The 57,671-nt window shown below is 29.8% G+C and carries 56 protein-coding genes, 1 tRNA gene and 4 pseudogenes; 16 read left to right on the top strand and 45 right to left on the bottom strand.

What is annotated here, in order from left to right:
* Together SR63_RS00325 and SR63_RS00330 are read left to right on the top strand one after the other, a co-directional pair.
* Positions 1 to 140: pseudogene (locus SR63_RS00325) on the top strand (methyl-accepting chemotaxis protein); the annotation flags it as partial.
* 134 nt (positions 141 to 274) lie between these two features.
* A complete protein-coding gene (locus SR63_RS00330; RefSeq protein ID WP_002866293.1) occupies positions 275 to 2,056 on the top strand; it encodes a PhoX family protein in 1,782 nt (593 codons plus the stop codon).
* A gap of 34 nt (positions 2,057 to 2,090) precedes the next feature.
* Here SR63_RS00330 and SR63_RS00335 read toward each other — a convergent pair.
* The 21 genes and pseudogenes from SR63_RS00335 to mqnP form a co-directional block, all read right to left on the bottom strand.
* Positions 2,091 to 3,807 (bottom strand): annotated as a pseudogene (locus tag SR63_RS00335) (GMC family oxidoreductase).
* 10 nt (positions 3,808 to 3,817) lie between these two features.
* Entirely contained in the window at positions 3,818 to 4,534 is a 717-nt protein-coding gene (locus tag SR63_RS00340) for a gluconate 2-dehydrogenase subunit 3 family protein (RefSeq protein ID WP_002866326.1), read from the bottom strand.
* A 242-nt stretch (positions 4,535 to 4,776) separates the two neighbouring features.
* Positions 4,777 to 5,715, bottom strand: coding sequence for a thioredoxin-disulfide reductase (gene trxB, locus SR63_RS00345; protein ID WP_002866327.1), 939 nt, complete (start codon positions 5,713 to 5,715; stop codon positions 4,777 to 4,779).
* A gap of 133 nt (positions 5,716 to 5,848) precedes the next feature.
* A complete protein-coding gene (gene trxA / locus SR63_RS00350; RefSeq protein ID WP_002778629.1) occupies positions 5,849 to 6,163 on the bottom strand; it encodes a thioredoxin in 315 nt (104 codons plus the stop codon).
* A 56-nt stretch (positions 6,164 to 6,219) separates the two neighbouring features.
* Complete coding sequence (locus tag SR63_RS00355) at positions 6,220 to 6,558, bottom strand: YraN family protein (RefSeq protein WP_002851874.1); 339 nt, start codon at positions 6,556 to 6,558, stop codon at positions 6,220 to 6,222.
* Positions 6,558 to 7,805 carry a homoserine dehydrogenase gene (locus SR63_RS00360; protein ID WP_002866328.1) on the bottom strand — a complete coding sequence of 416 codons (1,248 nt, stop codon included), beginning with the start codon at positions 7,803 to 7,805 and terminating at the stop codon, positions 6,558 to 6,560. Before SR63_RS00360 ends, SR63_RS00355 begins: the two co-directional genes overlap by 1 nt.
* Before the next feature lie 3 nt (positions 7,806 to 7,808).
* Complete coding sequence (locus SR63_RS00365; RefSeq protein WP_002854656.1) at positions 7,809 to 9,011, bottom strand: LL-diaminopimelate aminotransferase; 1,203 nt, start codon at positions 9,009 to 9,011, stop codon at positions 7,809 to 7,811.
* Positions 9,012 to 9,022: 11 nt separating this feature from the next.
* Positions 9,023 to 9,829 (bottom strand): hypothetical protein, encoded by an 807-nt coding sequence (locus SR63_RS00370; protein WP_002921317.1) that lies wholly within the window; start codon positions 9,827 to 9,829, stop codon positions 9,023 to 9,025.
* Entirely contained in the window at positions 9,823 to 10,761 is a 939-nt protein-coding gene (locus SR63_RS00375; protein WP_002857583.1) for a membrane protein, read from the bottom strand. Before SR63_RS00375 ends, SR63_RS00370 begins: the two co-directional genes overlap by 7 nt.
* Entirely contained in the window at positions 10,754 to 11,437 is a 684-nt protein-coding gene (gene rlmB / locus SR63_RS00380; protein ID WP_002866330.1) for a 23S rRNA (guanosine(2251)-2'-O)-methyltransferase RlmB, read from the bottom strand. Before rlmB ends, SR63_RS00375 begins: the two co-directional genes overlap by 8 nt.
* Positions 11,438 to 11,450: 13 nt before the next feature.
* The gene (gene rsmI, locus SR63_RS00385) at positions 11,451 to 12,275 is read right to left on the bottom strand and encodes a 16S rRNA (cytidine(1402)-2'-O)-methyltransferase (protein WP_002866331.1); all 825 of its coding nucleotides are present in this window, start codon (positions 12,273 to 12,275) and stop codon (positions 11,451 to 11,453) included.
* Between the two features lie 2 nt (positions 12,276 to 12,277).
* On the bottom strand, positions 12,278 to 12,478 hold the full coding sequence (gene rpmE, locus SR63_RS00390) for a 50S ribosomal protein L31 (RefSeq protein WP_002851603.1): 201 nt from the start codon (positions 12,476 to 12,478) through the stop codon (positions 12,278 to 12,280).
* Positions 12,479 to 12,556: 78 nt separating this feature from the next.
* The gene (locus SR63_RS00395; RefSeq protein WP_002851903.1) at positions 12,557 to 13,213 is read right to left on the bottom strand and encodes a 16S rRNA (uracil(1498)-N(3))-methyltransferase; all 657 of its coding nucleotides are present in this window, start codon (positions 13,211 to 13,213) and stop codon (positions 12,557 to 12,559) included.
* A gap of 1 nt (position 13,214) precedes the next feature.
* Complete coding sequence (locus SR63_RS00400) at positions 13,215 to 13,622, bottom strand: membrane protein (RefSeq protein WP_002851635.1); 408 nt, start codon at positions 13,620 to 13,622, stop codon at positions 13,215 to 13,217.
* The gene (locus SR63_RS00405) at positions 13,622 to 14,047 is read right to left on the bottom strand and encodes a c-type cytochrome (RefSeq protein WP_002866332.1); all 426 of its coding nucleotides are present in this window, start codon (positions 14,045 to 14,047) and stop codon (positions 13,622 to 13,624) included. The genes SR63_RS00400 and SR63_RS00405 overlap by 1 nt, the downstream gene beginning before the upstream one ends.
* On the bottom strand, positions 14,047 to 14,628 hold the full coding sequence (locus SR63_RS00410; RefSeq protein WP_002851757.1) for a 6-pyruvoyl trahydropterin synthase family protein: 582 nt from the start codon (positions 14,626 to 14,628) through the stop codon (positions 14,047 to 14,049). The genes SR63_RS00405 and SR63_RS00410 overlap by 1 nt, the downstream gene beginning before the upstream one ends.
* The gene (locus SR63_RS00415) at positions 14,625 to 15,368 is read right to left on the bottom strand and encodes a 7-carboxy-7-deazaguanine synthase QueE (protein WP_002866333.1); all 744 of its coding nucleotides are present in this window, start codon (positions 15,366 to 15,368) and stop codon (positions 14,625 to 14,627) included. Before SR63_RS00415 ends, SR63_RS00410 begins: the two co-directional genes overlap by 4 nt.
* A gap of 2 nt (positions 15,369 to 15,370) precedes the next feature.
* Positions 15,371 to 16,333 carry a GTP 3',8-cyclase MoaA gene (moaA, locus tag SR63_RS00420; protein ID WP_002868437.1) on the bottom strand — a complete coding sequence of 321 codons (963 nt, stop codon included), beginning with the start codon at positions 16,331 to 16,333 and terminating at the stop codon, positions 15,371 to 15,373.
* A 12-nt stretch (positions 16,334 to 16,345) separates the two neighbouring features.
* Positions 16,346 to 16,861, bottom strand: a complete 516-nt coding sequence (locus SR63_RS00425) for a DUF6115 domain-containing protein (protein ID WP_002851715.1) — start codon at positions 16,859 to 16,861, stop codon at positions 16,346 to 16,348.
* On the bottom strand, positions 16,858 to 17,355 hold the full coding sequence (locus tag SR63_RS00430) for a hypothetical protein (RefSeq protein ID WP_002854663.1): 498 nt from the start codon (positions 17,353 to 17,355) through the stop codon (positions 16,858 to 16,860). Before SR63_RS00430 ends, SR63_RS00425 begins: the two co-directional genes overlap by 4 nt.
* Positions 17,346 to 18,230, bottom strand: a complete 885-nt coding sequence (gene mqnP, locus SR63_RS00435) for a menaquinone biosynthesis prenyltransferase MqnP (protein WP_002866334.1) — start codon at positions 18,228 to 18,230, stop codon at positions 17,346 to 17,348. Before mqnP ends, SR63_RS00430 begins: the two co-directional genes overlap by 10 nt.
* A gap of 70 nt (positions 18,231 to 18,300) precedes the next feature.
* On the opposite strand from mqnP, the gene miaA reads away from it, so the two are divergent.
* On the top strand, positions 18,301 to 19,170 hold the full coding sequence (gene miaA / locus SR63_RS00440; RefSeq protein ID WP_002866335.1) for a tRNA (adenosine(37)-N6)-dimethylallyltransferase MiaA: 870 nt from the start codon (positions 18,301 to 18,303) through the stop codon (positions 19,168 to 19,170).
* On the opposite strand, the gene SR63_RS00445 is transcribed toward miaA, so the two are convergent.
* Positions 19,156 to 19,719: a manganese efflux pump MntP family protein gene (locus SR63_RS00445; protein ID WP_002851996.1), complete on the bottom strand. Its 564-nt coding sequence runs from the start codon at positions 19,717 to 19,719 to the stop codon at positions 19,156 to 19,158. The two genes, miaA and SR63_RS00445, sit on opposite strands and share 15 nt — an antisense overlap.
* 147 nt (positions 19,720 to 19,866) lie before the next feature.
* On the opposite strand from SR63_RS00445, the gene SR63_RS00450 reads away from it, so the two are divergent.
* Positions 19,867 to 19,941 (top strand) — tRNA-Glu (locus tag SR63_RS00450).
* A gap of 135 nt (positions 19,942 to 20,076) precedes the next feature.
* On the opposite strand, the gene SR63_RS00455 is transcribed toward SR63_RS00450, so the two are convergent.
* Complete coding sequence (locus SR63_RS00455) at positions 20,077 to 20,259, bottom strand: hypothetical protein (protein ID WP_002851904.1); 183 nt, start codon at positions 20,257 to 20,259, stop codon at positions 20,077 to 20,079.
* Between the two features lie 268 nt (positions 20,260 to 20,527).
* Between SR63_RS00455 and sodB the strand changes: the two genes are divergently transcribed.
* Entirely contained in the window at positions 20,528 to 21,190 is a 663-nt protein-coding gene (sodB, locus tag SR63_RS00460) for a superoxide dismutase [Fe] (protein ID WP_002851662.1), read from the top strand.
* Positions 21,191 to 21,217: 27 nt separating this feature from the next.
* Here the strand turns inward: sodB and SR63_RS00465 are convergent, their stop codons facing one another.
* The 5 genes and pseudogenes from SR63_RS00465 to SR63_RS00485 all read right to left on the bottom strand — a co-directional run bounded on the left by SR63_RS00465 (position 21,218) and on the right by SR63_RS00485 (position 26,098).
* Positions 21,218 to 22,423: a saccharopine dehydrogenase family protein gene (locus SR63_RS00465; protein ID WP_002866336.1), complete on the bottom strand. Its 1,206-nt coding sequence runs from the start codon at positions 22,421 to 22,423 to the stop codon at positions 21,218 to 21,220.
* Between the two features lie 35 nt (positions 22,424 to 22,458).
* Positions 22,459 to 23,367, bottom strand: a complete 909-nt coding sequence (locus SR63_RS00470) for an ABC transporter ATP-binding protein (RefSeq protein WP_072238660.1) — start codon at positions 23,365 to 23,367, stop codon at positions 22,459 to 22,461.
* Positions 23,351 to 24,967 carry an ABC transporter permease gene (locus tag SR63_RS00475; protein WP_002866338.1) on the bottom strand — a complete coding sequence of 539 codons (1,617 nt, stop codon included), beginning with the start codon at positions 24,965 to 24,967 and terminating at the stop codon, positions 23,351 to 23,353. The genes SR63_RS00470 and SR63_RS00475 overlap by 17 nt, the downstream gene beginning before the upstream one ends.
* Entirely contained in the window at positions 24,967 to 25,971 is a 1,005-nt protein-coding gene (locus tag SR63_RS00480; RefSeq protein WP_002877159.1) for a Fe(3+) ABC transporter substrate-binding protein, read from the bottom strand. Before SR63_RS00480 ends, SR63_RS00475 begins: the two co-directional genes overlap by 1 nt.
* Positions 25,968 to 26,098, bottom strand: a pseudogene (locus tag SR63_RS00485) (hypothetical protein). Before SR63_RS00485 ends, SR63_RS00480 begins: the two are co-directional and overlap by 4 nt.
* Before the next feature lie 192 nt (positions 26,099 to 26,290).
* Between SR63_RS00485 and SR63_RS00490 the strand changes: the two are divergent.
* Positions 26,291 to 27,490, top strand: a complete 1,200-nt coding sequence (locus SR63_RS00490) for a putative transporter (protein ID WP_002866340.1) — start codon at positions 26,291 to 26,293, stop codon at positions 27,488 to 27,490.
* 98 nt (positions 27,491 to 27,588) lie between these two features.
* Positions 27,589 to 28,947, top strand: coding sequence for a hemolysin family protein (locus SR63_RS00495; protein ID WP_002860995.1), 1,359 nt, complete (start codon positions 27,589 to 27,591; stop codon positions 28,945 to 28,947).
* 12 nt (positions 28,948 to 28,959) lie between these two features.
* Here the strand turns inward: SR63_RS00495 and SR63_RS00500 are convergent, their stop codons facing one another.
* From SR63_RS00500 to tig, 10 genes are all read right to left on the bottom strand, one after another.
* On the bottom strand, positions 28,960 to 30,144 hold the full coding sequence (locus SR63_RS00500; RefSeq protein WP_002866342.1) for a metallophosphoesterase: 1,185 nt from the start codon (positions 30,142 to 30,144) through the stop codon (positions 28,960 to 28,962).
* 9 nt (positions 30,145 to 30,153) lie between these two features.
* Complete coding sequence (locus SR63_RS00505) at positions 30,154 to 30,363, bottom strand: alkylphosphonate utilization protein (RefSeq protein ID WP_002857271.1); 210 nt, start codon at positions 30,361 to 30,363, stop codon at positions 30,154 to 30,156.
* Positions 30,356 to 31,075: a TerC family protein gene (locus tag SR63_RS00510; protein ID WP_002851673.1), complete on the bottom strand. Its 720-nt coding sequence runs from the start codon at positions 31,073 to 31,075 to the stop codon at positions 30,356 to 30,358. Before SR63_RS00510 ends, SR63_RS00505 begins: the two co-directional genes overlap by 8 nt.
* A gap of 71 nt (positions 31,076 to 31,146) precedes the next feature.
* Entirely contained in the window at positions 31,147 to 31,713 is a 567-nt protein-coding gene (purN, locus tag SR63_RS00515; RefSeq protein ID WP_002866343.1) for a phosphoribosylglycinamide formyltransferase, read from the bottom strand.
* A complete protein-coding gene (locus tag SR63_RS00520) occupies positions 31,704 to 33,074 on the bottom strand; it encodes a bifunctional ADP-dependent NAD(P)H-hydrate dehydratase/NAD(P)H-hydrate epimerase (RefSeq protein WP_002877156.1) in 1,371 nt (456 codons plus the stop codon). The genes purN and SR63_RS00520 overlap by 10 nt, the downstream gene beginning before the upstream one ends.
* Positions 33,058 to 33,756: an NYN domain-containing protein gene (locus tag SR63_RS00525; RefSeq protein WP_002826913.1), complete on the bottom strand. Its 699-nt coding sequence runs from the start codon at positions 33,754 to 33,756 to the stop codon at positions 33,058 to 33,060. The genes SR63_RS00520 and SR63_RS00525 overlap by 17 nt, the downstream gene beginning before the upstream one ends.
* A gap of 1 nt (position 33,757) precedes the next feature.
* Entirely contained in the window at positions 33,758 to 35,263 is a 1,506-nt protein-coding gene (locus SR63_RS00530; protein WP_147498322.1) for a YifB family Mg chelatase-like AAA ATPase, read from the bottom strand.
* Complete coding sequence (gene def / locus SR63_RS00535; RefSeq protein ID WP_002851936.1) at positions 35,260 to 35,787, bottom strand: peptide deformylase; 528 nt, start codon at positions 35,785 to 35,787, stop codon at positions 35,260 to 35,262. Before def ends, SR63_RS00530 begins: the two co-directional genes overlap by 4 nt.
* 35 nt (positions 35,788 to 35,822) lie before the next feature.
* Positions 35,823 to 36,407: an ATP-dependent Clp endopeptidase proteolytic subunit ClpP gene (clpP, locus tag SR63_RS00540; RefSeq protein WP_002806309.1), complete on the bottom strand. Its 585-nt coding sequence runs from the start codon at positions 36,405 to 36,407 to the stop codon at positions 35,823 to 35,825.
* Positions 36,407 to 37,741, bottom strand: coding sequence for a trigger factor (gene tig / locus SR63_RS00545; RefSeq protein WP_002877155.1), 1,335 nt, complete (start codon positions 37,739 to 37,741; stop codon positions 36,407 to 36,409). Before tig ends, clpP begins: the two co-directional genes overlap by 1 nt.
* Before the next feature lie 143 nt (positions 37,742 to 37,884).
* Here tig and folE point away from each other — a divergent pair, with 143 nt between their 5' ends.
* Both folE and fliI read left to right on the top strand, forming a co-directional pair.
* Positions 37,885 to 38,457: a GTP cyclohydrolase I FolE gene (folE, locus tag SR63_RS00550; protein ID WP_002825654.1), complete on the top strand. Its 573-nt coding sequence runs from the start codon at positions 37,885 to 37,887 to the stop codon at positions 38,455 to 38,457.
* Positions 38,457 to 39,842 (top strand): flagellar protein export ATPase FliI, encoded by a 1,386-nt coding sequence (gene fliI / locus SR63_RS00555; RefSeq protein ID WP_002854283.1) that lies wholly within the window; start codon positions 38,457 to 38,459, stop codon positions 39,840 to 39,842. The genes folE and fliI overlap by 1 nt, the downstream gene beginning before the upstream one ends.
* A 2-nt stretch (positions 39,843 to 39,844) precedes the next feature.
* On the opposite strand, the gene purF is transcribed toward fliI, so the two are convergent.
* The 7 genes from purF to SR63_RS00590 all read right to left on the bottom strand — a co-directional run bounded on the left by purF (position 39,845) and on the right by SR63_RS00590 (position 45,759).
* Positions 39,845 to 41,182: an amidophosphoribosyltransferase gene (gene purF, locus SR63_RS00560; protein ID WP_002866352.1), complete on the bottom strand. Its 1,338-nt coding sequence runs from the start codon at positions 41,180 to 41,182 to the stop codon at positions 39,845 to 39,847.
* Between the two features lies 1 nt (position 41,183).
* On the bottom strand, positions 41,184 to 41,912 hold the full coding sequence (dapB, locus tag SR63_RS00565) for a 4-hydroxy-tetrahydrodipicolinate reductase (RefSeq protein WP_002854461.1): 729 nt from the start codon (positions 41,910 to 41,912) through the stop codon (positions 41,184 to 41,186).
* 62 nt (positions 41,913 to 41,974) lie between these two features.
* On the bottom strand, positions 41,975 to 43,156 hold the full coding sequence (locus SR63_RS00570; RefSeq protein WP_002866353.1) for a replication-associated recombination protein A: 1,182 nt from the start codon (positions 43,154 to 43,156) through the stop codon (positions 41,975 to 41,977).
* Positions 43,156 to 44,283, bottom strand: coding sequence for a hypothetical protein (locus SR63_RS00575; RefSeq protein ID WP_086031994.1), 1,128 nt, complete (start codon positions 44,281 to 44,283; stop codon positions 43,156 to 43,158). Before SR63_RS00575 ends, SR63_RS00570 begins: the two co-directional genes overlap by 1 nt.
* 134 nt (positions 44,284 to 44,417) lie before the next feature.
* Positions 44,418 to 44,765 carry a hypothetical protein gene (locus tag SR63_RS00580; RefSeq protein ID WP_002851849.1) on the bottom strand — a complete coding sequence of 116 codons (348 nt, stop codon included), beginning with the start codon at positions 44,763 to 44,765 and terminating at the stop codon, positions 44,418 to 44,420.
* Positions 44,766 to 44,828: 63 nt separating this feature from the next.
* Entirely contained in the window at positions 44,829 to 45,434 is a 606-nt protein-coding gene (locus SR63_RS00585; RefSeq protein WP_002922696.1) for a YiiX/YebB-like N1pC/P60 family cysteine hydrolase, read from the bottom strand.
* Positions 45,418 to 45,759 (bottom strand): DUF4878 domain-containing protein, encoded by a 342-nt coding sequence (locus tag SR63_RS00590; RefSeq protein ID WP_002866358.1) that lies wholly within the window; start codon positions 45,757 to 45,759, stop codon positions 45,418 to 45,420. Before SR63_RS00590 ends, SR63_RS00585 begins: the two co-directional genes overlap by 17 nt.
* 244 nt (positions 45,760 to 46,003) lie before the next feature.
* Here SR63_RS00590 and SR63_RS00595 point away from each other — a divergent pair, with 244 nt between their 5' ends.
* From SR63_RS00595 to vvfC, 7 genes and pseudogenes are all read left to right on the top strand, one after another.
* Positions 46,004 to 47,350, top strand: a complete 1,347-nt coding sequence (locus SR63_RS00595) for a CitMHS family transporter (protein WP_002866359.1) — start codon at positions 46,004 to 46,006, stop codon at positions 47,348 to 47,350.
* Positions 47,351 to 47,533: 183 nt separating this feature from the next.
* On the top strand, positions 47,534 to 49,531 hold the full coding sequence (locus SR63_RS00600; protein WP_072238662.1) for an OPT family oligopeptide transporter: 1,998 nt from the start codon (positions 47,534 to 47,536) through the stop codon (positions 49,529 to 49,531).
* Positions 49,532 to 49,604: 73 nt separating this feature from the next.
* On the top strand, positions 49,605 to 50,408 hold the full coding sequence (locus tag SR63_RS00605; protein ID WP_002866361.1) for an undecaprenyl-diphosphate phosphatase: 804 nt from the start codon (positions 49,605 to 49,607) through the stop codon (positions 50,406 to 50,408).
* A 131-nt stretch (positions 50,409 to 50,539) separates the two neighbouring features.
* Positions 50,540 to 52,348, top strand: a complete 1,809-nt coding sequence (gene thrS, locus SR63_RS00610) for a threonine--tRNA ligase (protein WP_002866362.1) — start codon at positions 50,540 to 50,542, stop codon at positions 52,346 to 52,348.
* Positions 52,345 to 52,863, top strand: a complete 519-nt coding sequence (gene infC / locus SR63_RS00615) for a translation initiation factor IF-3 (protein ID WP_002851726.1) — start codon at positions 52,345 to 52,347, stop codon at positions 52,861 to 52,863. Before thrS ends, infC begins: the two co-directional genes overlap by 4 nt.
* Before the next feature lie 38 nt (positions 52,864 to 52,901).
* Complete coding sequence (locus SR63_RS00620; RefSeq protein ID WP_002851979.1) at positions 52,902 to 53,993, top strand: DNA adenine methylase; 1,092 nt, start codon at positions 52,902 to 52,904, stop codon at positions 53,991 to 53,993.
* A gap of 39 nt (positions 53,994 to 54,032) precedes the next feature.
* A pseudogene (gene vvfC / locus SR63_RS08580) lies at positions 54,033 to 57,660 on the top strand (autotransporter serine protease VvfC).
* Positions 57,661 to 57,671 lie beyond the last annotated feature (11 nt).

The following is a 57,671-nucleotide window of genomic DNA, read 5'->3' on the forward strand; positions in this document are numbered from 1 at the left end:
AAATCAATGAAAGTGTAGCTCAAATTGATCAAACTACTAAAGATAATGTTGAAATTGCTAATGAATCAGCTATTATTTCTAGTACAGTAAGTGATATAGCTAATAATATCTTAGAAGATGTTAAGAAAAAAAGATTTTAATTAATCATTTATACCTAGTGAAAAACTAGGTATAAATTTTCCCTTCAATTTAAATTTTTCATCAAAGTTTCTAAAAAGTTTCCAAATATTTTTATACTTCCATTGTTTTAAATTTTAATATGGAGTAAAAACAAATGGAAAGAAGATTGTTTTTAAAAGGTTCAGCTTTAGGTTCTATGGTAGCTTTTTTTGCAAGTTCAAATTTAAGTGCTGCTATGCTTAAGAATAAGGATTTGCTAGGTTTTAAAGCTGTTAGTGCAAGCACGCAAGATAAAGTTATAGTACCACAAGGTTATGAAGCAAAGGTTTTAATTTCTTGGGGTGATCCACTTTTTAGTAAAGCAAAACCTTATGATGAAAATAAAATCATCGATATGAATGCAGTTAAAAATGCTCATTTGGTTTTTGGAGATAACGATGATGGTATGAGTTTTTTTTCACTTTCAAAAAACAGAGGAATTTTAGCCGTTAATAATGAATATATAAATCCTGAAATCATGTTTAATCATCATGGTAAAAATTTAAGCAAAGAAGATGTTTTATACGAGCAAGCTAGTGTAGGTGTAAGTATCTTAGAAATCAAAAAAAAGGGTGATGATTGGACCGTGGTTTTAGATTCTAAATATAACCGCAGAATCGATGCAAACACTAAAATGCAAGTAAGTGGAGCAGCTAAAAAAGAAGTTTTAAAAAATGAAAAATTTGTTCATGGAACTTTTGCAAATTGTGCAAATGGACAAACACCTTGGGGAACTTATATCACCTGTGAAGAAAATTTTGACGATTTTTTTGGAAGTTTAGATGAAAATCTAGAATTTAATGACTCTCTTAAGCGCTATGGATTTAACAAAACTAGTCTTTATGGATGGGAAAAATTTGATGAAAGATTTGATTTAGCTAAAAATATCGATGAAGCCAATCGTTTTGGTTGGATAGTGGAAATCAATCCTTTTGATGTAAAAAGCACACCTGTTAAAAGAACTTCTTTAGGTCGTTTTAAACATGAAAATGCAGAAATTATCGTAGAAAAAGATGGTTCTGTTATAGTTTATATGGGTGATGATGAGATGAATGAATTTATTTATAAATTTGTTAGCAAACATAAATACAAAAAAGGTGCTGATACAAGTAAAATTTTAGATGAAGGCACTTTGTATGTAGGACAGTTTAACGGCAAGGTGGGAGATTTTAAAGGACAGGGAAAATGGATAGCCTTAGAATATGGCAAAAACGGCCTAGATGAAAAAAATGGTTTTAAGTCTCAAGCTCAAGTACTCATTAATACGCGTCTTGCTGCAAGCATTGTAGGTGCAACTCCTATGGATAGATGTGAATGGATAGCAAGTCATAAACAAAGTGGTTCTAAAGAAGTATTTGCAACACTAACAAATAATAAAAATCGCCAAGAACCTAATGCAGCAAATCCAAGAACTAAAAATGTTTATGGACAAATTTTAAAATGGATGCCAAAAAATTCTCATAAAGACGATGATTTTACTTGGGAAATTTTTGCTCTTGCTGGAAATCCTGATAACCAACAAGGCTTATATAAAGGCTCAAATAATATTACAAGTGAAAATAAATTCAATTCTCCTGATGGACTTAAATTTGATAGAGATGGAAGACTTTGGATACAAACAGATGGATCTTATTCTAATAAAGATGAATACGAAGGCATGGGAAATAACTGCATGCTAGCAGCAAATCCAAAAACAGGGGAAATCAGACGTTTTTTAACAGGACCTATTGCTTGTGAATTAACAGGGATTGCTTTTAGTGAGGATTATACCACAATGTTTGTAGGCATACAACATCCAGGAGAAGGTTTAAAAGGTAGTACTTTTCCTTATGGAAAAACACCAAGATCTAGTGTAATGATGATAAGAAAACTTGATGGTGGAGTGATAGGAAGCTAATAAATTCCAAGCTTAAGGCTTGGAATTTACTGCATTAGCAATTACCAGTTTTTAAATATTTTATAATAGCTTCGCTAGCACGATAGGCTAAAGCATTTAAGGTTAAGGTAGGGTTGTAGCCTGGATTATGTGGAAAATTTCCCGCACCTACGACAAAAAGATTATTAACATCCCAATGCTGTAAATAAGGATTAACTACACTTGTGCTTTTATCTGTACCCATTATAGTTCCGCCAGCAATATGGGTAGAAGTATACCAACCATTTGAAACTACTCCATAATCTCCTAATTTTGGCGAAGTGTAAATATTTTGCGCTCCCATTTCTTGCATGATGCTTTTTAGTTTTGGAAGCATAAAATTATAAAGATTTTTATCTTGCTTGGTAAAATTATAGGTTACGCGGATAAGTGGTAGTCCATAAGCATCTTTATAAGTTGGATCAAGGGATAAATAATTACCTATATAAGGAATAGATGCACCCTGAGCTCCAATATAAGTAAATCGAGTATAATTATAAATAGAAGCTTTTTTAAATTCGGCTCCCCATGAAGGTGTACCCGGTTTAATTGGATTTGATGCTATAGGTCTTGCTCCATTTTGGGAAATTCTAAAGCTTGCTCCATGAATAAAATCAAGTTTGGAATGATCGAAATTATCCCCATTAAAATCATCTATCCAATTGCAAAGTGCCCCAGCTCCAAGATAAGAATTAAATGGATCTTTGAAAAAACCATTAACACTAGGTGTGATTTGATAGCTATAATTTTTTCCTAAAGTTCCTTTGCCTGTTTTTGGATTATAAATTTCGCCTATATTAGAAACCATTAAAAGTTTAGCATTGTTGAAAACATAAGAGCCTAGCATGACTACTTCTGCAGGTTGTATGAATTCTTCTAAAGTTAAAGTATTAACAAATCTTACTCCTGTAGCTTTACCATCTTTATGTAAAATTTCTAACACATTAGCATAAGTTTTAATATCTAAATTTTTTGTTGTTAAAGCTGAAGGTATAGTTGTTACTATAGGAGAAGCTTTTGCACCATATTCACAGCCAAAATGCTCACAAAAAGCACAATATTGACATGCTCCTAAACTTTGTTTATCAGGATTTGTATAAGTTTGAGATGAGTTTGAAGCAGGAACCATACATGGATGATATCCAAGTTTTTTCGTTGCTTCATCAAATTTTTTTTAACATAGTTGTTTTTTCTAAAGGAGGATTTGGATAAGAATTTTTTCTTTTTCCTGAGAAAGGACTTTTATCTTCTCCAGAAACTCCCATCATTTTTTCAGCTTTGTCGTAGTAAGGTTCCATTTCATCATAGTTTACACCCCAATCTTGAATAGTGTATTCTTTAGAAACTTTATTTTTGCCATATTTTTCTTCTGTTAAAGATTTTATTTGAAAGTCATAAGGTAGAAAACGATAACTCATACCATTCCAATGAACTCCTGCTCCACCAACATTATTACCGACATCAAAAGCATAATTTTTTCTCATTGGCAAAGCAATTTCATTATCATTATTCCTAACACATATACTTTCTTTACTTAAATCTTGTTTCATTGCAGCATTATTTACATATTTATACTCATCATGCGCACCTAAAAAATCCGAAGTATCTTGATGTCCACCCCTTTCTAAGGCGACAACTTTAATCCCTGCTTTAGCGCATTCATTTGCAACAATAGAAGAACTCCAACCTAAACCTATAACAACAATATCTGTTTTTTTAAGTATTTTTGCCATTTGTATTCCTTTAATGTGACATATCAGCCAAAGAAATAGGCTCTATCACTTCAAATTTATCTCCATCTAAAACTTGAGTTGCGTAAGTCATTTGAGCGCCTGGGAATTTTTTCATGCGCCAAGCTTGCATATTTGCATTGCCGCCATAAATTGGATCAGCATAAACTCCTGTTATAGTTATGCTTCTTAACTCTGTAAAAAAATCGCTTGCTTTTATCTTATCTCCAAAAGAAACCTTTGTTTTATCTTGTTCAAAAGCTCTTAAGACTTCATCTTTTTGTTTTGCGCTAAGCTCTACAAAGCCTTTTTTATAACGAAGTTTTGCTTCTTCATCTAAAGCATTTACCCCCATTTTAAAAAGTTCAGCTCTAGTTAAAGGATATTGATAACCTTGATTTTTCTTTCCTTGTATAAAAGGTCCAAAGCGATAATCTTTTGCTCCACTTCCGTAATTTCCTGCAAGTTCATTATCTATAAAAATAGCTACACCTAATTTTTTAGCACCTGGTCCTAAATCATCTTCGGGAAAAATTCTTTCTACTGCTTCACTCAGAATATCAAGTTGTGCAGAATTATTAAAAAAAATTCTAGCACGATAATTTTGAGTAGAATTCAAATTGTTTTGATTGTGCGTATGAGCAAAAACCATACTTGGTGCGCTAGCACCTACTAAAGCAAACAAAGATGAGGCTTTAAGAAAATTTCTGCGACTTTGTTTTTTGTCCATGTTTTTTCCTTCCTTATTTTTTTAACATAAATAAGTTATAGCTTTTAATATAAAAAATATATTAATTTAAAAAAAATAATATTTTTATATTTTTTTAAATGTATAATTATGTAACAAAATTAAGTATAATTTAAATTATATTTAATAATATTTATAAAACGTTATGAAAAAATATTTTATATTTTTAAGGAGTGTTGATATAAAGATTTAGGCTAGGAATTCTAGCCTACAATAAGAAAAAATCAATGCAAGCTTTCTATATAAGCCATAGCACTTAATGCAGCTACAGCTCCATCACCTGCAGCACAAATCACTTGCTTAGGCGCATCTTTTCTAAGATCTCCTGCGGCAAAAAGTCCAGCAACACTAGTTTGCATTTTAAGATCAACACTTACTTGCCCACCTTCTTCCATACTGCATAAAAACTTACCATCGTCTTGTTTTAAAATTTCATTTCTTACATTAAGACCAACAAAAGTAAAAATTCCTGGAACATTTAAATCTCTAATACTACCATCTTTTAATTTTACTTTTACCCCAGTAACACCCATTTTATCACCATATACTTCATCTACACTTGCACTAGTAATGAGTTCTATTTTTTCATTTTTCTTAACTTTTTCTACTGTAGATGGAGCTGCTCTAAATTCATCTCTGCGGTGGATAAGATAAACTTTAGAACAAATATTTGCTAGATATAAAGCTTCTTCTAAAGCCGTATCTCCACCACCTAAAACTGCAACTTCTTTATTTTTATAAAAAAATCCATCACAAGTTGCACAAGTGCTTACACCTTTTCCAAAAAATTCATCTTCGCCTTTAAAACCTGCTCTTTTTGGAGCTGAACCTGTACAAACTATCACAGCTTTAGCAAGTTCTGTTTTACCACCTTCTAATTTGATGGTAAAACTTCCATCGCTATTTTTTAAAATTTGCTCTACTCCAACCATTTCATGTTTTAAACCAAAACGCATACATTGTTCATTCCAAGGAGCCATAAAAGAAATTCCATCCATAACTTGGGCTATACCTGGATAATTTTCTATTTCAGAACTTGAGGTAATTTGTCCACCAGGCATACCTTTTTCAAACATTACTACATTCTTAAGACCACCTCTAGTTGCATAAAGTCCGGCACTAAGTCCAGCAGGACCTCCACCTATGATTGCTACATCTAACATTTATATTTCCTTTATATTGAATTTTATTATTAATAATGATATAAAAATTATTCTTAATAGTAGTTAATAAAAATTATTATTTAGTATAAATTTGAAATTTTTAAGAAGAGGGCTAGTTATACTAGCCTTTAGTTTATAGTAAAGAGTTTAGTTTATCGCTAATTGCTTGTTTAGATTGTGCACCAACGAGTTGATCTACAACTTCACCATTTTTAAAGAAAATAAGTGTAGGAATAGAGCGAACACCAAATTCAGCTGCTAAATCACCTTGTTCATCTGTATTTACTTTGCAAATTTTAGCTTTACCATCAAAGTCATTTGCAAGTTCATCAATAACTGGAGCAAGCATTCTACAAGGTCCGCACCATGGAGCCCAAAAATCAACTAAAGCTACACCTTCTTTTGCTTGAGCAAAATTATCACTTGTTAATTCAATATATTTTCCCATAATTTTTCCTTTCTTTAATTTTTGTCTAATTGTATTTTATTTTTTTAAATATCAGCTTAAAAACTTATATTTTCGCAAAATTGTATCACATCATTTTTAATGCAAATCAGATCAATCTGAAAATCCGATGAAATTCCATTTTTAAGATGATAAAATTCTATAGTTTTTAAAATTTTTTCAAGTTTTTTTCTATCCAAACGCTCAGAAACTTCATAATCATTTTGAGTAAATTTAACCTCTATAAAATGTAAAATTTCATCTTTTTTGGCTATTATATCGATTTCTCCAAATTTAGAATGGAAATTTCTTTTTAAAATTTCAAAGCCTTGTTTTTTTAAAAATTTACAAGCCTTATCTTCACCTAAAATTCCATCTAAATAAGCTTTTACACCCATTATTCTATACGCATCATAAAAGGCTTGGTTTTTATAAAATCTTGTTTGCGTAAAATTTCAAGCAAATTTTGTATGCTTTTTTCATAAGTTAAATGTGTAGTAAAAAACAAAGTACTGTAATTTTCATCATTTTTTTTAGGTTTTTGTAAAAAACTATCGATAGAAATATTATTTTCACTCATCAATTGTGTGATTTTAGATAAAATCCCTATTTTATCTTCAACTTTCACCCTTAAATAATATTTTGTATAAATTTCATCTTTGCTTAAAAGCTCGTATTCTAAAGTATTCACAAAACCAAGCATTGGTGCTTTTACCTGATCTCTTGCTATATCCATAAGATCTGAAATCACAGCACTTGCAGTAGCCTCTCCTCCTGCTCCTGCTCCATAATACAAACTTTCACCCAACAAATCTCCATTAATGCTTATAGCATTCATCACTCCATCAACTTTTGCAAGCATTTTTTCTTTATCTATCATAGTAGGATGCACTCTTAATTCTACTTTATTTTCACGCACCTTAGCTATACCTAAAAGTTTTATGGTAAATTCAAACTCATTAGCAAAATACATATCTTCAGGTGCAATTTCACTAATACCCTCGATCAAAATATCTTCAGGTTTAGCTTTAAGATTATAAGCGATACTTGATAAAACAAGCAGTTTATGTGCTGCATCTTGTCCTTCTATGTCAAAAGTTGGATCAGCCTCTGCATAACCTAAATTTTGAGCTATTTGTAAGGCTTGTTCAAAACTCATATTTTTTTGACTCATAGAACTTAAAATATAATTACTCGTGCCATTTAAAATCCCTTTTATAGCCAAAATATTATTTGCACTTAAACCTTCTTTTAAAACCTTGATAATAGGAATTCCTCCAGCCACACTTGCTTCATAACCAAAAGCTAAATTTTTAGCCAAATTTTCAACTTCATAACGATGATAAGCAAGCATAGCTTTATTTGCAGTAACAACAGCTTTTTCCTTTTTTAAAATTTCACTCACTATTTTAAAAGCTTCATCCACTCCACCCATTAACTCCACAAAAACATCTACATCAGCATTTAAAATTTCTTCAACGCTATGAGTAATTGGAATTAAAGCATTTTTTTTAGGACTTCTAGCAAGAGCGATCACAGGAGTGATACTTTGCCCACATCTCGCACGAATGAGTTTATCATTTTCTAAAAGAAATTTAACCACCGCACTTCCAACAGTGCCATAACCAAGAATCGCTACTTTCATAACTTACTCTTTTAGATATTTTTTGATATTGCGTGCAGCTTGGCGTATGCGATTTTCATTTTCAATTAAAGCAATTCTTACATACTCATCACCTGCTTCGCCAAAACCTACCCCAGGACTTACTGCAACACTAGCGCGTTGTAAAAGTTGCTTTGAAAATTCTAAACTTTTTAAATGTCTTTTGCTTTCAGGGAGTTTTGCCCAAACAAACATACTTGCTCTTGGTTTTTGAAGTTTCCAGCCTGCATTTTCAAAAGCTTCAAGTAAAATGTGCATTCTTTTATCATAAGTTGCACGGATTTCATCCACACAAGTTTGATCTCCATCTAAAGCTATGGTAGCTGCTACTTGAATAGGTGTATACATACCATAATCAAACCAAGATTTTATTTTTTTAAGCGCACTGACTAAGCGTTTATTTCCTACTACAAAACCTACACGCCAGCCTGCCATATTGTAAGATTTTGAAAGAGTGTAAGTTTCTACCGCTACATCTTTTGCACCTTCAATTTCCAAAATAGAAGGAGTTTTATAGTCATCATAAGTTAAATCTGCATAAGCAATATCTGAAATAATATAAAATCTTTCTTTTTTTGCCGTTGCTATCAATCTTTCATAAAAACTTTTCTCACAAGTTACTGTTGTTGGATTATGCGGGAAATTAACAACGACATATTTTGGACGCGGGATGCTTTCATTTAAAGTTTTATGCAAATTTTCAAAAAATTGATTTTCATCAAGCTCAAATTTTTCATTATAAGCTAAAGGCATTTTTGCTACATTACCTCCTGCTATAATAAAAGCTTGAGTATGTATAGGATAAGCAGGAGTTGGCACAATAGCAACATCTCCAGGATTTATAATCGCTCTTGCAAGATTTACAAAACCCTCTTTTGAACCCATGGTAGCTACAACTTCATTTTCAGGATCTAGATTAACATTATATTTTCTTTTATACCAATTACAAATTGCTAAGCGAAGTTTATAAATCCCCATGGATGTAGAATATCCCGAGGTTTTATCTTTGTTAGCACTTTCACAAAGTTTATCTATAATGTGTTGTGGAGTTTTACCATCGGGATTTCCCATTGAAAAGTCGATGATATCCTCTCCAGCACGTCTTGCTGCCATTTTTATCGCATTTACTTCTGCGAAAACATAATTTGGAAGTCTTTCTATGGTATTAAAACGGATTTCATCAAACATTTCTTAATCCTTTATTTTTTAAGTGTGATTTTTAAACCCCTGCGTATATTATCTAAACTATACATATCGCTTACAATAGCATATATAGCACCATTTGGAATAAGTTCTGAAAAATGATTATTTTTATTTTCGCTTTTTACTGCTTTAATTAGATTTAGATTTTTATCTAAAAAGAAGATTTTAGGAAACCAATTGTCTAAATCATTTGCATCAATAATCAAATTTGTAGCATTTTTTAAATCAAGCACATAGTCTTTAAGGGGCTTTTCTAATGATTTTGGAGTATTTAAATTAACATTTGTATTGGTTTTTAATACAGCATTGGAAAAATTTAAATCATATTCATAGTCATATGCCCCAATACGCTTAATATTATTTATATAGACAGAATTTTCTTTTAAGAGATTGTAAAGCGTTCCAGGATCTAAAACATATTGAGATTCTACTTGTATGGTATAGTCAATATTTCCTTCTCTTAAAATCAAATCTGTAGGGATAAAATATATATATCCAGCATCTGTTAAAACATCGGATAAAATTTTAAAAAACATAACTTCATCAGCTTTTGCTTTAAAATTTAGTCTTAGACTTTGAGGATTTGATAGTGTTAAGGCAATTAAAGAATTGGTTTTTAATATTTGAGATATTTTTGCAATATCACAATTTCCATTATTATCTATGTAAGAATTATTTGAAAATAATAATTCTAGTTGAGAATTTTTACTAGAATTGTTTACTAAATTTTTTGCTAATTCAAGACTTGAGATTGCAAAAGATATATTAACCCAAAGAGTAAGAATAATAATTTTTTTTACCATTCTTTACCTTTATTTAATTTTACAAATTCAGCAGCTGAAATACTTGTAATTTTTCCATCTTTAATCAAGAAACGTTTTGAAATTCCTGCAGGAAATTTTTGTTCTTTATTTTCTTGATCAAACATTGTTAAAGCTGCAGCCCCTGTTAAAATTAACTGATCTTTATCTAAAGAAATATTAAAATCTTTTTCTTTAACAAAGCTTGTTTTTTTAAGGCTTTTTAAATCTATTAAACCTATCCAAATCTTGGTAGAGGTTTTAAAATGTGCTTCTTTTAAAGAATCAGTTTTTGGTGTATTTGTGTCTTCTTGAATTTGGGTATTTTTTTCTTCATCGAGTAGGGTTGTGTTATTTTCACTGATATTATTTTCTATACTTATGTTTTTATCATTTTCTTGTAATGAGATGTTTTGGCTTGGTAAAACGCTCTCTGTTTGATTTGTTTCTTGTGCTTTATTGTTGTCTATAACAACAACATTGTTTCCACCTAAAGATTTTAAATTTTCTTGTGCTTGTCCTATGATATCTATAACTGTTGCGCTAGTATTATTTTGTTCATCTTTGAAAAAAGTTTTAAGTGTATCAAAATAATAAATTCCACTTCCTATAATCACTAAAACAATAAGAACAATCAAAAAAGGCCAAGCGTTAGAGGATTTTTGACTATAAGCATCTAGTTTTGGGGTTATCATTTTTGATTTTGTTTGTGGAGTAGGATTGTTTTCGTTAAGATAAGCTTCATACTCTTCGTTAAAATCACTAAAGTCGAGTTCGTATTCTCTGCTCAAAATTTTAACAAAACCTTTAACATTAAAACGACTTAAAACAGCAAAATTCTTTTCTACTAAAGCTTCAAGAAAATCAAGTTCAATTTGCGTTTTTGCTGCAACTTCTTTTAAATTTAATTCTTGTATTTTTTTCCAATTAAGCATTTAACATCCTATCACAAAGTATTGCAAAAGCAGCGCTGACATTAAGACTATCAAAATTATTTTTCATCGCAATGCCCACACATTCATCGCATTTTTTTACAATTTTAGAGCTTAAACCAAAACCCTCACTACCCAAAACTAAAACTTTTTTACCATTGCTTATTTTTACACTGTGAATTTCTTTTCCCGAGCCATCACTCGCATAAAAATAAAAACCTACTTGTTTTAGTTCATTTATTACACTTAAAGCATCGTTGCTTATCACAATAGGTAAATCAAGAGCCGCTCCGCTGCTTGTGCGAATTACTCCTTCCATGGCTAATTTTTCACCAATAAAAATTAAAGCCCCAACCCCTAAAGCATAAGCTGTACGCGTGATAGCCCCTATATTTCCTACATCGCTAATTCCATAAAGCATAACAATAAAATCATTTTTTTTGATCTCATTTAAATTCGCAAAAGAACTTTCTTTAATATCTAGCAAAAAACCTTGATGATTTCCACCTTTCGCATAAGCTTGAGCAGTTTTAAAATCAAGTTTTTTGATTTTAAAACCTGATTTTGCGATTTTGGAAAAAGTAGTTTTATCACATTCTTTTGCTAAATAAAGCTCATTGATACAGTCTTTATGATATTCTAAAATATAAAAAAATATTTGCTTCCCATAAACTATCATATTAAAATTTTACCTAATCTTGACTTAAAAGCAGTTTTTGATAAATTTCTTTTGCATTTTTTCCATTGATCTTTGATAATAATTTTGCTTTTGCTTTTAAAGGCAGCTCTAAATCCATAATATCTTTTTCACAAAGAGTATTTTGCAAAAAATTTTGCTCTTTTGATTGCAGTACTACAACCCATTCACCGTTTAAATTAGACTTTTTTAAAATTTCAGAAAGCTCTTTAGCATTGCCTTTAAATTTTTTTTCAAATTTTTTACTGATTTCTTTAATCAAAAAAATTTCTCTTTGGCTGTCTAGAATCATAATTTGTTCTACTAAAGATAAAATACGCTTGGGGGATTCGTAAATAATACTTGGATAAGGAAGGTTTAAAATTTTTTCTATGTCTTTTTGTCTTTCTTTGCCTTTATTTGCTAAAAAACCAATAAAGATAAATTCTTTTTGACAAAATGCTGAGCTTACAAGAGCAACTAAGGCTGCATTTGCACCTGGTAAAATTTCATAGGTGATATTATTTTCTTGTGCAAATTCTACCAAAGCCTTGCCAGGATCACTAATCCCTGGCATTCCTGCATCGCTTAAATAAGCTACATTTTTTTCAAATATCTTTAAATCAATACTTGCTAAAACTTCTTTTTCATTATGGGAGTGTAAGGCTATAAATTTAGAAATATGTATATCAGTGTGAAATTTGGTATTTAATAACGAAATCAAAGACTTACTTACTCTTGTATCTTCGCAAAACACAAGATCGCAAGTCTTTAAAAGTTCTAAGGCTCTAAAAGAAATATCGCTTAAATTTCCTATGGGAGTAGGAATAAAATAAAGCATAATTATTGCATTGCGTATTTTTTCTTAAATTTCTCTACACGACCTGCAGCATCTACAATTTTTTCACTGCCTGTAAAAAAAGGATGGCAATTTGAACAAATATCTACTCTTAATTCTGCTTTGTTTGACTTTGTTGTAAAAGTATTTCCACAAGCACAACTTACTTTGCATTCTACATATTCTGGGTGAATTTCTTTTTTCATTAGTTTTCCTTAAAAATTAAAACAATAAGCCGTGATTATAAATTATTTAACATAAAAAAGAGATTAATTTAAGAAAAGTTAAAGCAAAATTTTTGAAGCTATAGCTATAATAGCTGTTTGACTTTTTAGAATATTAGAGCTTTTAAGAGAGATTTTCCGGTTAAACAATAATCTCTCATCATTGTTAAATCCACCTTCAGGACCTATAAAATATAATTCTTTTTCATCGAAATGACTTTGTTGTTCTCCTTGAAAATCAACCATAATTGCATTTGGAAATTTTTGAACAAATTCTTGAGTGCTTTGGTGGATAATTAAATCCATTTTAGTATTTCTACCGCATTGTTCACAAGAAGAAATAATGATTTTTTCAAATCTTTCTAAATCGATTTTAAAATTTCTTTGTGAAAAATTTGTAAAAACCAAATGTAATTTTTTTACTCCAAGTTCATTTAAGAAAGGTAGAGTTTTTTCTAAAATTTTAATATCTATAATGGCTAAGGCTAAGTTTAATTCACTTTGTTTTATATTTTGTGATTTTTTGTTTAAAAATTTTAAAGTGCAAGAATTTCTTGTTAAATTTGTGATTGTATAGTTGTAAAGAAAATTATCTTGTAAATTTCTAAGATTTAGCTCCGAATTTTCCTTTACTCTTCTTACTTTTAAATGGTTAAAGTTTTCACCTTGAAGTTGTATAAACTCTTCTCCAGCTTGCTTGTTATACAAAAATTGCATTTTATAAATATCTTTCTATTAAAAAAGGCAAAAACAATAAAAAAATTTCAAAAGGTAAAATCAAACAACTAATCCATCTAAAAGTGGCATATTTTCTAAATCTTCTTGCTTTTTTAAAACAAACAAAGTGAAAAATTGCTAAGGCAAAAATTAAGATCCAAGAAAAAATCATTACCCAGATATTGACATTCATTTGAAATTGTTTCATTGCTGATAACAAGCAACCTGTAAAAATAATCAAAGCTAAAAATAAATAATAAATTGGTAAAAATAATCGTATTCTACGAATAAAAATGAATTCGGTTTTAAAATTTCCTTGTGTTAGTATAAGATAAAAAAGCATTAAAAAACCGCTCGCATAAAGACTATAAAGATGTAAAGCTAAAAAGAATTCGTAACTTTGATCCATTATTTTCCTTTGTTTATAAAATCAGCTAAATTTTGAATTTGTTCATCACTTAAAAAACTGTGATTTTTATCTTTTATCATTTTTATTTTTTGTATAAAAATTTTATTGCTCAAGGTTTTAATGGCCGTGCTGTTTTTAGGTTTTAATTCTCCTTTTTCTCCATGACAAGTGGCGCATTTTTGTTTATATAAAGAGTTGATAATACTAGGATTGACTTCATGTTCATCATCTGAACTTTGTGCTTCATCATCTACAGGTAAAGGCAGGTTGGAGTCACTTAATTCTGTTTTTTCATCGTTTTGTTCTATTTGGACTACTTCTTGATCTGTATTTTGAGTCTTAGAAATATTTTTTTCATCATTAGAACAGGCAGATAAAACTAATAAAAAAAAACTTAAGGCAATTAAAATTTTAGCTTTTTGCATTAAATCTCCTTTGGATTTATAAAAATTTCTTCATTTTTTAATTTGTTATAAAAATCTATATCATTCCATTCTACTTTAATGCCATTGGAAAATTCTATGTCTTGAAGTGAAATTTTTGGCATTAGCTCACTATAGGCATCTTCTCTAAAACCTTGTGCATAGCCTGTTCTTGTTTCATGAACAATGATACTTTGTAAAGTCACTCCTTGTTCTCCATTTACCATTTTTGTTTGTTTTAATAAAGCATCTATAAGTATGAAAAATACACGACAAAAATTTTCAGCACTTACATTAACAGGCAGGCAAATCCAACGACTTGAATATTTTTTCATTTCTTCTAAATATTTTGCGTCATCATATTTAAAAAGAGTTATAGCATGATCAAAACTATCAATAATTTGGCGTATATAGGTTTTTAAAAGTCCAAAATCATAGACCATTCCAGCATTATCTAAATATTTGCTTTCAAGTAAAACTTCAACTTTGTAAGAATGTCCATGAATGCTACTTTTGCAACGCTTAGAAGAACAAAATCTAACAATGTGTGCGTTTTCAAATTCAAATAATTTTCTTATAATCATACACCCTCTTTATCGTTCCAAAGACGAATATGAATTCTATCAGAATAATTATAACCATTCTTAATACAAAATTCAGCAATTTTTTGAGCATTTTTTTTAAGGTTTTGCTCATTTTCACCCATAGGCATACAAAAAATTTGATTTGGAGCTTCTTTTAGAATTTCATTGATTTCTAAAAATGAATTATCAAGGGTATTGGCATCTAAAACAAATTTATAAAAACTATCTTTTGCGTAATTTTTAAATGCTTTTAAAGCTTTAAAATTTAATCGTTTATCTTTTTTTATCCCACTATTTTGGAGTTTAACGCTTAAAGCAAAAATACATTCTTTGTAAAAAGGATATCTATCAAAATCAATTTCTATACTTCCATTGCTTTCAAAGTGTATTTCAAATTTATTTTTTAATAACATTTGGATAAATTTTATAAATTCAGGATTTTCATAATGGATTAATGGCTCTCCGCCTGTGATAACAACTATAGGATCAAAGTCTTGTTTTAATTTTATCACTCTTTTTAAAAGTTCATTAGCATTTAAAGTTTCATAACTTTCTTTAAAATCTTTTGTGAAAACAGCTCTTATCGTGTCACATCCAATGAGAGTTTTATCGTTTTTTGATATTTTTACATTAAAACCTAAACAGTTGAAATTGCAACCAGCAAAACGCATAAAAATAGCTAATTTTCCATTATATTTGCCTTCTCCTTGAATGCTTAAGAAACTTTCAACAAGTTGCAAAATTAACCTCCAGTTTGATAAAAAGCACGAGATGAGGTTTCATTATCAACAACACTCCATTTATTTTTTTCTGGTTTATTTCTTAATACTTCTTGTAATATTTCTACAGCGGCTTTAATATCACCTTTTCGAACCGCTTCTTTTATGCTTAATGCTTCATCAAAATAAAGGCAAGGTATTAACAAGCCTTCAGCACTTAAGCGTATGCGATTGCAAGAATCGCAAAATTCATGGCTATGAGGATCTATAATTCCAAATTCATAATCATCTGCCTTGTAAATACTCACAGGTGCTTTTTCATCTTTTTTTATAAGTTGAATTTGATATTTTTGACTCAAAATTTGTATAATTTCATCTCTTTTTAATCCTTGTAATTTACCATAAGCATGAGTATTTTCCATAAATTCTATAAAGCGAATTTGAGCTTTTTTTGATTTTGCAAATTCCAAAAGAGATATCAGTTCATCATCGTTTAAATTTTTAAGAGCTACAGTATTAAGTTTTACTTTCAAATCTAGATTTAAAGCTTCATCAATTCCAGATAAAACACTATCTAATACATCTTTTTGCGCAAGAGTTTTTGCTTTTTTGTGATCTAGGGTATCAAGTGAAATATTAAGTCGTTTAAGTCCAGCATTTTTTAGGTCTTTAGCAAAGTCTTTTAGTAAAAATCCATTTGTAGTTATAGCAAGGTCAATATCGCTTTTATAATCGCTAATCATTTTTATAAAAATACTTAAATCTTTTCTTAATAAAGGTTCTCCACCTGTTATACGGATTTTTTCAATTCCTTCGTCTATAGCTGCTTTAACAAATAAAAAAAGTTCTTCGAAGCTTAATAAATTTTCTTTTGGCTGATAATCGAAAGGAATTTTTGGCATACAATAAAGGCAGCGAAAGTTACATCTTTGTGTAACTGAAATTCTAAGATAATTTATCTTTCTACCGAATTGATCTATAAGCATTTATTTTCCATTCTATTTTATTAATTTCTTAAATTTTAAGACAAGTTCTACATTTCCAGTGCCAATGCGTAAATCTTTAGCGATTTGTTCTATGCTTTTTCCTTCTTTGAAAAGATTTTCTATTTTTTGTTCTTCTGTATCGTAATTTGGTGTAAGTTTAGCCATGCTTTGTGCTTTTTGTTCCAAATTTAAAAGACGATTTTGTTGTTCATTTTGAAAATCTTCTATGATATGTTCCATAGTTTTTAGTGTTCTTAAAACAGGAGTGATTTTTGAACTGATTTGTTTATCAAGTTCAATCATAATTTCTTCTTTTAAAAGAGAGGTTTTATAGTCTTCATCCTCTTCGCTATCATCTTTAACTCCTAATTCTTTACGAAAATAATGAAGTTCTTTGGTAATATCTTCTATCACATTTTGAAGTTTTGCTATTTTTGCATTATTTTCTCTTTCTTTGATATTCATATAGGCTAGCATTGCAATTAAAAGCACAATTATAAAAACTAAATAAAGTACATCATCACTCATTCTTGGCCTTTCTTATTTCTTATCATATTTCTTTGAATTTCAACAACAAAAGCATCAAAAGCCATTTTGTCTTCAGGCTTAATTTTGATAATTTTTGCCAATGTTTGACTTTGAGCTTTGATAAAAATAGCTATTTTTTGATTATTTAAATCAAATCTTAAATAATATTCTTTATCTTCTTCTAAAATAGTATCCAAAAAATTTAGATATTCAAAATTTAAAGATTCTATTACCCCTTTTTGCTTAAGCGGTATAAGTTCTTTATTTTTATCTAAAGAATTTTCAAGCCTTAAAATATCTTCTTTTAGGCTTAAAAGAAGATCAAAAATAATTTTTTCACCCTCATCAAAATCAATGCGTAAAGCAAGTTTTTTCCATTTTAAAATTTGAGAAATTGCTCCAAGTTTTAGGTATTCTCCAAGAAAACGGTTATTTTCTATTTCACAACATTCTAAATGAGCTTCAAATCCTGCTTTAAAAAGTGTTAATTCCATAATAAATCAATCCAAATAAAAATAAAAAAGATAATACTTAAATAACCATTTAGAGTAAAAAATGCTCTATCAATATGAGCAAAATTCTTGTGAACAATTTTATGTTCCAAGGCTAAAATAATACCGCTTATAATTACCCCAATAAGTGCTATTTTTCCAAGTGCTATACCCCAAACTTCCCATACAAAAAGAAGCCAAAATAATACCGCTAAAATATGACAAAAAGCTGATATAAATAAAGTAGCCTTTGAGCCAAATTTAGCAGGAATAGAGTGAAGTCCTACTTTTTTATCATATTCCATATCTTGCAAAGAATAAAGCAGATCAAACCCAGCTGTCCAAAAAGTTACACCTAAACATAAAATAACGCTATAAATGTGAATTTCACCCATAATTATAACACTTCCTGCAATAGGCGCAAGTCCTAAACAAAATCCCAAAACTAAATGCGCTAAAGAACTAAAGCGCTTAAAAGCTGAATAAATAGCCAATACAAAAAGCACAGGAAAAGACAAATAAAAGGCCAAGGTATTAATAAAATAAGAACATGATATAAAAATAAGTGCATTAATAATAATAAAAATCCATACGCTTTTTCTACCTATTTTTCCACTGACATTAGGGCGATTTGCACAACGAGGATTATCCTTATCTATATCTTCATCCATTAAACGATTTGTAGCCATGGCAAAATTTCTTGCACTTACCGCACAAATAATACCTAAAATCAATGCCTTAAAACCAAACCAAGCAGTGTCATTTGCAAGTTTTGATGCTACAATCATAGAGGAAAATAAAAAAGGCAAAGCAAAAATAGAATGCTTAAATACTACAAGTTCTAAAATATCTTTAAATTTTATCCAGAATGTGTTCATTTTTCTACTTTAAAATATTTTTTGCTATGATTTTACTAAAATTTTTATAAATTTTAGGATAAATATTAAAATGTTTTTTGAAATAGCATTAATAGGAACAACCGCGAGTGGAAAAACATACATAGCCAATACTTTAGCAAGAGAATTTGATGCTGTTGTTTTAAGTCTTGATAGTCTTTGTGTTTATAAAGAGATTAATATAGCAAGTGCCAAGCCTTCACAAGATGATCTTGCGAGTATAAAATACTTTGGGGTAAATTTATTGAGCGTGAATGAACATTTTAATGTTGAGTTATTCATAAGAGAATATCAAAAAGCAAAAGAATTTGCTTTAGCTAGAAATTTACCTCTAATTATAGTAGGTGGAACTGGATTTTATTTAAAAACTATGATAGATGGTTTAAGTGAAAAAACCTTAGAGTCAAAGAGTTCTTTAAATAACGATGAAATTTATGCTCTTTTATTAAATATTGATCCAAACTATAAAATAGAAAAAAATGATACTTATAGATTAAAAAAATGGCTGGGTATTTATGAACAAACAAGAGAAATTCCTAGTGAATTTTTAAAAAGAACACAAAAAACTGGGGTGCTTAAAGATATAGAAATTTATGAGCTTGCATGGGATAAAGAAATTTTAAAAAAACGTATTAAAACTAGAACAAAAGAAATGCTTGATAATGGACTTTTAGATGAAGCAAAAATTCTTTTTTCTAAATTTGATCATAAACTTAAAGCATTAAATTCTATAGGTTTGAAAGAGTGTAAAGAATATTTAGATGGAGAAATTTCCTTTAAAGAGCTTGAAAATTTAATCACGATACATACTACACAACTTGCCAAAAGACAAAGAACTTTTAATAAAAAATTTCAAAGTAAAGCCTTGGAATTTGATAAAGCTTTAGCTATTTTAAGAATGAAATTTTCAATCGAAAAATAAATGTTCTATTAGAATTTTTACTCCTAATATAATTAAAACCAATCCGCCTAAAAGTTCAGCTTTATTTTTAAGATAAATTCCAAATTTATTTCCTATTTTTAGAGCAATGATGCATAAAATGAAGGTGATAATACCTATTAAAAATATAGCTAATAATAAATTTACATTTAAAAATGCAAAACTCACACCAACTGCTAGTGCATCGATACTCGTAGCAATTGCTAAAGCTAGCATGGTTTTAAAGCCAAATTGATTGGCATTACTATCGCAATTTTCATTTTCCAATGACTCTTTGATCATTTTTAATCCTATTAAAGAAAGTAAAATAAAAGCTATCCAATGATCAATACTCGCAATAAAAGATGCAAAAGTTATGCCTATAAAATAACCAATAGTTGGCATCAAGGCTTGAAATCCACCAAAATAAATTCCAACAATAAGATAATGTTTTAAATGTAGTTTTTTAACACTAAAACCTTTGCATAGTGATACAGCAAAAGCATCCATTCCTAAAGCACAGGATAAAAAAATAAGACTATAAAAATCCATAATAAATCCTAAAATTTTATAAAAAATTGAAGATGAAATTATAATCAAACAAAGATAAAAATCACATAATTTTGATATATTTAATTAAATTTTAAGAAATAAATATATATAATTCAATTTCATTTTTATTTTTTACTCCTTAAAAGTGGCCCATTCGTCTAGCGGTTAGGACATCGCCCTTTCACGGCGGTAACACGAGTTCGAGTCTCGTATGGGTCACCACTTTTTAATTTTTCTTTTAAAATAACGATTTTTTCATTTTTTCTATTAAAATTTAATAAATATTAATAATTTATTTTGTAGAATACGAATAGCTTTTGATATAAGTCTATTATAGACTTATATCAAGGCTGGGCATTATTGAGCTGGTGTTTGCTCTTTTGTTTTTTTGTGAGTTTTAGCTTCATGTTTTTTATCAGCTTTAGCTTTTGAATGATGAGCTTTTGTATGTGTTTGATTCACATCGCTTGGAGTATTAGCTGCAAAAACATTAGCTGCGAAAGCACCTAGTAATGCTGAGATTAGTACAACTTTTTTCATATTTTCCTCCTTATGAATAATTTTTAGTTGCAAATTAATTGTAATTATTAAAAATCAACAAATAGATATTTTTTGTAAAAATATTTCAAAAAAATATAATTTTTTTATATATATTTAAATTATTATTAAAATATATTATAAATGTATCTTATTTTATTTAGGTTAAATAAATAGAAATTTTACCCACTAAGCTTTTAAGATATTTTTACTCTTTTTAATATTATTATGGTAATATTTTCAATATCAAACTAAAAATAAAGGAGAAATTATGTTTGAATTAAGAAAATTACCTTATGATACCAATGCTTTTGGTGATTTTTTGAGTGCTGAAACTTTTAGCTATCATCATGGAAAACATCACAATACTTATGTTACAAATCTAAATAATCTTATTAAAGATACTGAATTTGCAGGTAAAGATCTTGTAAGTATTATCAAAACTTCAAATGGGGGCGTATTTAATAACGCAGCTCAAGTTTATAATCATGATTTTTATTTTGATTGCATTAAGCCAAGTACAGGCTGTGGCTGTGGCGGTTCATGTCAAAGTATAGATGCTAATTTACAAGCGGCACTAGAAAAAGAATTTGGATCTTTAGAAAATTTCAAAGCTGAATTCATCAAAGGTGCTACAGGAGTTTTTGGTTCAGGATGGTTTTGGTTAGTTTATAATACTAAAAATCAAAAACTAGAATTTGTAGGTACTTCAAACGCAGCTACACCAATTACTGAAGATAAAGTTCCTTTGCTTGTTGTAGATGTTTGGGAACATGCTTATTATGTAGATCATCGTAATGCACGCCCTGCTTATTTAGAGAAATTCTATGCTCATATTAATTGGGAATTTGTTGCAAAAGCTTACGAATGGGCTTTAAAAGAAGGCATGGGATCAGTTAGCTTTTATGCAAATGAACTTCACCCTGTAAAATAATTTAAAGGCATCAAAACGATGCCTTTTTTACTCTCCTAAACTCGGAGTCATTTCGATAATCTTCCAAGGAAGTCCTTGAGAATTCAGCTCTTCCATAAAAGGCTTAGCGTCAAATTCTTCCATATTAAACACGCCTTTTCCTTGCCAAATTCCTTTAGCGATTAATTTCGTACCTATCATAGCAGGAACACCTGTAGTATAGCTCACAGCTTGTGCGCCAGTTTCTTTGTAACATTCTTCATGATTGCAAACATTATAAATATAAACTTGCTTGTCTTTTCCATCTTTTTTACCACGAATCACACAACCTATATTGGTATAACCTTTAGTGCGTGGCCCCAAACTCGCAGGATCAGGAAGCAAGGTTTTTAAAAATTCTATAGGAATGATTTCTTTTCCTTGGTGCATCACAGGTTTAATCCCTAGCATTCCAACATTTTCAAGGCATTTCATATGAGTTAAATAACTTTGTCCAAAGGTCATAAAAAAGCGTATTCTTTTTAAACCTTTGATATTTTTTACCAAGCTTTCAAGTTCTTCATGATAAAGCAAATAGCTATCTTTTACGCCTACTTCTGGATAATCCCACTCCATTTTTATTTCCATCGGCTGCGTTTCTATCCACTTGCCATTTTCCCAATAACGCCCTTTAGCAGAAACCTCACGTAGATTGATTTCAGGGTTGAAATTGGTCGCAAAAGCATAGCCATGATCACCTGCATTGCAATCTAAAATATCTATATAAGAAATTTCATCAAATAAATTTTGCTGTGCATAAGCACAAAAAACATTAGTTACACCAGGATCAAATCCACTTCCTAAAAGTCCTAAAATTCCTGCTTGTTTAAACTCGTCATTTCTCGCCCATTGCTCTTTGTATTCAAATTTAGCTAAATCAGGATGCTCGTAATTTGCCGTATCTACATAATCAATCCCTGCTTTTATACAAGCATCCATTAAACTCAAATCTTGATAAGGCAAAGCAACATTGAGTAAAATTTGTGCTCCTGTTTTCTTGATAAGTTCTACAACCGCATTGCTATCATCAGCATCAATTTGCGCCGTTTCAATTTGAACCCCTAAACGCTCTTTGATAAAAGCAGCGATTTCATCACATTTGCTTTTTGTTCTACTAGCTAAAGTGATTTTGCTAAAAGTATCAGAATTCATTGCGCATTTTGCAGTAGCCACACGACTTACCCCACCTGCGCCTATGATTAAAAGATTTTTCATGAAATTTGTCCTTAAAAGATTTTTAGGAATTTTAGCTAAAAATTGATAATATCAAAATTTATTTTTTCTTCTAAGTTATAATTTGAGCTTAATAACATAAAAAATTCTATATTTTTATATCTTAACTTAAGTCTATAAAAAGCCCCTAAAAATTCTTTTTGTAAAATTTTAGCCTCAAAGCGATTTCCTATTTTAAGTTCTGCATAACCAAAAATATAATTTTTTGAAGCTATCCAAGCAAAAAATTCATCTTCTAAATCAAGTTTTTTTTCTATGATATTTAAATCAGGTAAAATTTGCGCACTTTTAAAATCAGGCTTAAAATAAAGCTCTTTAGGATTTGCATGAGCTAAAATTTTTCCTTTTTCTAAAAAAGCGATTTGATCAGACATACAATAAGCATCTTCAATATCATGAGTTACCATAATAGCCGTAATGCCTTGATTTTCTATTATTTTTTTCAATTCTCTTCTTAAATCCTGTTTTAAATTTTGATCCAAATTAGAAAAAGGTTCATCTAAAAGCAAAAGCTTACATCCTCTTGCTATAGCTCTAGCAAAAGCCACTCTTTGCGCTTGCCCTCCTGAAATTTCATCGATTTTTTTATATCTTAAATCTTCAATTTCAAAAGTTTTAAGCAAATGATTTAAAATTTGATTTTTATCTTTTTTATCGTAAAGTGCAAAAAGTATGTTTTTCTCAACATTTAAATGAGGAAATAAAGCATAATTTTGAAACATCAAAGCCACTTCACCTTTGCAAGAAAACAAATCATAAGAACTAGCTTGTTCAAGCTTAGCAATAATCCTTAAAAGCGTGCTTTTTCCGCTTCCACTACCTCCTAAAATGCTTAAAAATTCTCCTTCTTTGACATGAAGATTGATATTTTCTAAAGCTTGTATTTTTCCAAAATTTTTAGATAAATTTTTAATTTCTAACATCATCTTTCCTTGTGATTTTATCCATCCAAACAACAACCATTAAAGAAAGAAAAACGATAAACAAGGAAGGCAAAGCTGCATCATAAATTCTTTCATCACTTGCAAACCAGAAAGCTTTAACACTTAAAGTTTCAAAGCCAAAAGGCGCTAAAATTCTACTTAAAGGAAGTTCTTTAATCGTATCAATAAAAACAATAATAAAAGCCAAAAATAAAAAATGTTTCATTAAAGGTGTGTGAATTTTAAAAAATAAAATAAAATAACTCGTTCTTAAATTTAAACTTGCCTCATCAATATTTAGATGAATTTTATTATAACCTCCTTCTAAAGAATAAATTGCACTCGCTAAAAAACGAATTACATAAGCAAAAACAAGAACAAGTAAAGAATTTCCTAATAAACTCATATGAAAAATTTTATCCAAAAATACAAAAAGCACTATAATGCTAATCCCTAAAGCAGCAGCAGGTATAGAATAACCCAAAGAACTTATTTTTAAAATAAATAAATTAAAAAAATGATTTTTAACTATCCTAGAACTAAACATCAAAAAATAAGCTAAAAAAGTGGTAATTAAAGCAGTGACTAAAGCTAAGATTATAGTTTGAAAACTGATAATATAAAATTGTGATTCAAAAAGCTTATGATCTTTTAACCCCCAATAAACTAGCCAAATAAAAGGTAAAATAAAACCTACAAAAGCAATCATAAAACAATAAATACAGGATAGAATTTGTTTAATAGGATTTAATTTTCTTTTTTTGATAAAAAGAGCTAAATTTTGATTAAAACTATAATGATGTTTATTTTTATAATAATAATCCACATACATAATCAAAAATACAAAAAGCATTAAAATACCCGATAAAACACTAGAAGAATAAGAATCATTCAAATCATACCAGAGTTTAAAAATTCCAGCCGAAAAAGTATCTACTCCCAAATAAGCACTTGCACCATAATCACTCAAAGTTTCCATTAAAACCAATAAAGCTCCAGAAAAAATGGCAGGTCTTGCACTCAAAAGTGCCACGCGTGTAAAAATTCTAAATTCGGAATATTTCATGATTTTAGCTACTTCATAAGCCTCTTTAGCTTCACTTTTAAAAGCTGTTTTAGCAAATAAATAAATATAAGGATATAAAGAAATAGCCAAAACAAAAATAACACCATAATGATTGAAAAAATCTATCCTAAAGCCAAAATTTTCATGAAAAAATCCTTGAAAATCCATAATTCCCACATAAACAAAGGCTAAAATATAAGCAGGTATGGCCAAGGGTAAAATGAGTAATTTTTCTAAAATTTTACAGAAATAAAAATCATAATTTGCGATCAAATAAGCAGAACTCACACCCAAAATCAAGCTTAAACACAATACTCCCACGCTAATTATAAAAGTATCTTTGATGAATTTTAAAAATAAATAATCAAAAAAATGACTCAAATTTTCTTTAATAGATGAAAATTGGGTTAAATCACTTGTATTAAAATTTTGAAATAAAATATAAAAAAGTTCAGCAAAAATACCAAAAATAGGCAAAACAAGAAAAAGGGCAAGTAAAATTGCCCCGAGTTTATAGTATTTTAGGGTTTTATACATTATCTAAAACCGACTTCATCGTAAATTTTAACAGCTTCTTTAATATTTTCTGCTATCTTACTCACAGGAATTTGATCTTCTTTGAAAGTTCCAAAATCTTTTACCGTTTGGCTTAATTCTACATCATTTCTTATAGGAAATTCATAATTACTATCAGTAAGAATTTTTTGAATTTCAGGACTTAACATAAATTCCATAAATTTTTTAGCCGCATCTTGATTTTTACTTGATTTTGTCATAGCAATACCGCTAATGTTAATATGCGTTCCTCTATTGTCTTGATTAGGAAAAATAATACCCAAAGAATTCCCCACTTCTACATCTTTTGGATTTTTAGAATTCTTTAAAAGCCCTATATAATAAGTATTCATAACTGCAAATTTAGCTTCGCCTGCAAATACTTGTCTGGCTTGATCTCTATCTCCACCCTTTGGATTTGTCGCAAGATTGTCAAGCACACCTTTAGCCCATGCTTTAGCCTCTTTATTTCCGTCATTAGCTATAATAGATGCTAAAAGAGTTTTGCTATAAGGAGCTGTAGCACTTCTCATAACAATTTCTCCTTTAAATTCAGCTTTTGCTAAATCTTCATAATTTTTCATTTTGCTAATGTCAATATTTGCGTTTTTATTATAAGCAATAATTCTTGCTCTTTTTGTGATCGCAAACCATTCCTTATCCTTATCCCTTAAATGAGCAGGTATAAATTCTTCTAAATATTTTGATGAAACAGGGGATAAAAGTCCTAAATTTTTAGCTTCTGTAAGATTTGAAATATCAGCTGTGATGAAAATATCAGCAGGAGAATTACTTCCTTCAAGAGAAAGCCTTTTAATAAGTTCTGAAGCTTTGGCTTGAGTATGATTAACCTTAATGCCTGTTTTTTCTTCGAATTTTTTGATGATTTCAAAATCAGCATCATAATGTCTTGCTGAGTAAATATTAAGCTCACTAGCACCTAAAAATGAAAAAGCTGTTAAAAACATAAAGAAGATTTTTTTCATATTTTATCCTTTATTGAGAATTATACTCGGTTTTATTAAGATCTTTAAAATCAGTATGAGAATGTTCAGAGCAAGCAAAAGCAAAGCCAACGCATAGTAAAAATAAAATTATTTTTTTCATAGACATTAATTCCTTTTTAGATATTTTGATAAGAAATATTAATATTAAAAAGTAAATATGACGTAATCTTTATATTTTTATATTTCTTTAAAGAATAAAGAGGTTTATTTTTGACACATGTGTTGATAAATTTATGATTTTTAATAAACTCTTGATTAAATAAAGTTGATTAAAATTTTTCTTTTAAAAGGTGGTAGCATGTTTTCTTCATTTTTTGCAAGTAAAAAATGGGCTTTATGGGCTTATTTGGGGCTTTTTTTACTGTTATTTTTCTTATATATACAAACAAGCTTAAATGTTGCAATCAATTCATGGTATAGTGATTTTTACAATGTTTTACAAAAGCCAAAAATAGAACTTTTGGATTCTAATTCTACGCAAAAAATAGAAGAAAATCTTGAAAATAATACCACTTTAATCCAAGAGGCTAATCAAAGAGCTGAACAAAATTTCCAAAAAGCTAATTTTATCAATAAAGGTGCATTGTATTATTATCAAAATTTATTAGAATATTTTTTCAACTCTAGGGCTATGATTGAAAAGCCAAATTATTCAGCAAATGATTTTTATGCTTTGATTTTAGTTTTTTTGGCTATTGCTATTCCTTATGTTTTAATCGCTACGATTAATATCTATTTTGCTAGCGTCTATGCTTTTAAGTGGCGTGAGGCTATGACTTTTTCTTATTTAAAATTTTGGAAAAATAAAGATGATAATATAGAAGGAAGTTCGCAAAGAATTCAAGAAGATACTTATAATTTTTCTAAAATCGTAGAGAGTTTAGGACTTAGTTTTATAAAAGCTTTGATGACCCTTGTAGCATTTATCCCGATTTTATGGAGTTTAAGTGATGTTGTGAGTAAAGCTTTATTTGCAAATTTAAGCGAAAATTCTTCTTTTTATTTTTTAAAAAACATTGATGGTTTGCTTGTTTATATTGCACTTTTGATTTCTTTAGGAGGCTTGGTTGTGTCGTGGTTTGTAGGTATTAAGCTTCCTGGACTTGAATATAACAATCAAAAAGCTGAAGCAGCTTTTAGAAAAGAGCTTGTTTATGCTGAGGATAATCGCAAAGAATACGCTAAAAATGAGACTATGATAGAGCTTTTTACAGGGCTTAAATTTAACTATAAAAGACTTTTTTTACATTATGGATATTTTAATATTTGGCTCATTTTATTTGAGCAAATGATAGTTATAGTGCCATTTTTAATCATGGCACCAGGGCTTTTTGCCGGAGCTATAGGACTTGGTATTGTAATGCAGATTAACAATGCTTTTGATCAAGTACGAAGCTCTTTTAGTGTTTTTATCACAAACTGGACAACTATCACTCAACTTAGAAGTATATATAAGCGTTTAAAAGAATTTGAGAAAAATATTTCTTATAAGTCTTAGTTTTTTCTTATAAAATACAAGAAAAAATTCAAATATTAAATTTACTTTTAATTGTGTATAATAAGGTTTAATAATATTTTATTTCTTAAGGAGCTTCATTGGACCCCAGTCAGGTTTTGGATTTAAACCAAACTTCTACAGCATCTTTTGATGCAGGATATTCTATACTTATGGTTGTTGTTGCACTTGCTCTAGTGTTTTTAAATGGTTTTTTTGTTTTGTCTGAATTTAGTATTGTTAAAGTACGTCGTTCCAAGCTTGAAGAGATGGTAAAAGAAAAAAAAGCTGGTGCCAAGAAAGCTTTGGAGGTTACTTCAAGACTTGATACTTATCTTAGTGCTTGTCAATTAGGAATCACTTTAAGTTCTCTAGCTCTTGGTTGGATAGGTGAGCCTGCTATTGCAAAAATGCTAGAAATTCCGCTTATTAATCTTGGTTTTAGCACTGTTATTATCCATACTATAGCTTTTATTATTGCTTTTAGTATTATTACTCTTTTACATGTGGTTTTAGGAGAACTTGTGCCAAAAAGTATAGCTATTGCAGTTGCAGATAAAGCGGTTTTATTTATAGCTAGACCTCTTCATTGGTTTTGGATACTCTTTTTGCCTTGTATTAAAATTTTCGATTTTTTAGCAGCTATAAGTTTGAAACTTTTTGGAATAAAACCTGCTAAAGAAAGCGAGCTAACTCATAGCGAAGAAGAAATTAAAATCATAGCAAGTGAGAGTCAAAAAGGTGGAGTTTTAGATGAATTTGAAACAGAGATCATACGCAATGCTGTTGATTTTTCAGATACTGTTGCTAAAGAGATTATGACTCCTAGAAAAGATATGATTTGTCTAAATAAACAAAAAAGTTACGAAGAAAATATGCAAATCATTTGTGAACATAAACATACTCGCTTTCCTTATATTGACGGTTCTAAAGATACTATTTTAGGGATGATACACATACGAGATATAATACAAAATGAATTAAGCCATAAAAGTCAAAATTTAGATACTTTTGTTAAACCTTTGATTTTAGTTCCTGAAAATATCAGTATTTCAAAAGTACTTGTAATGATGAATAAAGAACGCTCTCATACTGCATTAGTAGTTGATGAGTATGGTGGAACTGCTGGAATTTTAACCATGGAAGATATCATGGAAGAAATTATTGGCGAAATTAAAAGCGAGCATGAAGAAGACAGCTATAAAAAACTTGCTGAAAATATCTATGAATTTCAAGGACGATGCGATATAGAAACTGTTGAAGAAATGCTTGTAATAAACTATGATGAGGATTTAGAACAAGTTACTATAGGTGGATATGTATTTAATCTTTTAGGACGCTTGCCTATAGTAGGAGATCGCATTGAAGATGAACTTTGTTACTATGAAGTTAAAAAAATGGATGGGAATTCTATAGAGCGTGTTAAGGTGGTTAAAAAAACAAATAAAGATGAAGAATAAGCCTCTTTAGGCTTATTTCTTTTTGTAAATTTGGTTTTTAATTTCTATACACTCAAAACCTTTTTTATCTAGTGTAACTACGCGTAAATATCCACCATCATCTATTTTACCCTCGCATAAAAATACTCTTTTGGCTATTTTCATAGGAAGTTTTTCTTTATTTCTGTGTCCAAAGATTTGATAAAGATTGTCCGAGGTGAAATTACAAAATTGATTTGCTATTTTTTGACTGTCTTCATATCCACCTACACCATAAATAAAATCATGGCTTGGTATAAAACTTATTTTTTCAGGTTTGGAGGGTATAAAATTTACTCCTCCATGTGAACAAAATATGAATTTATTTTGGAATTTGTAGTATAAACATTCTTTTAGATGAGGATAGAGTTTTCTAGCATCTCTTGGAGTAAGTTTTTCTTTTCTAAAATCCTTTAAAGTATTTTCATTAAATTCTTTGGAATTTGACAATTCTCCATTAGCCCATTTTATAAGATGTCTTTCGTGATTTCCTTCTAATAAGCATACATTTTCTTTTTCGCAAATTTTTAAAAGAAATTTTATTACTTTGCCATTTTCTATACCTCTGTTGATATAATCTCCCAAAAATATATAAAATTCATCTTCTTTGATTGTTTTAATGTATTCTTTTAAAACACTATAACAACCTTGTAAATCTCCTATATGATGAATTTTTTTATATTTGCTTAAATTTGGCATTTGGTAAAGACATTTTTTCCAGTCGCTCGAGTCTAAAATTGGGTATTTTTTTGGATTTTTTTTGAGTAAATCTTGAGTTTTTTCCAAAAGAGCATAAGGGATGATATATCCATTTTTTTTAGCTTCTAAAAGATTTTTTTCTTGACATTGTTTTAAAGAGTTATCAAAAACAATAACATACATTTTATAGCGATATTGTTTAGCTAAGTCTTTGTAAATTTTTAATGTTTCATTGTAAGCATTTATGATGCAAAACTCACCTTTTTGCATACGCATTTCTAGAAGTTTGAGTAAAATTTTACTCAAATCTTCATCATTTTTAACATTTAAAATTTTATATTCACTGACTATATTTTTAACGCTTCCTGATAAAAGACGCAAAGCATTTAAATCAAGTGTATAATTTTGAAGTTTATTATTTTTGATAAATTCTTCTTGTCCTGCGTAATAATTCCCTCTTAAAACAAGTAAGATTCGCACATTCTTTGCCTAGATTTTCTTTAAAAATTCAGTTTTTAAAACAATAACGCCAAATTTATCTACTCTAGCCTCAATTTCACCTTCTTTAGAAGTGAGCTTAATATTTTTTATAGTAGTTCCACGTTTTAAAGTTGTACTTGCACCTTTAACCTTAAGATCTTTTATCACACTCACGCTATCACCTGCGTTAAGTTCTGTTCCATTAGCGTCTTTAGCCATTTTTTTCCTTTCTTTGATCTAAAATATTTAAAATTTGCACCACTAAAGCAAAAGCCATAGCGGTATAAATATATGCCTTATCAATATGAATATCAAAACTTTCAGCAACTAAAACTACGCCTATTAACACCAAAAAAGCTAAGGCTAAAATTTTAATGCTTGGATATTTTTCAACAAAATCTGCTATAGGTTTAGAAGCAAAAAGCATCACAGCTACTGCGATAATAACAGCGATAATCATGATGGTTACATCTTGAGCAATTCCTACTGCGGTAATAACACTATCAAGTGAAAATACTATATCAATCACAGCAATTTCAGCTACAACTATCCAAAGTTTATTGCTTGCTTTAAAATGACTTTGACTTTCTTCTTGATGAGAAATTTGCTCTTTAATTTCTTTAATAGACTTTACAATCAAGAAAAGCCCACCTAGTAAAAGAACTAGATCTCTTCCTGAAATTTCATTGCCCAATACACTAAACAAAGGTGTTACAAGTTTCATCACCCAAAAAAGAGATAAAAGAAGTAAAATTCTTGTAATCATTGCAAAAGCTAAACCTAAGATACGTCCTTTATCACGATGTTCAGGGGGTAGTTTGCTTACTAAAATAGCTAAAAAAATGATATTATCTATCCCTAGTACAATTTCAAGAGCACTTAAAGTAGCTAAAGTAATCCAAGCATCAATACTAAATATCCATTCAAACATAAATTTCCTTGAAAATTTTAAAATTTTTTAAAGCGATATTTTATAGTTTTAAAGCAAATACCTTTAATTCTTTAAGAAAAAATTTCAATCACACTTAAGGGTAAAATTTCATGTTCTAGGCTATGAATTTTTTCTTCAAATTCTTCAAAACTCAAATTTCTTTTTTCAAAAGCTTTTTGAGCTATAATCATTCCACCATCAAGTTCTTCACTGACCCAATGCACACTCACACCAGCCACTTTCATATCACTTTCATAACTTTCTTTAATCGCATGTGCTCCTTTAAAAAGGGGTAATAAAGAAGGATGAAGGTTAATTGCCTTAATATTTTTTGTAAAAACAGGACTTAAAATTCTCATAAAACCTGCTAATACAGTAAGATTTGCTCCACTTTCTTTGATTTTTTGTACCAAAATCGTATCAAATTCTTCACGAGTATTATAAGCCTTATGATCAACAATGACAGTATCAAGACCAAATTTTTTTGCCCTTTGTATACCAAAAGCATCTTTTTTATTACAAAGGCAAAGTACTACTTCATAGGTATTTTCCCCTATGGTTTTTTTATGAAGTTTTTCTAAAATATTTTCTAAATTACTTCCATTTCCACTAAAAAGTACAGCTAATTTTACAAGCATTTTAATCCTTTGATAAGTTTTAAAGCGTCAAAGCTATTTTTATTAAATTTATATTTTTTTGCAACAAGTCCATGAGCTAAAGTAGCATTTTTTGCTGCTTCTAAAGCACTAAAACCAAAACCTAAATGTGCAGCAATCATTCCACTTAAAACATCTCCACTCCCACCTTTAGCTAAGGCTTGATTTCCTAAATTTACAACAAATAATTTTTCTTTTTGCACAATAATAGGATTTGCTCCTTTTAAAACAAGAACACAATCATAATTTTGTGAAAATTTTCTAGCATAGAAAAAGCGATTTTTTTGCAATGTTTCTATATCTAAATTCTCATCAAAGCACATTTTATAAAGTTTTATAAATTCTTTTGGATGAGGGGTTATAACAACATCTTTTCTGTTTAAATACCAAAGCAAAGCTTCACTTAAAAAGCAGTTTGCATCCAAGATCAAAGGAGTGTTTTGCAAAATTTCATCTTTTAGAAAATCCAAATTTTCAAGCCCCATACCTAAAGCAATAGCACTTGCATTATTTTCAATTTTTTCTTTTAACATCAAAAGAGGCGAGAAACTTTTTTGTGCTACTAAAGAAACAAGACCTGCTCCAAAATTTAAGGCTCCAAGTCCTGCTAAAGTTCCAGCACTTACATTGGCAACTATATAAATATGGCCAAAATTTCCTTTATTGGCGTTGATTTTTCTATCTATAGTTTTTAAATCTTTTTTTTCAAGCAAAAAAGCTTGAGAATTAGGGTAAAATTTCTTAGAGCTAATGCCTAAATTGGCTATTTTAATCCTTCCTACAAATTCCTTAGCAAAATCTTCAAGTAAAATTTCCTTTAAAGCTCCCATGCAAAGTGTAATATCAGCTTTAAAACAAGGATAAAATCCCAAATTTGTAGGTATATCACAAGCTATTTTTAAAGCTTTGCTTTGATTAACTTTTTGAATGATTAAACTTGTTTTTTCATCTAAACAACGATTTGAACCTGTGCCTAAAATACAATCAATAATAATATGAAATTTCTTAAAATCAGGTTCTTTTTGGCAAAATTTAAAAGCATAATTTTGTAAAATTTGCTCTTGTTTTTTAAAAAGCGTATTTTCTTTAAAGCCTATTTTATAAGCTTTAGCGTGTTTTAAATTTCTTAAAGCCACCAAGCCATCTGAAGCGTTGTTACCCCCACCTAATAAAAAAAGTATTTTTACTTTTTTAATCTTGCGTTGAATGCGAATTTTTTTAGCTTCTTTTTTAATCAGCTTGGCTAAATTTAATCCTGCATTTTCCATTAAAATAAGCTCATCTAAGCCTTTATTTATAGCATTTTGTTCTAAAATTTTTATATTATCAATAATAGCTTTCATAATCTTTTTTCACCAAAAAATATATATTTTTTTCTCTTTCTTCTTCAAATTTTTTCATTTTGGGTAAAAATTTCTGGATCAAAGCACGAAAATTCTTAAAACCATAATTTTGCGGATGAAAATCCGAGTATTTGCGGTTCATATTAGTGCGGATTTGTGCGTATTCAGCGCGCCCTTTTTCATCGATAAGCTGTTCGGTGATATTGATTAAAGCTCTTAAATAATCCTTACTTAAAATATCTTCTTTTTTACTCTCATCTTTATCTAAATAAAAAAATTCACTAAAAGCATTTACATAGGATTTTATAGACTTTTCAAGCCCCATTCCTATAACTTGTTTTTTATTTTCTCTTAATTTTTGAATGAGTGAAGTATAATCACTATCGCTTGAAACAATAACAAAAATATCTATGTTTTTTTCATAAAATATGGACATGATTTCAGTGATTAAATACATATCGCTTGAGTTTTTGTTGGCTGCAAAATTAAATTGTTGCATAGCGATTAAAGAATATTCAGCAATTTGCTCTCTCCAACCTTGTATATTTTTTTGAGTCCAATCCCCATAAATGCGTTTAATGATAACCTCTCCGTAATCTGAAGCGATATCAAAAATACTTTTAGCGTATTTTGCAGGGATATTTTCTGCATCTATAAAGATAGCTATACTTTTATTTTCCATTTTAATTCCTTGCTCTAAAGCTTAAAGCTTCTAAAATATGGGTTTTGTTAATATTAAGACTTTGTTCTAAATCCGCTATACTTCTTGAAACTTTTAAAATTTTATTAAGCGATCGCAAAGAAAGATTATAACGTGAAATTGCTAAATCTAGCGTATCTTTGGCATCTTTTTCTAGTACACAAAAACGACTTAAATCTTCATCTTTTAATTTCCCATTAAATTCTTTTTGCCCTCGTTTTTTACCAAAAATAAAAGCTTGTAAAATTTTTTCACTCATTTCTTTAGAACTTATACTCGTTTTATCATCCTTGCTGATCTCATCCATAGCTACATAAAGATCAATCCTATCCATAATAGGAGCTGAAATGTGATTTTTGTATTTTTTAATCTCATTTTCACTACAAACACAAGAAAGATTTTTAGAAAATAAATTTCCGCAAGGACAAGGATTTTGGGCAGCTATAAAGCTAAATTTTGTTTCATAAGTGATTTTAGAATTTACTCTTGAAATATGAATTTTATGATCCTCTAAAGGCTCTCTTAAACTCTCTATGATTTGCTTGTTAAAATGTGGAAATTCATCAAAAAACAATACTCCACCATTTGCAAGTGCGACTTCTCCAATTCTAGCATTTTTTGTTCCTCCGCCAAAAATACTTGCTCTTGTAGAAGTATGATGAGGATGACGAAAAGCACGAATTTTAGTAAATTCACAATCTTTTGAATCTAAAGACATATAAGCATTTTGCATTAAAACTTCACTTAAACTTTGAGGAGGCATGATATAAACAAGGCGTTTAGCACACATACTTTTACCACTTCCTGGACTTCCTTCAAATAAGATATTATGCATACCTAAAGCAGCTATCATACAAGCTCTTTTGGCTTTTTCCTGTCCTTTGATATCTTTAAAATCAAGTTTAAAATCCATATTTTGTAAAAAAATTTCATTTTCTATTTGTAAAGGGCTTGTGAATAAAGGATGATTGTGAGAAAAACGAAAATTTTCATAATTTTTTTCTTTAAAAAACTCTATTGCTTCATTTAAATTTTCAAGTCCATAAACCTCTAAATTTGGTATCATGGAAGCTTTTTGTGCTATACTTTTTGGAACAACAATTTTAGCTTTTTTAATTTTAGCAGAGAGAAACAAAAGCAAAGAAAAAAGCTCATTTGTGCTTTTAATACTTCCATCAAGTCCTAATTCTCCTACTACAAAAAAGTCATCTAATTCTTCATTTTGCAAAAGGATTAATAAAGCGATAGCCAAATCAAAATGCGATCCCTTTTTTGGGATGCCTGAAGGACTAAGATTGATAGTAATTTTTTTAGCAGGAAAAGCAAAATCACAACTTAAAAGTGTGGCTTTGATGCGTTCGACACTTTCCTTAATCGCTACACTTGCAAGTTCTACTATGCTTAAATTTGGCAAACCTCTTGTAAAAGTGGATTCTACCTCTATAATGTCTAAGCCTTCATGAAAGCTTATGCACTTTAGTTTTTTCATTTCTCTTTTTTATGATTTTTCTTCTTTTTCTTAAATTCTTTATCGAATTTTTGACGCTTAGCAAAAGAAATTTTTTCTATAAATAAATGTCCATTCAAATGATCATTTTCGTGTTGAATAGCCACAGCTAAAAAACCTTTTGCTTCAAGTTCTTTAAATTCTCCAAAGCGATCTTGATATTTAAGCAAGATATGATTATAGCGTTTCACTTCTTCAAAAAAATCTGGCACACTCAAACACCCTTCGGTACAAGTGATCATTTCTTCATCTAAAGGAATAATTTCAGGATTGATAATCTCTAGCAAATCTTCTTTTTTTTGTTCATCATTTTCATCAAAAATATTTACAAGTAAAACACGCAAAGGAATATCCACTTGAATAGCCGCTAAACCTACTCCATTACTTGCTATCATAGTTTCATACATATCATCAAGCAAGGTGTGAAGTTCTGTATCAAATTTATTTACAATTTCAGAGTTTAAAAAAAGTCTAGGATTAGGATAAGTGATAATTTTTCTAACCATTAAAAAACCTTTGTTTTAAATGATCTCCAAAGAAATCATTTAAAACTTTTTTCCAAAACCTTATCAATCAGCCCATATTCTTTAGCTTCTTGTGCTGACATGAAAAAATCTCTTTCTGTATCTTTTGCTATTTTTGCAACTTTTTGCTTAGTATTTTTTGCCAAAATATCATTAAGTATAGTTTTAAGTCTTAAAATTTCTTTGGCTTGAATTTCAATATCTGTGGCTTGACCTCTAGCTCCACCTAAAGGTTGATGAATCATAATGCGTGAATTAGGCAAAGCAAAGCGTTTTCCTTCTGCGCCACAACTAAGCAAAAATGCTCCCATCGAAGCAGCTTGTCCTATACAAATCGTACAAACATCAGGTTTGATATAGTTCATAGTATCATAAATACTAAAACCACTTGTAATTACACCACCTGGAGAATTAATATAAAGATAAATATCTTTTGTAGGATCTTCAGCTTCTAAAAAAAGAAGTTGTGCTACGATAGAAGCAGCAAGTTCATCATGAATTTCACCACTTAACATAATAATTCTATCTTTTAAAAGACGTGAATAAATATCATAACTTCTTTCACCACGACTAGATTTTTCAATAACATAAGGAATAAACATTATTTATCTTCTTTCTCTTTTTTGCTCGCTTTTTCCGATTTTTCTGTTTTTGGCATAAAAATATCATTAAAAAGTTTTTCTTCAATCAAAGCCATTTTCACAGCAGGTAAAGCTCCTTGTTTTTTATAGTTTTCTAAATGCTCTTTTGGATTCATACCATAGCGATATGCTTCAAAATAAATCGCTTGAATCAATTCTTGATCATTTACTTCAATCTTACGCAATTTTGCAAGCTCATCAATGATAAAAGTAAGTTTTACACTTTTTTGCGCTTCTTCTTTAAAAGAATCACGTTTTTCTTGGTATTTTTCTTTACTTGCTTTAAGCTCTTCAATTTCTTTTTCGCTAAAAGTATTAAAAGCCGCACGCATTTGCATATCAGTTTCTTGTTCTACTATGCCTTTAGGTAAATCAAAATTATATTTTTCAATCAAAGCATCTGCAAATTTGCCTTTTAATTCATCATTTACAAGTTTGAAAAGTTTTTCATTTTTGATTTGCTCTTTTAATTTTTCATCTAAAACTTCAACACTAGCTTTTTCTTCTCCTGGTAAAAGTTTTTTAAGCATTTCATCATCAAGTTCTGGAATTTTAAGCTCTTGAATCTCATGTAGTTTTACTTTAAATACTGCATCTTTACCCGCTAAATGCGCCGCACCGTATTCTTTAGGGAAAGTTACTTTGATATCTTTTTCTTCACCTATTTTCATTCCCACCATACCATCTTCAAAACCTGGAATAAATTGCTTAGAACCAATTTCTAAAACATAATTTTCAGCTTTACCACCTTCAAAAGCTTTATCATCCACAAAACCTTCAAAATCAAATTTTGCAAAATCACCTTCTTTTAAAGCTCTTTTTGTTTTTATAGCTTCAGGAGTAGCAAAACGCTTTAAAAGTTCATCTTTTTTCTCATCAATTTCTTTTTTACTTACTTTTGGAGTTTGATATTCAGGGATAAGTTTTTCATAACCATCAAGTTTAATTTCAGGTTTAAAAGAAAGTATTAACTCAGCAATAATTTCTCCATCTTTACGATCAAATTTTTCAAAATATGGCTCACCTACAAGCTCTTTACTTTCTTTTTTAAGTTCTTGTAAAGCACTATTTACAGCGGATTTAAAAAGATTTTGTTCTGCATCTTGAGTGAGTTCTCTTTCATATCTTTTAAGTACAGCACTTACAGGAACTTTTCCTGGTCTAAAACCGTCCATTTTTACACTTTTAGAAGCTTTTTTTGCTAAATTTTCTACTTCACTTTTGATCATTCCTGAAGGAATTTTTACACTAGCAGTCGCATTAACAGAATCTAGTTGCTTTGCCTTTACTTCCATAGTTTTTTTCCTTATAAAATAAAATTTGCTTTCAATGATAGCAAATTTTTCCTTATTGCTTGCATAAAATTTTAAAGTAATTTATGATAAAATTGCAATATTACATTATTATTAAAATATAAAAATATTTTTTGGAGAAAAATTTGCAAAAAAAATTTGAAGATTGTGTTAAAACCATACTTGAAATTATAGGAGAAAATCCAAATCGTGAAGGACTGATTAAAACACCAAATCGTGTTTTTAAAGCTTATGAATTTCTTACTAGTGGTTATACACAAAATGTCAAAGAAATTTTAAATGACGCTTTATTTGAAAGCTCTAATAATGAAATGGTTTTAGTGCGTGATATAGAATTTTATAGTCTTTGCGAACATCATCTTTTACCTTTTTTTGGGCGTGCTCATGTAGCCTATATTCCTAATAAAAAAGTAGTGGGTTTAAGCAAAATTCCACGCCTTGTAGAGGTGTTTGCAAGAAGACTTCAAATTCAAGAACAACTTACCGAACAAATCGCACAAGCTTTAATGGAAAATGTCGATGCCAAAGGTGTTGGCGTAGTCATAGAAGCAAGACATATGTGTGTTGAAATGCGTGGAGTACAAAAAGCTAATTCCACCACTACAACTTCAGCTTTGCGTGGAATTTTCTTAAAAAATGAAAAAACTAGAGAAGAATTTTTTTCTCTCATAAACTCTGCTAAACAGGTAAGATTTTAATGAATCTTGAAAAACTACGCTCCAAACTTGGCAAAGAAAATTTAAGTGCTATTTTTGGAGAGATTACAAAAATTTCTGCTACGAGTATAGAAATTCGTGGGCTTAAAACAGGGGTTGGAGATATAGTGAAGCTAGTTTCCAATGAAAATGAAAATTTAAACACTCTAGCTATGGTCGTAGAAATCAAAGAACAATTTAGCTATTTAAGCCCTTTTTCTTTTATAGAGGGTTTTAAAATAGGCGATCGTGCTTTCATAAGTGATGCAGGTATGCAAATAGGCGTTAGCGATGAACTTTTAGGCAGGGTAGTAGATCCTTTTATGCGTCCAAAAGATGGTAAAGGAGCTATAGAAGTAAGTAAATATATGCCTATAATGCGTGCACCTATTGATGCGATGAAAAGAGGGCTTATAGAAGAAGTTTTTCCCGTGGGTGTTAAAACCATAGACGCACTTTTAACTTGTGGTGTAGGGCAAAAACTTGGTATTTTTGCAGGAAGCGGAGTAGGAAAATCCACTCTTATGGGAATGATAGTTAAAAATTCCAAAGCTCCTATAAAGGTAGTGGCACTCATAGGAGAAAGGGGGCGTGAAATTCCTGAATTTATACAAAAAAATTTAGGTGGAAAGCTCGATGATACAGTGATTATTGTTGCTACAAGTGATGATAGTGCTTTAATGCGTAAATACGGTGCTTTTTGCGCAATGAGTGTGGCAGAATACTTTAAAGAACAAGGTAAAGATGTACTTTTTATCATGGATAGTGTAACACGTTTTGCTATGGCGCAAAGAGAAATAGGACTAGCTCTTGGAGAACCTCCTACAACCAAAGGTTATCCACCAAGTGTTTTAAGTCTTTTGCCTCAACTCATGGAAAGAACGGGTAAAGAAGAAGGTAAAGGCACTATAACGGCCTTTTTTACCGTTTTGGTGGATGGCGATGATATGAGTGATCCAATCGCCGATCAAAGTCGTTCTATCTTAGATGGACACATTGTTTTAAGTCGTGAATTAACAGACTTTGGAATTTATCCTCCTATTAATATACAAAACTCTGCTTCAAGGGTAATGAGTGACATTATAAGTCCTGAGCATAAACTTTGGGCAAGAAAATTTAAGCGTTTAAACTCGCTTTTAAAAGAAAATGAAGTATTGCTTCGCATCGGTGCTTATCAGAAAGGAAGTGATAAAGAACTTGATGAAGCTATTTCTAAAAAAGAATTTATGCAAAAATTCTTAGGCCAAAATCCTGAAGAAAGCTTTGAATTTAATCAAACTTTAGAGCTTTTAAGTCAAATTGATACACCAAATACTCCTTTGCCACCAACTCAAAATATAAATGTAGGAAGTGCAAGTGCAACCTTGCCTAATCCTAATTTAAAATAAAATTATTTAATAAAATAATCTCCATCAAAACTGATTAAAGAATATTTTCTTTCATCGCCTATGCTTTGAGTTAATTCTTCTATACTTAAAAAACTTAGCGTATCGGCTTCTACATATTCACGCACTTCTTCAGTATTTTTATTTGCACTGATAAGTTCTTCAAAAGTTGGAGTATCTATGCCATAAGTATCAGGAAACTTGATTTCAGGACAAGCTATGGCAAGATGGATTTTGCTCGCTCCTGCAGCACGAAGTAAAGAAATTATTTTTTTAGAAGTAGTGCCACGCACCAAGCTATCATCAATGACTACTATTTCTTTGCCTTCTAAAACTTTACGCATAGGATTAAGCTTTAATTTTACTTTTAAATTTCTAAGCTCTTGAGTTGGCTCTATAAAAGTTCTTCCTACATAATGATTTCTTACTATTGCCATTTCAAGAGGGATTTGTAAATATTGAGCAAAACCTATAGCTGCACTTACTCCACTATCTGGCACAGGCACGACAAAGTCTGCTTTATAAGCAAATTTTTTAGCTAAAGCTTCGCCCATTTTTTTACGCACTTCATACACGCTTTTGCCTTCTACTATGCTATCAGGTCTAGCAAAATAAATGTATTCAAAAGCGCAAATTCTAGGAGTTTGAGAAAAAAGTTCTATGCTTTCAAATTTATCATTTCCCTGAGTAAAAATAAGCATTTCTCCTGGTTTAACATCACGAATAAATTCAGCCTCTATAAGATCAAAAGCACAAGTTTCACTAGCAACTATATAGCCTCCATCTTTTAAACGCCCTAAAGACAAAGGACGCACCCCATGAGGATCTCTTACAACATAAAGTTTATCTTTGCTTGCTAAAACAAAACAATAAGCTCCTATACATTCTTTTAAACTCTCAATAAATCTATCTTTTAGACTTTCTTGCTTACTTCTTGCGATAAGATGGACAACATTTTCTGTGTCCATATTGGTTTGAAAAATAGCCCCATCTTGAATAAGTCTTGATCTTACCTCTTCTTTATTGACTAAATTTCCATTATGCGCTAAAGCAATATCACCTAAAACTGAAGTAGCTGCTATGGGCTGAGCGTCATTTAAACTTGAATTTCCTGCTGTAGAATAGCGATTATGCCCTATAGCGATTTCACCCTCTAAAGTTTTTAGATTATCAGGATTAAAAATTTGACTCACTTCACCTTTGGCTTTAATAGTCTTAATATTTTTACCATTGCTTACACTGATACCACTTGCTTCTTGCCCACGGTGTTGCATAGCAAAAAGCGCATAATACGCATAAGTGCTAGCATTTTTTGAATTGATAACTCCTACAACTGCACACATTTTAAATTCCTAAAAAATCATTAATTGAATACATTTTTGCTTCTTGCTTACTAAGCCAAATAGCGATTTTAATCGCACCTTTAGCAAAAGTTGCCCTTGAAGTAGCGGTATGATTAAGTTCTAAAAACTCACCATCTTCATAAAAACCTACTGTATGGCGTCCTACTATATCGCCACCCCTTAAACTCATCACAGCAATCTCATCTTTGCTTCTTTCACCTATGATGCCATCTCTTCCACTTACTCTTACTTTTTCAAGTTCTAAATTTCTAGCTTTTGCTACACTTTGGGCTAAAGTCATAGCCGTACCACTTGGTGCATCTTTTTTATGGCGATGATGCATTTCTAAAATTTCTATATCAAAATTTTTTAACATTTGACTTGCTTTGCTAGCAAGATAGTTTAAAACTGCAACACCTAAAGACATATTGGTCGCATAAAAAATCGGCATCACTTCACTAGCACTTTGCATCAAATGTAAAATTTTCTCATCAAGTCCTGTTGTACCTATTACCAAAGGTTTAGGCATAGTTCTTGCATAATTTAAAAGCTCATGAGTTCCACTTGGGGAAGAAAAATCAATAATCACATCACTTTTTTCAAAAAGCTCTTCTAAATTTCCACCCTTATCATAAAGTATCGAAATTTGTGCTTGTGTTTCGCTTTTTAAACATTCTTCAATCTGTTTTCCCATGCGTCCTTTAGCGCCATAAATTCCTATTTTAATCATCTTTTTCCTTGAAAATAAAATATTGATTTTAGCATTTATTTTGTAAATTTTAAATAATAAAATTAAGCTTTATGGTTTTTTAATTTATATAAATTATCTAACAATTTTGCTTCTTCTCCTAAGCCCTTGCTATGATAAAATTTTAAATTTTTACTAAGATATTTTTGCTCTACCCAGCCACCAAAATCATGCGGATAAAGATAGTTTTGTTTTTCTTGATGATTGTTGTTAAGATAATTAGGTATTTCTAAAGCTTCATTATTTTTTACATAGTTTAAAGCTTCATTGATAGCTTTGTAGCTTGCATTAGATTTGATTGTGCTTGCTAAATAAACTACGCATTGGGCTAGGATAATTCTTGCTTCAGGATAACCTATATTTTTAACAGCTTCTAGAGTCGAAACTGCTAAATTTAGAGCATTTGGATCGGCATTTCCAACATCTTCACTTGAAAAAATCACCAAACGTCTAGCGATAAAATCCGCACTTTCTCCTGCATCAATAAGTCTTGCAAGATAATAAATAGCTGCATCAATGTCACTTCCGCGTAAACTTTTTATCATTGCACTTGCTAAAATATAATGTGTATCTTTTGAACTAACACCTTCGCTACTTATGGTGTTGCGAAGTTTTTTAAGATTTTCAAGACTGATATGTTTTTCATCTAAAACCAAGACAAATTCAAGCAAATTTAGCATAGCTCTTGCATCAGCACTTTTAAGTAGAAAATCTTTAGCTTCTTTATCAATACTAAATTTCATTTTTTCTTGTACACGCAAGAGTAAAGTTTCAAGTTCCTTTACCCCTAAAGATTTAAATTCAAAAAGCATGGAACGACTTCTTATGCCAGAACTTAAAACAAAATAGGGATTTTCAGTACTTGCACCGATTAAAATTAAACGGTAATTTTCCATAGGAATTAAAAGCATTTCTTGTTGGGTTTTGCTAAGGCGGTGAATTTCATCAATAAAAATTAAAGGCTTATAAAGACTATTTTTATAATTGTCTAAAATTTTTCTTAGTTCTTCGAGTTTAAAATTTCCTCCATCAAATTCATAAAAATCTAAGCCAAATTCTTTTGCTACAACTCTAGCAAAAGTTGTTTTTCCAGAACCTGCTGTTCCAAAAAAAATGCTATGAGGAAGTTTTTGTAAAGCAGTAAATTTTTTGAAAATTTCTATAAGCTCATATTGTCCTAAAATATCATCAAAATTTTCAGGGCGAAAGGTCAAAGCTAGGCTCATTAATTTAAATCCATATTTGAAAATTCACTACCATTAATTTTTAGCTGAGGATTGGCTAAGCTATTATAAGATAAATTTAGAAAAAAGTTATTATTTTCTTTTAAAAAATATTGATTTAAACCTCCATAATCCTTTGTCCAAGGAAAAATTTCATCAGGCTCATCTGAACTGATAACTTGTAATTTTGCTTGATAAGAGTTGTTAATATTTAAATTGCCTTGTAGACTGATGTTTTGTTTATTTTTTTCAAGAATTAAATTTTGTATTTTTAGATCAAGATTTTTTTGAATAAAATGAGAGATATTGAAATTTGAGTTAAGAAATTTATTTATGGTTATATTAAATTTTGTTTTGTCAAAATTTAAATTCTGACCCAATAAAGATTTAAGATCAATATCAATTTCATTGGATTTTCCTTGTATGTTTAAGTTTATTGTTGAATTTTCTTCATTAAAATTTACTTGGTTTTTGCTATAAAAAGAATTGATTTTATTGTTATCTAGTACAAGATAATCAAAGTTGATCTCTTGTTGGCTATCGCTAAATAAATTTAACTCATAAAATTGTACAGGATTGTTAAAAAATTGTTCGTAATTTAAATTTTGCAATACAAATTTAGTATAAAATTGAGAAAAATTAATCATATCAAAATGTATTTTAATGTTTTTAATTTCTAAATTTTTATTCATTAAAGCTTCAATATATCCGCCGTTTATGATGGTATCTCCGCCTTCATTGCTTAAATTTATATCTTTAATATTTAGAAATATTTTAGAGTTGTTATCGTGTAATTTGAGAGTAAAAGTTCCTAATTTATTGTTTTTTAACACTTCATCTAAAAAATCAAAAGGATTTGTAAAATTTCCTTTTATAATTTTATTTAAGAAAAAATAATTATTAAATTTAAGGTTGATTTTGGTTGAAAGCTGTGTATGAGAGTGATTTAAAGTAAAACTTCCTTTAGAAGTTAAAAAACCTTTTTTGAAGTAAATATCTGTAATTGTATAATCAGGATTGCTGTTTTTAATAAATTTATTAAATAAAAGTTCGTTAGTGTATCCTATATAAAATATATGAATAATAAAACCTAATATAAAACAAAAAACAATAAAAATCCATTTTTTCATTATTTGCCTTAGATGAAAATATAAGTGTTATTTTATAAATTGCTTGTTAAAAAAGAGTTTAAATTTTTATTTAAGAGTGATGAAGTAGTTTAGTAAAGAATGATTTTTATAAATCCCTTGTTAAGGGATTTATATTAATAAGCTTTTTTATAACATTGAATTTCAATTTTTCTAGCTACTGGAATAGCCTGAGTATTTGGTGTAGCAGGTGTTCCATAAGAAATTTTACTTTCTAAAAAATTTCCAACCTGTAAATCTTTAAAAGTTCCATCTTTATCTGTTCCAAAAATACCACAATCATCCATTTCTATTTCGGTATTTGGTAGAACTTTTATAGCCATTTGTCCGCCATAAATAGAGTCAATAAGCAAGGTTTTATTGTTATCATAAATTTGTGCAATAGTACCTTCAAGTTTTAGACTATCTGCAAAAAGCATTGAGCTAGCTAAAAGTGCTGATGCGAATAAAATACTTTTTTTCATAATTATTTCTCCTTAATGTAAAGTGATGACATTATAAAATTTTTAAGTGAAGTGAATGTGAAATTAAAAATTTTGACTTTCATAAATTAATACGCTTTGATTATTTTCAAAAAAAGTTTGTGGAAAAAGATATAAACCTTCATTAAAAGGAGCTTTGATTAGAGTGTATTGAAGATGAAATGGGGTAATGGAGTTAATAGATTGTTCTAAAAAAGTAGTGCAGTAAAAAGCATCTTTATCTGTACTTATGATAAATTTTCTGCCTAAATGTTCCAAAGCTTTAGTAACTATATTTTGTTTGGTTTTTTCATCAAATTTTAATCTTTTAATAGCAATTTTATGACTCAGTTTTAAAAAATCATCCATAGAGCTTAAGATAACTTGGTTTTTAGCGTTTTTGTCATCATCTGTTGTAACATGTATGAGCATAGTTGGAGAAGTTTTAACTACCATAGCGATATGAGAATAAGGGCTTTGACTTAAATTTTCTATTAAAAAACTTTCACTTCCTATTCCTGCACGAAAGACAAGATCGCCTATTTCAAGAGAAGGTAGATGGGGTTTTTTGATGATTTGATTTGAAGGATTGGAATTTAGAAAGAAACCCCAAATTCCAATCAATAAAAATAAAATTAAGACAAAATATAAAATTTTATTTAAGTAAAACAAGCCATTTTCCATCTTTTTTAGCAAGAAAAACATTGCTGCTTTGATTATTATCATTGTTAAATAACACTAAAACTCTGATTTTAGCAGAATCTTCATTGATTGTTTTTTCTTCAATTTGAATATCTTTAACACCACCCATTCTTTTTGCTTTGGCTGCATTTTCAGCAACAACTTGAGTGATTTTACCACTAACAAATGTTTTTTCTTCATCACTTTTAGCTTCGCTAAGATCAATGTAACTCATAACAGATTTAGCATCACCACTGTAAAGATCTTTTGTAAAATTTTTAGCTAAATCTTCAGGATTTGAAGAACCGCAAGCCACTACAAAAAAGGCAACTAAAACCAAGAAAGAAAGTTTGAAAAATTTCATTTTTTTCCTTTGATAGTATAAATTAAAATATTCATAATTATAGCAAAATAATTCAAAATTATTTTTTTATTCTTGTTTAAAATGGTTACATTAGAAAATATATTTTTTTCAAAAAGCTATAAATTTAAACACATATAAGTTGGACTTAAAATATCCTATTTTATTATCGAATAAAAATGATACAAAAGGATAGGATATGGAAATTTTTTTAGCTTTATTAGGTTTTTTCTCGTTAGGATTGATAGTTTGGCTTTTGCTAAAAGATTATACTACTCCAGCATTAGCTTTTATAAGTGTAAGTATTAGTGTAGCTTGTATTTTACTTATTCTTGAACAACTTGGTTTTGGCGTGGGTGCAGCTTTAGGGGTTAAAGGAGGTGTTTTTGATATTAAAACATTGGTTGCTTTTATTAAAGATGGAGTCAAAAGCGTAACGGATACGGCAGCTTTGTTTGTTTTTTCTATACTCTTTTTCAGTGTTTTAAATGCAAGTGGTTTTTTTACTAAAATTTTAAATGCATTTTTATCAAAAATGAAAGCTAATGTATATCAAGTTTGCATTCTTACTGTTTTTATTGCTGCTGCTGTGCATTTAGATGGTTCAGGTGCTTCTACTTTTCTTATTGTAATACCTGCATTATTACCTATTTATGAGCGTTTAGGTATAAGAAAGACTTCAATGTTATTGATTATTACTTCGGCTATGGGGGTTATGAATGTTATTCCTTGGGGTGGTCCTACTTTAAGAGCGGCTACTAATATAGGAATGGATGCAAATTTGCTTTGGCACCATATTATACCTATTCAGATTGTAGGTTTGGTATTATCCCTTCTTTTGGCAATTTGGATTGCTAAGATAGAAATAAAAAGAGGTGCAGGCGCAGGTAACTTGTCTGGAATAAATTTAAATATAGAAAAAAGCGAACACCATAATGAAAAATGGTTTTGGTTAAATTTACTTGTAGCTATTGGGGTTATTGGGCTTTTAATTAGCGGCATTATTCCTAGTTATATTTGCTTTATGATAGGACTTGCAATAATTTTACCGCTTAATTATCCTAATTTAAAAACAGCTAAAAAAGTTTTAGATCGTGCAAGTGGTGGTGCAATGCTTATGTATATTACTTTAATTGGTGCTGGGATATTAATAGGCGTATTTGATAAAAGTGGTATTATGGAGAAAATGGGTGTTTTGATTTTAAATTTTGTTCCAGATTATTTAGGCGCTTATATTCCTTTGATGGTAGGGATATTGGCTGTTCCAATGGCAATTATTTTTTGTACAGATTCTTATTTTTATGGAGTGATGCCTATAGTTTTGAGTGTAACTAAGGCTTTTGGTGCTGAACCTTTGACTATAGCTATTATCATGGTGATAGCAAGAAATTGTGCGACATTTATTTCTCCTGTTGTGCCTGCAACTTTGCTAGGTTGTGGTTTAGCAGAGGTTAATATTAAAGATCATATCAAAAGAAGCTTTTTTTATATATGGGGTATAAGTATTATTTGCTTGATTTTTGCTGAGGTAGCTGGGATAATATAATTAAAATAAAAGAACTTTTGATTTTTCAATGATTGGTTCATTGTTTTATGATATTTTTGAGTCAAAAATTTATAAAAATATAAGCGTTTTTTTGTATTATTTTATTTTACTTTAGAGAAAAATTATAAATTTAAACTTATAAGAATATTTTTTAAGTTGAAAGTAAAATTTTAAAACGGAGAAATGATGTACAAAAAACAAAATTTACCAGAACTTACCTTAAGGGGTTTGATTTTGGGAAGTATTTTAACTATTATTTTTACAGCTTCAAATGTATATTTGGGGTTAAAAGTGGGACTTACTTTTTCATCATCAATTCCAGCTGTGGTCATCTCCATGGCGGTTTTGAGTCTTTTTAAGACTTCAAATATTTTAGAAAATAATATGGTTCAAACTCAAGCTTCAGCAGCAGGAACTTTATCATCAGTTATTTTTGTTATCCCAGGGCTTTTTATGTGTGGGTATTGGAGTGAATTTCCACTTTGGCAAACTTTTATGATATGTCTTTGTGGTGGTGGACTTGGAGTGCTTTTTACTATACCATTAAGAAGGGCTATGGTGGTTGAAAGTAAACTTGCTTATCCTGAGGGTAGAGCCGCAGCTGAAATTTTAAAAGTAGCCAATAAAGATCAGAGTAATAAAAAAGGAAAACAAGGCATTAAAGAAATAGCATTAGGCTCTTTTATAGCTGCTATTTTTAGTTTATTAAGCAATGGTTTTAAACTCGCTGCAAGTGAGAGTAATTTTGCTTTTATTTGGAATAAAATGGCTTTTGGTTTTTCTATGGGATATTCTTTGGCACTTTTAGGAGCAGGTTATTTAGTTGGTTTAGCAGGTGCTATAGCTCTTTTTGTAGGTATGTTTTTAGCTTGGGGTATTTTTACTCCCTATCTTTCAAATTTTGAATTTGATAGTGCAAAAAATGCCGTAGATTTAGCTTCTAGTGTATGGAGTTCTAAAGTAAGGCTTATAGGAACAGGAGCTATTGCTATAGCAGCGCTTTGGACTTTAATAGAACTTTTAAAACCCGTTATTGAAGGTATTAAAGAAATTGTTAAAAATGTTAAAATTACTAATCAAGAAAAAAATGAAAGAACAAATATAGACCTTTCTTTAAAAAGTATTTTTATACTTTTTGTTTTAATGGTTGTGGGTTTATTTATTACTTTTTATAGTTTTGTTGAAGATGCTAACTTAAGTATTTATTATCAAATGCTATTTTCATTTGTTGGAACTTTAGTTTCTGTTTTAATAGGTTTTTTTGTTGCAGCAGCTTGCGGATATATGGCAGGACTTGTAGGATCTTCTTCTAGTCCTATTTCTGGAATCGGACTTATTGGTGTTATTATTTCTTCTATTGTTTTTTTGGTTTTAGGTGTGGAACTTTTTCAAGATCCTATGCTTTCTAAATTTGCAGTAGCATTAGCTATTTTTACTACTAGTGTTATTTTGGCTACAGCTGCTATTTCGAATGATAATTTACAAGATTTAAAGACAGGACATTTAGTCGGAGCTACTCCTTGGAAGCAACAAGTTGCTTTACTTGTAGGCTGTGTTTTTGGTGCTTTGGCTATAGTTCCTGTTTTAAATTTGCTTTATCAAGCCTATGGTTTTGTTGGAGCAATGCCAAGAGAAGGTATGGATACTTCATCGGCTTTAGCAGCACCGCAAGCGAATTTAATGAGTACTATCGCTCAAGGAATTTTTCATCACAATATAGAGTGGGGTTATATGGCTTTTGGTGTATTTGTAGGAATTTTAATGATTATTATAGATAAAATTTTAAGAAGAACACAGAAAATGTCTTTGCCGCCTTTAGCCGTTGGAATAGGTATTTACCTTCCGCCTGCTGTAAATATACCTTTAGTTATAGGCGGAATTTTAAAATTTATTGTAATGCAATACTTGACTAAAAAATATGCAAAAAATTCTCATAAAGAAGAAAAACTTGCAAGTTGTGAGCAAAGAGGCACGCTTTTTGCTTCAGGGCTTATAGTGGGTGAAAGTATTTTTGGGGTAATTATCGCAGGAATTACTGTATTTTCAGTAAGTATGGGTGGTAGTGAAAATCCTTTAGCTTTAAATTTAGCAAATTTTCATGATAGCGAGCTTTTCGCACTTATCTTTTTTGTGGGAGTTGTATTATATTTTATTAAGCGTATTGTTAAAAAAGATGCTTAATTTTTGGGGTTAAAACCCCATTTAATCCATTCTGATATAATTTTTCTTTTGCAATTATCATTCAAGGATTAAAATGGAAAATTTAAATGCTTTAATACTTGGAATTATAGAAGGTCTGACTGAGTTTTTACCTGTTTCTTCAACAGGACATATGATTTTAGGTACGACTATTTTAGGTATTGATATAGATGAGTTTTGGAAAAGTTTTTTGATTATCATCCAGCTTGGTTCTATTTTGGCGGTAATTTTTGTATTTTGGCGTAAATTGTTTCAAGGGCTTGATATTTGGTTAAAACTTGCAGCGGGATTTTTTCCTACTGGAGTTATAGGGCTTTTTGTGGCAAAATACTTAAATGCTTTATTTAATGGTTGGGTTGTGGTTGGAATGCTCATTTTTGGTGGTGTTGTGTTTATTCTTATAGAACTTGCGCACAAAAATAAACAATATCGTATCAATTCCTTAGAAGAAATAAGCTTTAAACAAGCTTTTTGTATAGGTATTTTTCAATCTTTAGCCATGATTCCTGGCACTTCAAGGAGTGGAGCAAGTATTATTGGTGGGCTTTTGTTAGGATTTAATAGAAAAGTGGCTGCTGAGTTTAGTTTTTTGCTTGCCATTCCAACGATGATTATTGCTACAGCTTATAGTATTTATAAAGAGCCTGAATTACTGAGTAATGCAAATTCTTTAATTCCTTTAGGCATAGGTTTTATCACTGCTTTTGTTGTTGCGGTTTTAGTTATAAAATTTTTCTTAAAATTTATTTCTAAATTCGACTTTATCCCTTTTGGAATTTATCGTATTATTTTAGGATTTGTTTTCTTTTATTTGTATTATAGTGGGATTTTAAATGCTGGAAGTGAATTTAAGCTATAAATAAATATTAAACTTATTCTAAGATTTTTTTTAAAAATAAGCTGAATTTCAAAAATAATTAAGTCTTAGAAAGTTAAAATTAGAACTTTATAAACACTCACAGGGTAAGTGAGCGACAAAGGGTTAAAAATATGGAAAAAGAAGTTATTGCGTATTTGGACAATGAGACAATAATTGACTCTCAAAGTGTGAAAAATACAAATTTAAAAGAAATTTATTTTGATAATTCTAAAGAAAGTTTAGAGGTAATCCGTCATTCTTGTGCGCATTTAATGGCACAGGCGATTAAGAATTTGTATCCTGAAGCTAAATTTTTCGTTGGTCCTGTTATAGAAGATGGATTTTATTATGATTTTCGTGTAGAAAGTAAGATTGGCGAAGAAGATTTAGTAAAAATTGAAAAAAAGATGAAAGAACTTGCTGAAGCAAAGATTGAAATTTCAAAATATGAAATCACAAAAAACGAAGCTTTGGCTAAATTTCAAAATGATGATTTAAAACAAGAAGTTTTATTGCGTATTCCTGATGGAGCTGTAAGTATTTATAAACAAGGTGAATTTGAAGATTTGTGTCGTGGTCCTCATGTGCCAAATACGAAATTTTTACGCTTTTTTAAACTCACTCGTGTTGCAGGAGCGTATTTGGGTGGCGATGAAAAAAGAGAAATGCTTACTCGAATTTATGGGACTGCTTTTGCAGATAAGGAAAGTTTAAAAGAGTATTTAACCATTATTGAAGAAGCTAAAAAACGCGATCATAGAAAGCTTGGAACAGAGCTTAAACTTTTTACTTTTGATGATGAGATCGGAGGTGGTCTTCCTATCTGGTTGAGTAATGGTGCAAGACTTAGATCTAAACTTGAACATATACTTTATAAGATCCATCGTTTGCGTGGTTATGAGCCTGTGCGTGGACCTGAGCTTTTAAAAGCAGATGCATGGAAAATCAGTGGGCATTATGCAAACTATAAAGAAAATATGTATTTTACACAAATTGATGAACAAGAATATGGTATTAAGCCTATGAACTGTGTGGGGCATATTAAAATTTATCAAAGTGATGTAAGAAGTTATCGTGATTTGCCTTTGAAATTTTTTGAATATGGCGTGGTGCATCGTCATGAAAAAAGTGGGGTTTTGCACGGACTTTTTAGAGTGAGAGAATTCACTCAAGATGATGCACATATTTTTTGTATGCCAAGTCAGATTAAAGAGCAGGTTTTAGAAATTTTAGCTTTTGTGGATAATTTGATGAAATTATTTGATTTTAGCTATGAGATGGAAATTTCAACTAAACCTGAAAAAGCCATAGGTGATGATGAAATTTGGGAAGTGGCAACTAAGGCTTTAAAAGAAGCTTTAGATGAACAAGGTTTAAAATACGGTATTGATGAAGGTGGCGGGGCTTTTTATGGGCCAAAGATCGATATTAAAATCACCGATGCCTTAAAAAGAAAGTGGCAATGTGGAACTATACAAGTAGATTTTAACCTACCAAGTCGTTTTAAACTCGAATATACTGATAGTGATAATGAAAAAAAACAACCTGTAATGTTGCATCGTGCGATTTTAGGTTCTTTTGAAAGATTTATAGGAATTTTAACCGAGCATTGTGCGGGTGAGTTTCCATTTTTTATCGCACCAACTGCGGTGGGTATAGTGCCAATAGGCGAAGCACATATTGCTTACGCAAAAGAAATTCAAAAAGAATTATTAGAGCTTAATATCGATAGCGAGGTGTATGAAAAAAATGAGAGTTTAAGTAAGAAAATACGCACAGCTGAAAAACAAAAATTACCTATGATTTTAGTTTTAGGCGATGATGAGGTGGCAAAGCGTAGCGTTGCTTTAAGAGATAGAAGAGCTAAAGAACAAAAAAATCTTAGCTTAGATGAATTTATTAAATTAGTTAAGGAGAAAATGAGTGAGGTACACTTTTGAGTAAAGAAAAAGAAGTATTGCTCAATGAAGAAATAAGAGCGGATGAAATCAGATGTGTTGGCGATGATGGCAAGGTTTATGGTATTATTAGTAGTGATGAAGCTTTAGAAATTGCAAATCGTTTAGGACTTGATCTTGTAATGATAGCTGCAGATGCTAAGCCACCTGTTTGCAAGATCATGGACTATGGTAAATTCCGTTATCAACAAGAGAAAAAACAAAAAGAAGCAAAGAAAAAACAAAAAGTGATTGATATAAAAGAAATCAAACTTTCTGTAAAAATTGCTCAAAATGATATTAACTACAAGGTAAAACATGCTTTAGAATTTTTAGAACAAGGTAAACATGTGAGATTTCGTGTGTTCTTAAAAGGACGTGAAATGGCAACTCCTGAAGCAGGTGTAGCTTTGCTTGAAAAAATTTGGACTATGATAGAAAATGAAGCTAATCGTGACAAAGAGCCAAATTTTGAAGGTCGTTATGTAAATATGCTTGTAACTCCAAAAAAAGCTTAATCCACTTTTGTGGATAAGGCTTTTAAAGGTTTTAAATTTTGAAAGAAAATCCTTCTTTTTTAAAAGAGCAAATTATAACTTATCTTGGAAATAAAAGAGCGCTTTTAAGTTTTTTAAATAAGGGCTTTAAGGTAGCTAAAAAAGAACTTGGTAAAGATAAATTTAGTTTTTGTGATATATTTAGTGGCTCAGGTGTTGTAAGTCGTTTTGCAAAAGCGCACTCAAATTATATTTTAGCCAATGATTTAGAGGATTATTCAAAACTCATCAATGAGTGTTATCTTGCCAATAAAGACAAAGATTTACTTCAAAATATAAAAAAGCATTATAAAAATTTAATCCAAAATTTAGATTTTCAAAAAGGTTTTATCAGTGAGCTTTATGCTCCAAAAGATGATGATGATATTAAAAAAAATGAAAGGGTTTTTTATACTTTTAAAAATGCTTTATATCTTGATACTATAAGGCAAAAAATCGAAAATGAAATTCCAAAAGAATTGAGGCATTTCTTTATAGCTCCTTTGATTTATGAAGCCAGTGTTCATTCAAATACTAGTGGAGTTTTTAAAGGTTTTTATAAGGGTAAGGATGGCATCGGAAAATTTGGTGGCGAAGGACAAAATGCACTTAAACGAATTAAAGGAGAAATAGAGCTTAAAATGCCTATTTTTTCAAATTTTTCTTGTGAATTTGAAGTGATGCAAAAGGATGCAAGTATGCTTGCAAAAGAACTTGATTTTTTTGATGTAGTGTATCTTGATCCCCCTTATAATCAACACCCTTATAGTTCTAATTATTTTATGCTAAATTTAATCGCAAATTATAAAAAACCTGAAGAAATTTCTAAAATCAGTGGCATTCCAAAAGATTGGAACCGTAGCACTTTTAATAAGCCAAAATTTGCCCAAGATGCTTTATTTGAACTTATTAATGATTTAAAAGCAAGAGTGATTTTACTTTCTTATAATTGTGAAGGTTTTGTAAAAAAAGAAATTTTTTTAAAGCGTTTAAGTACTCTTGGAAAATGTCGGATTTTAGAACAAAAATATAATACTTTTAGAGCTTCTCGCAATCTTAAAAATCGTAATATCCATCTTCATGAACAACTTTATATTTTAGTTAAAAATTAAATTTTGTGCTAAAATTATATTTATAAAAAGGAGGGATTTATGAAACTAAAATTATCTTTTTGTGCATTAATGGCATTTGGTTTTTCTAATTATCTTTTTGCTTCGGCCATTGATCCAAAGTTTTATTTTCAAGAATATCTTGATTTTGCTAGCAATAAGGGTAAATTTCAAGTAGGTCAAATTGGCTTTGAAATTTTAGCAAAAAATCCTAATCAAAACATCTCTTTCAATGTACCTATGATTGATTTTTCTACTTCAAATCGTGGAGGAAAATTCCAAGGAGAATTTACCAATATAGGACAATCTTATATAGTCAGTGCTTCTCATATGAGTACAAGTTCAAATACTGGGGAAGTAAATAAAGGCTATGTGAAACAAGGTAGTGTTTTACACTTTGGAGGTGTAGCAAATAGAATCGTAAGCTCAAGTGATAATTTTACTTATAAGAAAGAAAATGTGGATTTTGCTGTTTTAAAAATGAGTAAGATCAATCTCAATAAAAGTGCAAATTTGAGTAAAGATTTCAATTTTATTGAAAAAGATTCTGGCGATGGTGGAGATATTTATGAATACAAGGATCCTTTTTGGGATAGTTGTCAAAGTGGAAAATGTGATTATTCTAAAGGCAAAGGCAAGCTTTTTGATAGTTCGCGTTATGAGTACTTTGTAAGAGAGGGAAGTGGTATTGTAGCTTTAGGTTTTGAAGATACAAATAAAGTACCCATTAAGATTTTTGATTCTAATGAAATTAATTTAGGAGGTTTTGTCAGTTTAGCTCCTAAAAATACTGAAGATAAGCGTTTTAAGTTGCGATTTCTTAATTATACCAATGATAAAAGAAATCCTTTTACAAGTTCTTCAACACCTGGGGATTCTGGAAGTGGAGTTTATGTTTATGATAAGATTGATAAAAAATGGTATTTAGTAGGTGTAGTAAGTACGAGTAATTGTAATGCCCATTTTACTGATGGATATACTTGTTCACAGGTTGATTATGCTTTGATCAATCAAGCAAAGATCAATGAATTTCAAAATAGCCATAGGGTTAATATCGCACAAGGCGTTTATACTTTAAGCAATCAAGGTTTGATGAAAGAAGGGCAGTTGGTGCAAGGTGTTAGCTTAATTTCTGGGGCTAATGCGGGTTATGTAAGTTATGAAAATATTTTTGGTGATAAGGCTAAATATGATGATAGAATCAAAGAAATGCAAAATAGCAAGGATTTGTATTTTTTTCAAAATGGAAGTATAAATTTAAATAGCGATGTGGATTTAGGCGCTAGTGTTTTAAATTTTGAACAAAATTCAAATTGGCAAATAACAGGCGATAAATGGCTTATACATGGAGGAATTTACGCTGATAAGGGTTCAAGTATAGAATATAATGTTAAAACCAAAAAAGATGATTTTCTTTATAAAATGGGCGAAGGAGAACTTATTGTCAAAAGTCAAAGTGCGGATGCAGGACTTAGGATGGGTGAGGGTAAGGTAAGTCTTGAGGGTGAAGGTTTAAGCTTTGGTGAAATTTATATGAATGGTGGAACTTTAGGGTTTAAAAACGCACAAAATTTAAAAACCGACACTTTATATATGAATGGTGGAACTTTGGATCTATCGGGCTTAACATTAAATTTTTGATCAAATTAAAGCCAATTCTAATAATGTTTTTATCACAAGCTCTAAAGCAGGGGCAAATTTAAATTTAGAAAACAAGCAAAATTATCTTTATTATGGCAATATTTTTTCAGATGAGGCCATAACAATTAGTGCTAATACAGATAAAGCTTTGATTTTTGATGGCAATATTTACAATAAAGAAGGTGTTTTTAAGGCAGAAAACGCCAAGTTAAATTTTCAAGGACATGCTAGAATACACGCTTATGTAAGCGAAGAACAAGCTAAAAAACTTCAAGAGCAAGGTTTAAGTGCTTTAACCAAACCTGTAAGTTTTACACAAGAAGATTGGGAAGATAGGGTTTTTTGTTTTAAAAGAGCTTAATTTAGAAAAAAGCGAGTTTTATTTAGGACGTAATGCAAGCTTAAAAGTAGAAAATCTTAATGCTAAAAATTCCAAAATAGAGCTTGGAAGTAAAAATTTGTGGATCGATGAAAAAGATGGGGAAAATATCACTGATAAAGTTCAAGATAGTTTTTATGGAGACGTTGCACAAACAGGAGTTGGTAAAGAAATGGGATTTGAGCAAAATCTTAAAAATACCCAAAATGCTAAGATAGAAAAGGTTTATTTTAGTGGAAATTTAAATCTTGATCATTCTGATGCTACTTTACAAAACATAGTTTTTAGCGGTAATATTAAAGGTGTTGATGATGCACAAAAAAATCTTGTGATTAAAGATTCTTTGCTTGAGTCTAATATACAAATGAGTAATATTCAAGCAGAAAAAAGTGCCATTTATGGGAAAGTTGATGCAAAAAAATTAAGTGCAAATAATATAATATTTAAAATCAATGTGGATTTTGAAAAATCTAAGGCAGATTATATTAATTCTAAGGAAAGCGCGCAAGGAACAAATAATACTTTAGTATTAAATTTTTTAACAATCCTAGCAAAGAAGCGGGTTTAAATATATTACTAGCTCATTTAAAAGATGAAAATAAACATTTAACAAAGGAATTTTTTACTATACCAAATGTGGAGCAAGGTTTTAGTATTTATACCCCAAATGTTGTTTTTTCTTACAATGAGGAAAATTTTGCCCAGTGGAATTTAGAAAAAATTGATTCTAAAACTAAAGATGAGTATTTTTTTACTAATGATAATACTCAAGCTATTGCAAAAGCTAAATCTATACTTGCTCAAGCTACTTTGGGCTCCATGATAGAATGGAATAATATGCATAAAAGAATGGGAGAATTACGCAATAATCCTTACGAAAGTGGGGTGTGGTTAAGAACTTTTGGTGGGGGTACGAGTGATGAGTATAATAGTGGAAAATACTTTGAAATTCAAAGCGGATATGATAAATTAAACGAGTATTCGAATTTCGAGCTTTATAGCGGGGTGATGATCAATTATACAAATATGAATTTAAGTGCTACTGATTTGAGTGCGAAATTAAATGGTTATGGAATAGGACAATATTTTAGCCTTTTGTTTAATGAAGGTTTTTATAGTGATTTTGTTTTAAGATATATTTATCATCAAAATGAAGTAAATGCAAATTTTATCCCAGGAAATCAAGGTAGACTAGATGATAACGATGGTTCGCATAATATCATCTTAAGTGCTGAGTTAGGTTATAGAAAAAATTATGATAAATTTTATCTTGAGCCGAGTTTGGAATTTATCAGTGGTTATGTAGGAGCTATGGATCTAAAAGGAGATATTGCCAGTTTAAAACGATCTTCTTATATTCCTTTAGTCGCAAAAACAGCATTTTTCATAGGAAGTCAAAATCAAAATTTAAATTTTAGAACAGGACTTGGTTTGTATGCAGATCTGATTAAAACAGGAGATCAAATTTTAGAGGATCAAGCAAGCCAGAGAAGATATGAAGGAAAAAAAGATCAAAGAATGTTTATAAATTTAGGAAGTGATTATAAGCTTAATGATAAAACACGCTTTAGTTTCGAATTTGAAAAGACATTTTTTGGCGATTTAAATGTGGATTGGAGTGTAAATGCTAATTTAAGATATAGTTTTTAAATAAAAAATAA

The sequence above is a fragment of the Campylobacter sp. 2014D-0259 genome (assembly GCF_008000505.1).
GTDB lineage: Bacteria > Campylobacterota > Campylobacteria > Campylobacterales > Campylobacteraceae > Campylobacter_D > Campylobacter_D jejuni.

What these genes read in the sequence shown, in the direction of transcription:
- SR63_RS00330 (WP_002866293.1), top strand. Translation starts at nt 275, where the DNA reads ATGGAAAGAAGATTGTTTTTAAAAGGTTCAGCTTTAGGTTCTATGGTA.
- SR63_RS00340 (WP_002866326.1), bottom strand. Translation starts at nt 4,534, where the DNA reads ATGGACAAAAAACAAAGTCGCAGAAATTTTCTTAAAGCCTCATCTTTG.
- trxB (WP_002866327.1), bottom strand. Translation starts at nt 5,715, where the DNA reads ATGTTAGATGTAGCAATCATAGGTGGAGGTCCTGCTGGACTTAGTGCC.
- trxA (WP_002778629.1), bottom strand. Translation starts at nt 6,163, where the DNA reads ATGGGAAAATATATTGAATTAACAAGTGATAATTTTGCTCAAGCAAAA.
- SR63_RS00355 (WP_002851874.1), bottom strand. Translation starts at nt 6,558, where the DNA reads ATGGGTGTAAAAGCTTATTTAGATGGAATTTTAGGTGAAGATAAGGCT.
- SR63_RS00360 (WP_002866328.1), bottom strand. Translation starts at nt 7,805, where the DNA reads ATGAAAGTAGCGATTCTTGGTTATGGCACTGTTGGAAGTGCGGTGGTT.
- SR63_RS00365 (WP_002854656.1), bottom strand. Translation starts at nt 9,011, where the DNA reads ATGTTTGATGAAATCCGTTTTAATACCATAGAAAGACTTCCAAATTAT.
- SR63_RS00370 (WP_002921317.1), bottom strand. Translation starts at nt 9,829, where the DNA reads ATGGTAAAAAAAATTATTATTCTTACTCTTTGGGTTAATATATCTTTT.
- SR63_RS00375 (WP_002857583.1), bottom strand. Translation starts at nt 10,761, where the DNA reads ATGCTTAATTGGAAAAAAATACAAGAATTAAATTTAAAAGAAGTTGCA.
- rlmB (WP_002866330.1), bottom strand. Translation starts at nt 11,437, where the DNA reads ATGATAGTTTATGGGAAGCAAATATTTTTTTATATTTTAGAATATCAT.
- rsmI (WP_002866331.1), bottom strand. Translation starts at nt 12,275, where the DNA reads ATGCTTTATTTTATTCCTACTCCCATAGGAAATTTAAGCGATATTTCT.
- rpmE (WP_002851603.1), bottom strand. Translation starts at nt 12,478, where the DNA reads ATGAAAAAAGAAATTCACCCAGAATATGTAGAATGCAAAGTAAGTTGT.
- SR63_RS00395 (WP_002851903.1), bottom strand. Translation starts at nt 13,213, where the DNA reads ATGCAATTTTTGTATAACAAGCAAGCTGGAGAAGAGTTTATACAACTT.
- SR63_RS00400 (WP_002851635.1), bottom strand. Translation starts at nt 13,622, where the DNA reads ATGGATCAAAGTTACGAATTCTTTTTAGCTTTACATCTTTATAGTCTT.
- SR63_RS00405 (WP_002866332.1), bottom strand. Translation starts at nt 14,047, where the DNA reads ATGCAAAAAGCTAAAATTTTAATTGCCTTAAGTTTTTTTTTATTAGTT.
- SR63_RS00410 (WP_002851757.1), bottom strand. Translation starts at nt 14,628, where the DNA reads ATGATTATAAGAAAATTATTTGAATTTGAAAACGCACACATTGTTAGA.
- moaA (WP_002868437.1), bottom strand. Translation starts at nt 16,333, where the DNA reads ATGCTTATAGATCAATTCGGTAGAAAGATAAATTATCTTAGAATTTCA.
- SR63_RS00425 (WP_002851715.1), bottom strand. Translation starts at nt 16,861, where the DNA reads ATGAGTGATGATGTACTTTATTTAGTTTTTATAATTGTGCTTTTAATT.
- SR63_RS00430 (WP_002854663.1), bottom strand. Translation starts at nt 17,355, where the DNA reads ATGGAATTAACACTTTTTAAAGCAGGATTTGAAGCTCATTTAGAATGT.
- mqnP (WP_002866334.1), bottom strand. Translation starts at nt 18,230, where the DNA reads ATGAACACATTCTGGATAAAATTTAAAGATATTTTAGAACTTGTAGTA.
- miaA (WP_002866335.1), top strand. Translation starts at nt 18,301, where the DNA reads ATGTTTTTTGAAATAGCATTAATAGGAACAACCGCGAGTGGAAAAACA.
- SR63_RS00445 (WP_002851996.1), bottom strand. Translation starts at nt 19,719, where the DNA reads ATGGATTTTTATAGTCTTATTTTTTTATCCTGTGCTTTAGGAATGGAT.
- SR63_RS00455 (WP_002851904.1), bottom strand. Translation starts at nt 20,259, where the DNA reads ATGAAAAAAGTTGTACTAATCTCAGCATTACTAGGTGCTTTCGCAGCT.
- sodB (WP_002851662.1), top strand. Translation starts at nt 20,528, where the DNA reads ATGTTTGAATTAAGAAAATTACCTTATGATACCAATGCTTTTGGTGAT.
- SR63_RS00465 (WP_002866336.1), bottom strand. Translation starts at nt 22,423, where the DNA reads ATGAAAAATCTTTTAATCATAGGCGCAGGTGGGGTAAGTCGTGTGGCT.
- SR63_RS00470 (WP_072238660.1), bottom strand. Translation starts at nt 23,367, where the DNA reads ATGATGTTAGAAATTAAAAATTTATCTAAAAATTTTGGAAAAATACAA.
- SR63_RS00475 (WP_002866338.1), bottom strand. Translation starts at nt 24,967, where the DNA reads ATGTATAAAACCCTAAAATACTATAAACTCGGGGCAATTTTACTTGCC.
- SR63_RS00480 (WP_002877159.1), bottom strand. Translation starts at nt 25,971, where the DNA reads ATGAAAAAAATCTTCTTTATGTTTTTAACAGCTTTTTCATTTTTAGGT.
- SR63_RS00490 (WP_002866340.1), top strand. Translation starts at nt 26,291, where the DNA reads ATGTTTTCTTCATTTTTTGCAAGTAAAAAATGGGCTTTATGGGCTTAT.
- SR63_RS00505 (WP_002857271.1), bottom strand. Translation starts at nt 30,363, where the DNA reads ATGGCTAAAGACGCTAATGGAACAGAACTTAACGCAGGTGATAGCGTG.
- SR63_RS00510 (WP_002851673.1), bottom strand. Translation starts at nt 31,075, where the DNA reads ATGTTTGAATGGATATTTAGTATTGATGCTTGGATTACTTTAGCTACT.
- purN (WP_002866343.1), bottom strand. Translation starts at nt 31,713, where the DNA reads ATGCTTGTAAAATTAGCTGTACTTTTTAGTGGAAATGGAAGTAATTTA.
- SR63_RS00520 (WP_002877156.1), bottom strand. Translation starts at nt 33,074, where the DNA reads ATGAAAGCTATTATTGATAATATAAAAATTTTAGAACAAAATGCTATA.
- SR63_RS00525 (WP_002826913.1), bottom strand. Translation starts at nt 33,756, where the DNA reads ATGGAAAATAAAAGTATAGCTATCTTTATAGATGCAGAAAATATCCCT.
- SR63_RS00530 (WP_147498322.1), bottom strand. Translation starts at nt 35,263, where the DNA reads ATGAAAAAACTAAAGTGCATAAGCTTTCATGAAGGCTTAGACATTATA.
- def (WP_002851936.1), bottom strand. Translation starts at nt 35,787, where the DNA reads ATGGTTAGAAAAATTATCACTTATCCTAATCCTAGACTTTTTTTAAAC.
- clpP (WP_002806309.1), bottom strand. Translation starts at nt 36,407, where the DNA reads ATGTTTATTCCTTATGTTATTGAAAAATCTAGTCGTGGTGAAAGAAGT.
- tig (WP_002877155.1), bottom strand. Translation starts at nt 37,741, where the DNA reads ATGGAAGTAAAGGCAAAGCAACTAGATTCTGTTAATGCGACTGCTAGT.
- fliI (WP_002854283.1), top strand. Translation starts at nt 38,457, where the DNA reads ATGAATCTTGAAAAACTACGCTCCAAACTTGGCAAAGAAAATTTAAGT.
- purF (WP_002866352.1), bottom strand. Translation starts at nt 41,182, where the DNA reads ATGTGTGCAGTTGTAGGAGTTATCAATTCAAAAAATGCTAGCACTTAT.
- dapB (WP_002854461.1), bottom strand. Translation starts at nt 41,912, where the DNA reads ATGATTAAAATAGGAATTTATGGCGCTAAAGGACGCATGGGAAAACAG.
- SR63_RS00570 (WP_002866353.1), bottom strand. Translation starts at nt 43,156, where the DNA reads ATGAGCCTAGCTTTGACCTTTCGCCCTGAAAATTTTGATGATATTTTA.
- SR63_RS00575 (WP_086031994.1), bottom strand. Translation starts at nt 44,283, where the DNA reads ATGAAAAAATGGATTTTTATTGTTTTTTGTTTTATATTAGGTTTTATT.
- SR63_RS00580 (WP_002851849.1), bottom strand. Translation starts at nt 44,765, where the DNA reads ATGAAAAAAAGTATTTTATTCGCATCAGCACTTTTAGCTAGCTCAATG.
- SR63_RS00595 (WP_002866359.1), top strand. Translation starts at nt 46,004, where the DNA reads ATGGAAATTTTTTTAGCTTTATTAGGTTTTTTCTCGTTAGGATTGATA.
- SR63_RS00600 (WP_072238662.1), top strand. Translation starts at nt 47,534, where the DNA reads ATGATGTACAAAAAACAAAATTTACCAGAACTTACCTTAAGGGGTTTG.
- SR63_RS00605 (WP_002866361.1), top strand. Translation starts at nt 49,605, where the DNA reads ATGGAAAATTTAAATGCTTTAATACTTGGAATTATAGAAGGTCTGACT.
- thrS (WP_002866362.1), top strand. Translation starts at nt 50,540, where the DNA reads ATGGAAAAAGAAGTTATTGCGTATTTGGACAATGAGACAATAATTGAC.